Source organism: Legionella taurinensis (assembly GCF_900452865.1).
Classification (GTDB): Bacteria; Pseudomonadota; Gammaproteobacteria; order Legionellales; family Legionellaceae; genus Legionella_C; species Legionella_C taurinensis.
Genome location: NZ_UGOZ01000001.1, coordinates 1,381,345 through 1,437,731, shown reverse-complemented (window position 1 = coordinate 1,437,731; position 56,387 = coordinate 1,381,345). Strand labels below are relative to the sequence as shown.

Genomic DNA, 56,387 nt, shown 5'->3' with positions numbered 1-56,387 from the left:
TTAATTTATTAGCCAAACCAATACCGCGTCCTTCCTGACGCAAATAAATCAGCACACCGCCCTCTTTGGCAATCAGGCTTAAGGAACGCTGCAATTGCGCGCCGCAATCGCATTTGCAGGAACCAAACACATCCCCGGTAATGCACTCGGAATGAATGCGCACCAAAGGAACCTGATTGGCAACCACCGGTTTTTTTACCAGGGCAAAATGTTCGGCATCATCCAGTTCGTTGCTGAATACGGTCATGGAAAAAGGCCCGTGATCCTGCAGGGGAATGGTGGTTTCTGCGGCGGCATCCACCAGTGTTTCATGGCGTATGCGGTAATCAATCAGGTCACGGATAGTGACCATGGGGATATCGTGCTGTTGTGAAAAAACAGCGAGCTCGTCACGGCGGCTCATGGTGCCGTCATCGTTGATGATTTCACAAATCACCGCAGCCGGCGTCAATCCGGCAAGCCTTGCCAGGTCGACACTGCCCTCAGTCTGGCCCTGACGCTTCAATACGCCACCTTCTTTCGCGCGCAACGGAAAAACATGCCCCGGGGAAATAATGTCAGCCGCGCTGCTGGCCGCATCAATAGCGACCTGAATGGTGTGGGCACGATCATTGGCGGAAATGCCCGTTGACACCCCGCGGGCAGCTTCTATGGAGACGGTGAACGCCGTGCCATACGGCGAGCGGTTATGGGTAGCCATCATGGGCAACTGCAATTTATCGATCAGCTCCCCCGCCATGGGCAGGCAGATTAAACCGCGCCCAAATCGCGACATGAAATTAATGGCTTCTGGCGTGGCATGCTGCGCCGCAATCACCAGATCCCCTTCGTTTTCACGATTTTCATCATCAAGGAGCATGATCATGCGCCCTGCCTTTAAAGTGTCGATTGCGTGCTCAATACTGGCAAAAGGACTCGTCATGAATAAACCTCATTCTTTAACTGGCCCGAAATGCTGAGTTGATGAGCAACAATTCGAGTCAAATAATCAAATTCCACGTTAAAACGATGACCGGGTTTAAGGTCTCCCAGGGTCGTCACCTTGAGTGTATGCGGCACCAGCATCAAATGAATGGCCTGCGGGGTCACCGCGTTAATGGTCAAACTCACGCCATCCAGGGTAATGCTGCCCTTGGGAAGCAGGTACAACCGGGCATCCGCACCAAACTCATTCACCTGAATTTCATAATAGTCACCGACGTTCTTCATTGCGGCTAACCCGGCTGTCGTGTCGACGTGGCCGCTGACATAGTGGCCGCCAAACCGGGTATGCGCCAGCATGGCACGCTCGAGATTAACTAAATCCCCTGCCTTCAGCTGGCCCAGGGTTGTTTTAGCCAGTGTTTCGGGTGAAACATCAAACACCAGACTCAAGGCGTCCTCTGACTTATGAGTCAGGCAGACGCCGTTCACTGCAATGCTCTCACCGCTTTGCAGCGTCTTAAATGGCGAGTGCAGGCACAGGCGCCTGCCCCCCGAAGCCGGCTCGTTACTTATCACCTGCGCTTTTTCTTCTATAAGTCCGGTAAACATCACTTCTCCAACCAATCCAGACGCAATATCATATTGTCTTCCTTCGCCTGCCACGAGACGGAACGCCTGCCCTTTAAAATCTGACCGCCATGATAACCATTGCCTGCGGATTCACCTAATACTTCAGGCACGAGATAAACCAGCGTGGTATTCACCAGGTGTTGCTCATGAAGGGCAGAAAACAACCGCCCACCGGCTTCAACCCAGACGTCGTGATAGCCTAAAGCCCCGAGCTGCGCAATCACGGCGCTCAAATCCAGACCGCCTTCCCGGCTGCTGATGGCATGGTAGGTACAATGGGGAAAGGGGTTTTTCACGGCGACCGTTTCGTCGTGAAAAACATGGCAATACTCGGCGGTAGTAAAAACAGACGCATCAGCGGTTAAGCCGAGGGTGCGATCCAGGATGGCAATGGGCTTTGGGCCAGTGTATCCGGGCAAGCGCACATCAAGACGGGGATTGTCGTTACGGACAGTCTTTGCCGTGGTTAACAGAATGTCGCTGTGAAGCCGTTGGGTGTGAGTGAATTCGGCGCAGGCGTCATTGGAAAGCTGCACCCTTTCACCGTTAGGCCCCCCGATTTTGCCATCGAGGCTTTGTGCTATTTTCGCGGTAACCCAGGGCTTTTTTGTGAGCGTCCAATGGGAATAACTTTGATAAAACACATCAATTTCAGGCAAAGGACAGGCCATGACCTCAATGCCATGCTGACCTAACAAGGCTGGGGTATTATTGGCCGCCACCAGGGGGTTGGGGTCGGCAAATCCATAAACAACCCGCCCGACGCCTGCCTGAATAATGGCCTCGACACAGGGCGGCGTTTTTCCCCAATGGTTGCAGGGCTCGAGGGTGACGTACAAGGTCACATCCTCCAGATTGCCAGACAATTGCTTAAGCACTTCCTGCTCGGCATGCGGTTTCCCTGCCCCGGCGTGATACCCGGCAGCAAGAATCATCTGCCCGCGCACCGCCACGGCGCCGACACTGGGATTGGGTGCACAAAAACCCCTGCCTAACCTTGCCTGGTCAAGCGCTTTAAGCATAAAGGAATTGTGCATAGTTAAACCGATGACTCTAAAAATCCAAACATGATAACAAATTATTCAATTTCTGAGTAGTATTGATCATGAAAACACAAGGGAATCCCTCGGTTTGTCAGGGATTTATGTTAAATTTTTGCCATGGCCGACGGACTGTTTTATTATAATCCATGGTTTTTCCCGGATATCAACGAGAGGATGAGGAATGACACGCCGTTTTCAAAGGGTTACAGGGAGATTCATCCGTCATGCGCTCACGCTGGTTATCATCCTCTCCATGAGCTTTGGCAACAGCACAGCGCAGGCATTCAGTCCCTACTCGACCAGTGAGCTTGAGGAGCTTGAAAAGGAATTCAGGCAATTGATTAATCAATCGGATCTCGTGGTCCGCACCCCGCTCGCGACGCAATACATTAATCATTTAGGTAAACGCTTATCCCAGTTTGCCCGCATGCCCCTGCCCTATTTTTTCATTGTTAAATCCAATGAAATCAACGCCTTCGCAGGTCCCGGCGGCTATATAGGCATCAATACCCAACTGATTCTTGCCACCCAGAATGAAAGCGAACTGGCCGCGGTGATGGCGCATGAAATTGCCCACGTCAGGCTGCACCACCTTTATCGTATGATTCAACATCAAAAACAAATGCGCGTCCCCATGCTGGCCTCCATGCTCGCCGCCGTGGCACTGGGCGCCATCAACCCAACGCTCGCCGGCGGCGCCATGATGGCATCGATTACCGGGTTTGCCCAGGACAATATCAATTTTACCCGTGCCAACGAGAAAGAAGCGGATCGTATCGGCATTGCCATGCTCATAAAAGCGGGGTTTGATCCGCGCGGCATGGCGGGTTTTTTTAAAAAAATGCAGGAAGCCACCCGCTATTATTACACGGACAACATCCCTGCCATTTTACGCACCCACCCGCTGGATGAGGATCGCATTGCCGAAGCAGAGAACCGCAGCGGCAACGTTAAGCATAAAAATTACCCCGACAGCCTTGATTATCATTTGTTTAAAGAACTCATCCGCAACAGCCTCGCGGAAAACAGCAAACAGATGCTGGATTATTATCAGAAGGAATGCCGGCGGCATAATACCGCAGCGGCCTGCGAGTATGGGCAAAGTCTGGCCTTGATGAAAGCCAATCAGTTTAGCAATGCCGAACTTCAATTGACCCGTCTGACCACCGAAAATAAAGACAATCTTTTTTATCAGGTGGCCATGGCCGAAGCCGAGGCAGGCAATCGGCAGTTTAATGCGGCGTTAAAACGACTGAAGGAATTGCAATCCAATTACCCCGAGAATTACGCCGCCCTGATGGCTTATGCCGAGGGCCTTCTTGCTGCCGGACAAGCCGAACAGGCCACGGCCATCCTGTTAAAGGGATTTCGTCAATTCAAGCGCGACCTGCCCCTGTGCGAAACCTTAGCCCAGGCGCAGGCGGCCTCCCGGCAGAAAGGGTATGCCTATTTTACCCAGGCCCAATGCAATCTGCTGCAGGGGCGATCGCGGGATGCCCTGCGGCAATTGAACGTGGCTAAAAAGATGGCAGGAAACGATCACTACCTGGATGCCCGCATCGCTGCCTTGAAAGACGACATCCGGTTTATGGTGGAGCAATAAGTCCATATATAGACTAAATGAAAAAAATAATCTATATTTAGACCAAGGAACAGCCAATAGGGACAGCGACGATGATACCTTTTACCGCGAATACCCCATTAACCATGAATGATTTGCAAGCCGCCTTTAAAGCAGTCGTGACCATCCTTGAAAAATGGCGCTGCAGCACCGAAGAAATGCAGACGCTCCTGGGTTTAAAACGCTCCACCCTGTTTAAATACAAAAGCGATCCGGACAAGGCCCTGATAAGCCGTGATTTGGCCGAACGTTTATCCTATCTTTTGAATATTCATGCTGCATTGCGCATCCTCTTTTCCCATCCCGAATCGGTGTATGGGTGGGTTCGAAAGCCGAACCATGCGCCTTTTTTCAATGGCCAGTCCGCGATGGCCATCATGATGCAGGGCCGTGTGGTCGACTTGTGGTCCATTGCCAGCCGTTTAAATGCAGAGCGAGGCGGTAAAGCATGATGTCCCTCATTGACACACTGGAAAAGACCGGGTTTGCGTCACAGCGCTGCCATCGATTAATTCCTTCCAAATTTCCTCCGATCTCACTGTTTGAGGATGTGGCGGATGCCGCGGAGTTCGAAGCCTTGTATAAGGTGCAGTCCCTGACGAATCCGCGTATTCAGGATGAAGTCGGCAATTTAAGCCTGCTGCCTGCAAAAGAAAGGGTGTTCGGCACCACAGGAAGCGGTTTTATCATGGCGGCCTTTACCCACACCAACCCCGACGGCAGCCGTTTTTCCAATGGCGATTATGGCATTTTCTACGCGGCGGAACGATTGGAAACGGCAATCGCTGAAACGGTCTATCATCGTCAGCGCTTTTTACAATACACCCATGAGCCGGCTCAGGAAATCGACATGCGAGGCCTTGTGGCGCAGTTTAACGCAACCCTCTACGACCTGTTGCCGCTTAATCCAGAAACGCATCCGGTTTATCATCGGACGGATTATCAATTCGGCCAGGGTCTTGGCGCCGCGGTTAAGAAGCGCGGCGATGATGGTCTTGTTTATCATTCCGTGCGCGGTGAAGGCAAGAATTTTGCCTTGTTTCGACCAAAAACCCTACTCAGCTGTAAGCAGGGAAGCCACTACAGTTATGTCTGGGATGGACAAGCGATCACCCTGGTTTATAAAAAATCCCTGGCGGCCAAAACGGCAGAAACGATACCGGTTTAATCCAGGCCGAGCTTTTTCAGACGGTACCTTAATGTTCTGAAACTGACCCCTAACAGTTTAGCCGCCGCCGTGCGATTCCATTTGGTTTTTTCAAGCGCGCTTAGAATCAACTCTTTCTCATGTTCGTACAGCGATCCGTCGAGGTTTTTCGGCACCGGGGCCGCAGGCTGCGGTACGGCCTTTTCTTCAACAGGCATGACAGGGGCTGCCGGTAAATGCAGATCCTCCACGCTGATGGTATTCCCTTCGCACATCGCCATCGCCCGTTCCAGAATGTTTTCGAGCTCGCGCACGTTACCGGGAAAATGGTAATTCTGCAGGGCCTGAATACAAGCCTTGGACAAGGGTTCCATGGGCCGATGCTGCTCAGCGGCCAAATGCTGCAATATGTGGTTGGCCAGCAGTGGGATATCCGATAATCTTTCCTGGAGAGTCGGCACCCGCAATTCAATCACATTGACACGATAATACAAATCCTGTCGGAATCGGCCGCAGGCAATTTCATTCTGCAGGTTTTTATGACTTGCGCTCAAAATCCGCACATCAACAGGGATTTCATTGTGTTCGCCTATGGGTTTAATGGCTTTTTCCTGAATCGCCCGCAACAACTTCACTTGCATGGCTAAGGGCAGTTCGGCAATCTCATCCAAAAAAAGGGTGCCGCCATTGGCTGCCACAAACAGGCCGGACTTGTCGCCGATGGCGCCGGTAAAGCTGCCTTTTTTATGGCCAAAAAATTCCGATTCCATGAGTTCCGAGGGGATAGCGCCGCAGTTTACCGGAATAAAGGGTTTTTCGGCACGCGGACCCTGGTTGTGAATCAACTGCGCCACCAACTCCTTGCCTACCCCGGACTCCCCAAGAATAAAGACAGGCGCCTGACTGCGAGCCAATTTACCAATGTTTTGCCTCAATTCCTGCATGATGGGGCTATTGCCGAGCAGCACATCATCGCGTGAAACCATGGGTTTTTGCTGCATGGACAATGCCGTTTTTACCAAATCCTTAAGCATGGGAAGATCGATGGGCTTGGAAACGTAATCAAACGCTCCAGCTTTAAGCGTATTGACCGCACCGTCCACGTTACCGTAGGCCGTGATGACGGCCACTGGAATCTGAGGGCGGCTTTTTTGAATGTATTTTACCAGTTCAATGCCGTCACCGTCGGGGAGGTGCATGTCTGTAAGGACCAGGGAGTAATCCTCTGAATTGATAAAATGAATGCCTTGCTGATAAGTATTGGCCGTATCGCAATTTAAGCCCATGCGCTTTAAGGTTAGCGACAACAGTTCACAGATGTCCGGCTCGTCATCCACCACAAGGATCTTGGTCTTACTCATAATAGCATCTCACTTGCCTGATTTAAGGTGATGGTAAAACAACACCCTTGGTCCCTATTCGTCACATTTAAGCTGGCCTGATTGATTTCGCACAGGTCACGGGCAATGTAAAGGCCCATGCCGTAGCCGGTTCTGACCGTACTGAAAAATGGATCAAAAATAGCATCCATGACGGATTCTTTCACGCCCGGACCGGTATCACAGACCATTAACTGCGTATTTTGCTCCGTTTGCCTGGCTTTGATGGTAATTTCTGCCTGACCTGTCTTATTTTTCCCGTGTTGAATGGCATTATCACAAAGTATAACCAAAATTTGCTCAAGTTGGCTTTTATCGAAATGAAAAGGCAAAAGGGGGGTGTCTGGCAGTTCGATTTGAATTAAACAGGCCGAATGACTGCAGAAATCCTGCTTGAACTGAGTAAGAAAGGAAGCTAAATCAATGACTTGTTGTTGTGATTGCTCCCTTCTTGACAGCTGCATGACATTTTTAATCACCCGATTCATGCGATGGCAATTATTGATAATCAATTCTTTAAGCCGCAAATCCTCTTCAGTGAGGGTATCATTTTCACCCATCAGCTGCACGGCATGCGATATGGCCCCCAGAGGGTTACGCAATTCATGAGCAATGCTGGCGGAAAAACGACCTAAAGACGCCAGTTTCAATTGCTGTGCCTGCTGTGAAACCGCACTCATGTCGTCTAAAAGGATTAAAACCGCGACCTTTGTCCCGACCTGCGTCGGAAAAAAATGAACCCTCAGGTAAGGGTCGTTAATGATGGTTTTGGCGGGACGGAAACTATCCGTGATTTTTTTGAGGTAGTCCTGGTATTTTTTATCCAAACTTGGCGACAACTGCTCAATGGTCGCCAAATTCAGGGTTTGCAGGCAATTGAAAAATTGACGCGCCGCCCCATTAATTAATTTGATTGTCTGATTGGCATCGACATAAATGACACCGGAATGCAGTCGCTCGACAATGTATTCATTGATTCGCTGCATGCTGGCCAATTCGTGGCTGCGATGCACAGCCAGTGTTTCGCTGGCGCGGACGCGGTTGGCTAAGTACCAGGCGGTAATTGCCGTGGCAAAAATCCCAGCGCCATGAACCCCACTGTAAAAGAAGGTGCTTAAATTATCCGAGTCACTGTGGATGTATTGCAGGATACTGAAACCCAACAATATGCAACTGGCAATGGATGCAAAAAAAATGGCCAGACGTCCGGGCACCAGAATACTTAACGCGGCAATGGTCGCATTCAACAGGATGCCTAGCCAGGAACGGGTATTGCCAAGCAGACTGATGAGTAAAGCCTGAGCAATGATGTCCATGGTTCCCGAGATGATGACCTGCGTCTTGAAGCCGGGTCGATGAAGGTACTGTAAATAAAGAAAGAGCAGCGCCATCACCAGATACATGGTATTCAGTGCAATAAATGGCCAGTTGTACTCGTGAAAACCAAGAGCATCGTAGATTAATATACCAAAAAAGAGCAGCACACAGCCGAGGCGGTAAAAGTGATAGACAAACAACAGTCGCCATTTGGAAGCCAGATTTCTTTCTTCATGTTGTGGATCAAGCATCCTGTTATCCTGATAGGGGCGCTTAAACCGGAGTCCCTTTACCCTGAATTGTTCTATTTATCGTCATACAGGCCATTTACTTTAAAATTGCAGCAGGCATTCGCCTCAGGTATTCAGCCTATAGCCCTCATCACCCCTGTCTACGGGTTCCTCCGGCCTTGCCTCAAGTTTCCCTATATTATCAACAAGCGTCTCCGTGATGTTGGCCGTGTCTGTCCTGGGTTTAAAGAAAAATTGCTTAGTGATGGCCCATTTTAAAGCACAGACGGCAAAATAAAAAATCCCGATACCGAGTACACCGAGCACCAGGTTGGTTACAATTTTCCCACAACCGCGATGGTGTTCAATGCGCCGCTTGTTTCTGGCAATCTCCGCAAGTGACTGCTCTCTGAAAAGATCATAAGCCTCCTCATTTTTATTGGACTTATTGTAATCATTCCAGTACGTTACTAAGTTTTTATGCAAAGCGCCTATTTCATTGAAGGCGTCCTGGTATTTCGGTCTTTTTCCATTCTCGCTTAATACTTTAAACTCCAGTACTTTCTGCTCAAGTTCATACAAGGCATAAGCATAATTTTTTTCCTGCTCCGTCAACCGCTGACGCTTCTTTTTTCTTCCCGATGATGAAGGCATGACGCTTCCCACGGGCGGGATTAAGGCGTGAGGAGCGACGGCCGATTCCATTGTTGCCAAGGGAGGTCTATTCGACACGGGTTGCAAAGGATGGACCGCTGTTGCTGAGGCAGAAGGGGCTGTTTTGTGGTTTAAATCCTTGCTCAGCGTTTTCTTTGCATCAAAAAACCCTAAAGGATGGGGTTTGTCCTGCCGCAAGGCAATTTCTGATTTTAACTCCTGCAACCGCTCAATCATGACTTGCAGCGGGGTCTTTCCAGACAGGTCTGCCGTGGGCAACATGACCGCCAGCAATAAGAATGGTGATTTTTTTGCCAAGGCCACTTTGTCGTGACCGTCGAGACTCAATACGTCACTGCGCTCACTGAGACTTCGCCGGTGTTGGGCACTGTAATGTTCAAGAAAATCCGCCGTACGCTCATTGGGTATCAAATAAAAATGGTCGTATTCCGCATGAATCGCCAACTCCAGATGAGGCCCTCCGGCCTTGCTTTCTGAAGACACGCAGGCCTCCATTTTATTATAAATCGTATAGGAGATGTCATTAAAGCGCAGCATAAATTCAACTTCATGCACAAAGACCTTCACCCAGGATTGATTGAGGTATCGCAGGTAATTGTCATAGCCTGTTTTTTCCCAAAAAGAGAAGGCCGAACTGCGCGAGATCGGATTTAAGTGCAGTGTATCAAAATAAACCTTATTGGCTTTATAGTGGTTCGTTGATGCGTTGATTTGCTCCCTCAACCAGTCTTCGCCGGCATCAAAGCTTTCAACTAAATGGTAGAAGGTAATGCCAACCGTATCCCTGCCATCAAACAGCAGGTCTTTCATTTTCGGGTTATCCTTGACGCGATGGATAAACCAGCTGCGAAACAATGCCCCCAGCACAAGCACTTTTTCGGCCAGATGATCCTGCCTGGCTCCAGTCGTGATCTGGTCATAGTCTTCAAAAAGGGAGAGGTCACGCTCACTGCGAACGATGGATTTTAACGCTTTCACTTCACTGGTGTCTGTCTCGTGGGCAATAAACAAATCCTCAGGGAAAGGCTGGCCGTTAGCCATCAGATGCAGGGCATACGCATGAAAAAAACAGTTGTACATCGTGGCTGAAATATCGACAGCAGCATGTATGGCTGCTTGGCGTTTTTTATCGTGAGCCAGGGTGTTTTCGATAATAAAAATGGGAGAGCTCATGCGCTTACAATCGACTGTAACAGGTCAGTTATATCAAATCTAACTTAACAGAACATTAAAAAGCCAGAATTATTAACCGCTTCGCTCATTTATACTTTTTTAAAAAAATGGATTACAATGCAGCCCCGCAAAATGGCAGTACGGAATTGAATAAGAATGAATGGGAAATGGCTGGTTGGTTGTCTTTTTTTGGTTTTTTATTTATGCCCTGTTTTTGCCGCTCCGGATGACACTACAATCTGGCAAGGCACTTACTATCAGGCAGAACCCGCCCAACGTTACGTCAATCAAGCCTATTGCGATGAACACACACCCGGACGCTTTGTTCATACCGTAAAAGGCGCGCTTACCTACCCCATCATCACCAATCGAGGCATTATTCTTGACCAGGCGACGTTTCACGTGCGGGCCATTAATGATTTTTATTTCATGCAGGGGGAACTCCGGGCCCGCGGCATGAGCCGCGGCAAAGTGTGGGAGGACCGCATTCACTATTACCTGTTCAAACGGGGTCAGCGCGGTGTGACCAAAGGGATGTGGAGTACCAATGAATGCAAAGGACGCTATCAGGGTATTGTGCTGAAAAACGGCGATTTTAAACCCATCAAACCGCATCAAACCTAAGGGCGCCGAAGCTCTCGCGGCAAGTCTGGGGACAGCTAAGTGTTCAACGCCTCCACACTGACATAAACCCAGGCTTCCTCCCCCGACTCCAGCTGAACCTGGACGCGCCGGTAGTCGGCTACTTCGTATTCATCCGCCCGTTTCAATTCCTCAAGACTGACATAAAAAACCATCCCCTCCACGCGATCGGACTGTTTGCCGGTATAATGCAGAATCGGGTGAAGGACATCTCCGCTGGTCGCAACCACATCGGGATCATGGATTGTCACCATGGACAATGAATAACCACACAGCTCATCGGCTTTCCCTGAAAGGGTTCGCCCAAAGGTGGCCAGTTGAACCGCCTCATAACGCAACGTTCCGTAGGAAAACAGTCTTTCAGACGGTGTGTCCTGATTTAAATTCATAGTTCAACCTGTCTATTCAATTGATAAGCGATTACTCAAGAGCGCAGCCAAGCGCCACCAAAATACAAGGTCCTCCGCCGATCACGTTTAAGCCATGCTGCAACGCCTCATCCATTGCCTTCCTGCTCTCGGTGCCGGGTTGTATCCATACATTCTCAATTCCCCTGGCAATGGCTTCGGCAATGATTTTCTCAGTGACCGGCGGGGGCGTAACAATGGAAATACTTTTCACTGTATCGGGTAAATGGCTCACGGCTTTTACAGCAGCCAGACCTTCGACAGTGGTTTCCGCTGGATGCACAGGGTAAACGTTTTTATGGTGTTGTAAATAACAACGCAGTACTTTATTACCAAATTTATTGCGATCATTGGACGCGCCAACCACTGCATAAGCGTCTGAGGTAAAAAATTGCGCAATCTTTTGTTCCATGCCCATCCCCCCTCTTCCTTTTAGTCCCTTCTGGCTTATCACTATAGACTATAAAGCATCTGACAGCGTATACACAGAGTTATCCACAGAATTTGTGGATAATCGTCAACCCGTTTGAGTGCTTAAAGAAGAACCGTTAAAAAATTCTCATCCATACGGTAGAAAGCCGTACGATTTAAACACCATGTACTATTCTTTAAACAAGAATAAAAACAAGAGCCCATGATGACTATTCTCATTTACATACTCGCAGGCGTTTTAGCCGCAGCCCTCGTAACCGGACTTTCCTATTATGGCAACCTTGAGAAAAAGACTGGTTCGCTGCTCGCTATTCTGGCGGTTATGATTGCCCTGTTTCTAACCCGTACCTATGCGATCCCTTATTACCAAGCTGCCAATTTTGAAAATGAAATTAAACAGACAAGCCCCCTGTTTGCGTTGCTGGCAAAAAAATCACCGGAGGAATTCAATCGCTATGTGGCGGAAGTCAAGAAAGACATTCTCAACAATAAAGGGCGAAGCATTCTCTATAAGACCAGCGACTTCGTGAATGCAGAAGTGATGAAATACGCGGTCTACTCATCGAATAAAGCGCTTTATAACCAGATTAAAGGCACGCTCGTTTTTTATCAGTATCTGTTCAAAATAAATCCAAAACTGGTACTGATTTCCGAGTTTCCCGAACGATTTGCCAATGAACCGGAAATGAAAGAGTTAGTCACTGCCTCACAACGCTACATTAACCAATTACTTAAAGCCAAGGAAGACATCATTGTCAGTGCCATTAACCACCCCGCTCCCGCGCTCTCAAGGCACGAGATTCTTGAAGCCCAGACGCTTCTCGGTGAATTATTTGATACCCTGGCTGCGGAATACGGCGGTAACACCGTGGATCTAACCTTTCAGAACCCCCAATCAGCGTCACTTGATAAAATCAAAGGGGCTGAAATTATCATCAAATTTTATCAGGGTTTAATGAAGCGCGGTGAACGCGAAACAGGGCTGGTGCTGCGGTACATCGCCAGTGCCAGTTAATCCCGGTTACCAGGGAATTTTATGGCCTCGATGCCAGAAATAACCACTTTCCTTCAGAGTCGCCGCCAGGGTATAAAGTTCCTCAGCCACTTCGGACGGCAGGGTTGGCGCCGCCTCTGTGCCCATGTCGGTTTTTACCCAGCCGGGATCAAAACTGGCGACAAGGCGTGAAGGGAAGCGCTCTGCTAACAGTTTAGTGTACAGGTTAAGGCAGGCTTTTGACATTTTGTACTGCGGTTGATAGGGCGAATCATTGGCCGCAAAGGATCCCCAACTCGAAGACACATTGATGATTTTCCCTTGTGGGTCGAGTTTATCGAGACAGGCTTCGGTCAATTCAATCGTACCAAACACATTGATGGCAAAGGTGGTTTTAAGCAGGGCAAGATCAATGGCCGCCTCCTGATTCCAATCCAATAACACCGCGGCATTGTTGATTAATAAATCAAAATCAGGCAATGCCCGGGCAAAGGTCTGGATGCCTGTTGAGTTCGCCAAATCAAGAGGCAAGAGGGTTAATAAGGGATGCGTCAGCGGAGAAACACCGCGGATTGAACTGCCAATGACCCTCCAGCCTTTTTCAAGAAAATAGCGGGCAGCAGCAAGTCCAATGCCACGGCTGACACCCGTGATGACCAAGGTTTTCATGTCTTCTCTCCTGAAGCAGCGTCCCCCCTTAGGAGAGGGGTTGAGTGAGCACCCTGGAATGCTCCGAGGTTCTCCTTAATCTTCGTAGTCGCTTCGATCAAGGCACCACCACTGATTAGCCAGATAACTGACCTCCAGGAAATTAAGAATCCCTTCTACCTGTTTATTACAGGCTTGCTGACGCCCATTCTGGTCAATTTTATAGACAGTAATGACATCCTTGCGGTAGATTTTCCAATCATCCCCTTCGGATTGGGAATGGGCGTGACAACGTTTTTCGTGCGCATTTAAATAGCCGCTGTGGAAGCGTTCTTTCGGTAAGGGGCAGCCGGTATTCTGGTTTTGGATCTCATAATACAGTTTAAAATCGGTTTCATTGGTCACACACACAGCCTGGGCTGAGGCGAGATGCAGGCTAAGCAAGGGGAGTAACAGTTTGGCAGTTAATTTCATGGCGTGCTCTTAAAACAAAAAGAAACACCCTACAAAGTTTATCCTCCAATTGCAAGCCATCACCCCTCATCCAACCGTTTAGCTTTTTTTTCTTTTTTGACTTTTTTATCCTGTGCGATTTCATCGCTTAAAATCTGATTGACAGTTTCAGGGGACACCGGGCGGCTCAACAGATACCCCTGTACCTCATCGCAATGCTGACCGGCTAAAAATTCCATTTGATTCTGCGTTTCCACCCCCTCTGCCAGCACTTTAAAGTTTAAACTGCGCGCCATGGCAATGATGGCTTCAATAATGACCTCATCGCTGCGTGATTTATTGATGTTCTGGACAAACGATTGGTCAATTTTCAAGCGGTCGAATGGAATTCGTTTTAAGTAATTCAGACTGGAATTGCCTGTACCAAAATCATCCAAAACGATTTTAACGCCCAGTTTTTTAAGCTGCTGAATCATGCGGTGAATTTCTGTGTGGGCAATGATCACGTTTTCAGTGATTTCGATTTCGATGTACTGCGGATCAATACGGTATTGTTTGAGCAGTTTGTTTACTGTTGACGCAAAATTACTTTGCCTTAATTGTTGAGTTCCTACATTAACGGCCACCCGGATGTTCGGCAAGCCCCCCACTTTCCAGGCATTAATCTGGCGGCAAACTTCCTCTATTACCCATTCGCCTATGGGTACAATTAACCCGGATTCCTCTGCAAAAGGAATAAAGTCTATGGGCAGCACTAATCCCCGCTTGGGGTGCTGCCAACGCAGCAGGGCCTCAACGGCCTGTAACTTTCGGTTTTTCAGATTAAACTGCGGCTGATAAAGCAGAAAAAATTCTTTTCTCACCAAGGCATTGCGAAGATCCGTTTCCAGTTGCACCTGCTTTGATAATTGCTGATTTAATTTGCTGGTATAAAATTTAAATTGCGAACCGCCTTTTTCCTTGGCTTCGTACATGGCAATGTCCGCATTTTTTAACAGAGTGGTTGTCGTTTTGCCATTCGTGGGGTACACGCTGATGCCCATGCTGGCGACAATATTGATTTCACGATTAGCAATATGAAACGGCCGATTAAAGGAAGTCAGGATTTTCTGGGCAATGGAGGCACTGTCTTCCGGGTTTTTTAAACCCGGTATCACGAGAACAAACTCATCGCCCCCCAGCCGCGCCAATGTGTCTTCAGAGCGGATAAGGGAAGACAGGCGTTTGGCAATGGACTTTAACAATTTATCACCAAACTCATGGCCGAGGCTGTCATTCACCAGTTTGAAGCGATCGAGATCAATAAACAGAACGGCAAAAAATTTATTGTAACGCCCGCCATTCGCTATCGCCTGTCGAATACGATCATCAAGCAGAATCCGGTTAGGCAGACCCGTCAGGGAATCATGCATCGCTTGGTATTCCAGCTTCTGCTCCAGTAAAGCCCTGTCGGTGATGTCGCGGAAACTCCAGACTCGACCTACGGTTTCAGTACTAATACAGTGGGGCTGCGAATAGCACTCAATAATCCGGTTTTCCTTCACTTTGATAATTTTAAGACCGGTCCCTTCCTTGTGCTCAGCCAGGTGCTTATGCAGATCGAGGTATTCATCAGGGTTGTAGAGCATCCTGGCAATGTGATCGATGACCTTGTTTTCTTCTTTTAATTCAACGAGGTTTTTCGGTATATTCCAGATCTTTAGGAACTGGCTGTTGTAATCAATGATTTTACCGTGCAGGTCAACCACCATAATGCCATCGGTGGAGGATTCAATGGTGGCTCTTAACAGGGAAAGCGAGTGCTGCAGGGATTGGGTGCGTTCGGAAACCAATTGGTGCAATTGTTCGGTATGCACCCTGGATTCTTTAGCCAGAAGCCATTTACGCGTCAAGGCACAGGCTAATTGACGAACAGCCACTTTATCAAATGGTTTTTTAAGCACCAGAAGATTATCGCTGATGCCGAGCTTCTGAACCGTCTCATCCCAGGTATAATCGGAATACGCTGTGCAAATTACCACCTGGATGTCTTTATCCACTTTCCAGATTTGTCTTATTGTTTCCAGACCATCCCAACCGGGGGGCATACGGATATCCACAAAAGCCAGCGCATATTGTTTGCCTTCAGCCAGCGCCTTTTTGATTTTTTCAACGCCCTCCTGCCCCTGTTCGGAGGTGTCGATAATAAATTGAGGCAGCAACACTTCTTTGTCCTGTTGATTGTCCTCATCGTCCCCAAAAAGTTCCTGATCAAGTTCAGTAAACGATCGCGTACGGGCGTTTCCCGTTAATACCTTAATAAAATCCTGATGGATGGCAGGATTGTCATCGATGATCATAAGGCGTAAGGCGATGTTATTCATTGAATATCGCTCCATCCTGTGCCCGCTTAATCGGCAGTTTCAAGATAAACTCCGCCCCCTTGCCGGGACCGTCACTGCGGGCAGCCAAAGAGCCGCCGATGTTTTGGGCAGCGATGGCGCTGCTGTGCAGACCAAACCCATGCCCATCCTTCTTGGTGGTGAACCCAAAGGAAAAGATACGATTGAGGTTTTCCGGTAAAATACCATCCCCGTTGTCAATAACCCGAACCACGTAATTGTCCTGGTCCTTTTCAATGATTAATTCGACTTTTTTTTCCTGCTCGTTTGTATTGCTGTAAACCGATTCTTTGGCATTCTGAACCAGATTAATTAAAATCTGCAGTAATTTTGAGCGATCTGTCACTACATAGGCGCCCGGAATGAACTGTTTATGGATGGTCAGCACCTTGTCTTTATGAGGATTCACCAACATCTGCAGGGTGGTTTCCAATTGTTCAGACAGGAGTACCCGTTCATCCACGCCAGACACCCCGCCAAAGGTCTGCTGCATGGCAACGATGTCCTTGATGTGCTGCAGGTTATTTTCAATGCTTACGAGTTCATCCTGATTACTTTCATTTTGTTTTCTAATCATGTCACTAAGCGCAACTAAATAATCGGGGATTAATCGGCCTTTTTCATCCTCGGTTAAAAATTTACTCAGGTTATGGCGATTTTCCTCGATCAATGCGGTTATTTTTTTCAGTTTTTCAAAGTAGGGCTGCTCCATACTCTCTTTTAAGCTGCCCAGGGAAATGTTGAGGCTGTTTAAAACATTGCCAATGTTGTGCAGAATAAATGTCGCGATCTCTGACATACCGGCACGGCGCGCACTGACTAATAATTTCTGGTTTAATTCCTTAATCTTCGCCTCGTCCTTTTTACTGCCGGTGACATCAATCAGCACGCCTGCCAGTTTCAGGGGATCCTCAAGGCAATGGGCTACTGTCCGAAACCAGCCGTATTGCCCTTCATTGTTGAGGACCCGCATGTCATACTCGTAGTTGATGCGCTCATGAATGGCGCGATCAACGAGCTCAAGCAGTTTGTCGCGATCATCAGGATGGACGATCGCCATAAAATCATCACGGCTGTTATGGCCGACCGGCAAAGCCGCCAGATTGTAAATTTCTTTAGACCAGGTCACATGCTGCGTTTCATAATCATAATGCCAGTAGCACAATTTGGCTATTTTTTGCGCATTCTCCAGGCGTTGATTCAACATCATCATCTCGCGCGAAGAGAGGTCCATGGAGCGTTCCAGCATGTAACGCTCCATGTCGGCTTCCTGGTATGTTTTATTAATGCGGGAAAGAAATTCCTCCCAATGCCGGATGTCCTTGGGCGGCGCATCAACCTTGCACTCGGTGCGGTTCAGTTGACGATAGAGTAACTTATGCAGTTCCATTTCTTCCCCATCCAAGGCTTTATTTTTCCATAAAAGTGGTCAGCGTCATGGTCTGGTTATGCAATCGACACTCGCCGGAAGCCAGTGGCGATAATTCTCCATACGAATAAAACCCGACCTGGGTTGTGCCGTTAGGAAAGGCTTCAAAGGTCGACTCCGTTTCTTCTTCCGTGCGCTCCCCAAGCAATAGCCGCCTGCCAACGCAACTGATACTGATGGTGACCACATGGTCTTTGTTCGTGGGCTGTTGGACAAAAACACTGTTCTTTGCCATTTCACCCGCTTCACTGGCACTGTTAATCAGCCGGTCAAAATTGGCGCGCATCAATTGCGCGTAATACCCAACCGGCATGTCACCCGCAAAAATCAGGGCCTTTTCCTTTTCATCAATTCCAAGAATGGTGCGCACCACCGGGGTGGCGTCTTTTTCCGCGTTGTCCCAGATGGCTAAAGGGAACAATAAACCCGAGGCCGGCAGTTCGGCCGCACGTTCTCCCAGGTACTCCTTATACAGGGACAAGGCGGGCTGGTTATCCAGTTCGTAAAGAATATTTTGCTCAGAGCGCGTGATATGACGCGCGGGCCCAAAAATATCCCACCCGCCTTTGGACGCATGGGCTATGGTAATGTGTTCGCCATAAAAACCGACTGCCACGATATGATCAGTGATGATTTCACCATTAAAAATAGTCCAGGTATTTTTAAATGCGCTGCTGTCACCTGCCAGTCCTCCCGAGATAAGCATCCCCTTCCCTTGCGAATTCAACCCTTTGACCAATTCCGAACCATTGACATTTAAGCCGTCGGACAGGACAAAAATACTTTGCAAATCATCGCGCATCAGTTGTTGGGCAATGTGTTTTCCTGCTTCAAAAGAGTCCTGGTTATTTTTGACTTCCGCCTTGGCAATCAGGATCGGGGTTTTAGCAAACTGAATAATGACCACCGAGAGGCTTTTGTCAAAGATACTGGGGCCGAAAATTTCACCCGCGGTGGAACAGCCAATCATTTTGGCTTTTTTATAAAACGACGCCAGCTCCTTGATTGGGGCTGGGTTGTTATAAAAATCCGGGGCGGCAAACACAATGATAAGAGACTGCTCAGAATCCAGTTCCGGGAAGCGTTCGACACTCCATCCTTTGTCTTCAACATACTGAAAGGCCTTGACTTCCATGCAGACTCCTTGGGCTATGTTGCTGTTTCCATAAGTATTTAAAGAATTATAGACTAAATTTAAGACTATTGAGGCAGGATAAGAACCCCTTCATGCTTTATTGCGCGAAAATGGACTTGCTTTTCTTTCATAAGAAGAGTTTAATCCCCCCTCCTTAATTGTTCAAAGAATTATCATGTTATCTAAGTTTGGACTGTTTAAAGACTATGCGAGCGTTAACACGGTTAAGAAGGGCTTCAATTTAGCGGGTCTTCTAGTCTCAGGGTATGAGGTCTATTCTAATGCACTGCAGGAAGATAACCCGCTCTTTGTTTTTGGCTTTCTTGCTCATGGATACACACTGTTAAGCCTGCGTGATAACGCCTCTGACGTGGAAAAAAATGCCGCTTTACTTTTAAATTCAAGCCTGGTGTCATGCCTTATCATCTCACTGCTCATCGACAGTAAGGTACTGCCGGTTCCTGTGCAGGTAGTCGATCTTGGGGTCCATCTTTTAAACATTCTTACGGCCCCCTTGCCAAACGGCAATGAAGAAAATCACGAGCAGGAAGCCACCGCCCAGGCTAAAATGAAATAACGACTGAGGGATTGCTCAGACTCCAGTTCCGGGAAGCGATCGACACCCATCCGTTGTCTTCAACAGACTGAAACGCGAAAATGGACTTGCTTTTTTTCATAAAAAAGGTTTAATTGCCCTTCCTTAATTGTTTGAAGAGTACCATGTTATCTAAATTTGGAATGTTTAAAGATTATGTGAGCGTTAACACGGTTAAGACGGGCTTAAATTCAGCGGCTCTTCTTGCCTCGTTGTACCAACTCTACTCTAATCCGCAGGAACATACCGCGCGCTTTGTCTTTGATTTTTGTACCCATGGATTTACACTGTTAAGCATGCGTGAGAACGCCACTGACCTGGAAAAAAGTGTCGCTTTACTTTTCAATTCCGGCCAGGAGTCAAGTCTAATTGGCTCACTGCTCATCGGCGACAAAATACTGCCGGTTCCTGTGCAGATAGCCGATGTCGGAGTCCATCTTTTAAACATTCTTACGGCTCCCTTGCCAAACGGCAATGAAGAAAATAACGAGCAGGAAGCCACAGTTCAGGCTAAAATGAAATAACGTCTGATTGACCCTTCATGGGCTGCACACCGTGCAGCCCAAGGCCACTGATTCATGCCTTTTCTGTCATTTTTTCTGCAACAAAACGCCCAACCAGTTGTGAAATAAAAATAGCCATGTAAGCCTGACCACAAAAAGCTTCCATCCAGGTCAAGGTCTGCATGACAGGCTTGGTGGCTAAAATATCCCCAAACCCAACCGTAGTCAGGGTACTGAACGAATAGTAAATTGCCCGCACCTCTTCATGGGGCCGTAAACCGGAAAGGGACTGATTATCGAGCACATAAATCATAAGATAGAGATAGGCGAAGGCTAAACCGATAAAAACATAGGAAGACAGCGATCCAAACAGGGTTGTGATGTTAATGGACTCGTCCTTAAGGGTCAGGCGTATGCAGGCGACGGTCATCAACACGAAAAAAATCATGGCGAGAAAGGATTTGAATGCCTCGATGGGCAGTTGCGACCCCCAGACATTAATGATCATCTGGCTTGCAACCTGCAATATGCCAAGCACCGTAAGCCAGAACAATAAGCGATGCTCCTGTTCGCCTATCACCACGAGGCTGGTGACAATGAGAATAACCAGAACAAAATCGGTCAGACGCCACAAATCCACCTGCGCCTCCACGGCTTTAGTCAGGCAAAAGAGCAGTAAAACAAAAAAGAGAAATAAAAACCTGAGTTTTCTTAAAAGCGTGAACATTCCATTATAAACCCTGCTTGAGATACTTCTGTTTTGACATATTTATCGGGCATTGACAACTACTGATTCAGCGACTGTTCAGACGACGGTGACTCACGTTCAAAACCAAACTCCAAAAGAATCGCTGCTTTATTGGTTTCTAACTCAAGCGCAATGGCCTGAAGCCTGGACTTGTCACTGCCAGCCAGTAGAATTTGCTGTAACAGGCTTTCACTTTTGGTGGTCTTCACCTCAAACGTCCGGGATTTTTTGATAAACTGCTGCATCTTATCCGACAGCGTATCCAGCGGCGAATCATGGCCCTGATGCAGGGCGTCAACCGCATTAATTAACAATTGCACTTTCACCGCTTTTTCAATGTGGGTAGACAACGCAGGGGTCAACTTCGTCGGTGTACTAAAAAACGAATTGGTATGATGGTTTAATCCTGTATTGCCTGGATGCTGCATCATCGCGGCATAAAATTGCCATAAGGCATGGTTATCCTGAATTTGAAAGGCGGTGAAGCAGATGGATGCGGCCATCAGACGAGACGTATTGACATCGTTCCTTGGCAAACGGGTCAGCAATAAATCATTAATGGCATTGAGTTTGCTGAGGTCACTGTCCTTTGCCAGAATAATCTGATGTATAGCCGCCATGATTTGCATCACGGTCTCATCGTTTATCGCTTTACACTCCGTTATCCTGGTGTAGATGAGGCCCACAAGCTGATTCACCACCGGAGAATGATGGTTTACATAAGCAGCCAGCCGGCTCATCAAATCACCAGCAAACAGAGCGGCGATGTCGGACGACTCCATGCTCTTTAAGTCAACAACTGCCTGATCGAGCAGCTTGTCTCCCTTGGCGATGACATTGTACTTAATGCTCTCGGTAAGCGACTGCTGTTGAACGTCTTTTAAGGTTTTAGAGTTGTCTTTACTAATGGGCGTCCTGACGTGGGCGCCTGACAGTTTCTTTAGCAGATGCCTGCTTTGTGTCAAGCGGAAAATAGGTGCTAACGGCGGACTGATGTCGTTTCGGCCCAAGGTTTTAAAAACAGGCTCACCCGCCATGACTTTTAAATGATGAAACACGTTGGTTCTGGATAAAAAAGACAAGTGATCCGCCATAAAAATACCGCAACTGACCAAATCTGTCTGGATCATGTTTTCCACTTTTTCTTTTGGGGTGCGCTCAAGGGGTGACTGAGGCACACTCACATAGTACATGTAGGACGCATGCAATACTTTCGCCCTGTCCAGAAGACTAATGTAATTACGAAAGAATCGCAGAGCGCGCTTATCCATCACCGCGTCAAGATTAAAGCAGGAAATGCCTTTAGAAGTGACCACGTGATCAACAGCAGTCCAGTGGCCATCAAGCAACACAGCCAATTGAAAACGAAGTCCGGGAGGCAGTTTATCCGCGTTTGTTTCAAGAAATTGAACTATTTTGAGAAGATCCTCATTTTTCTCAGCCATTTTTCCGCTGTCGTCTTCCTCGTATTCAATCACCTGATAATGAAACGGTAATTGGTTTCGCCCCCGCTTCTCTGCTTTAAGCCCCAAAATCACCTTCATGACCTGCGCAGGCCACACGATGCCTGTAATATCATGATGGTATTTATGTAAATTGTCTTTCGTCGTCGCAATCGCCTGGATCAACTCTTTTTGCGATGGCGCAGTTATCTCTTGCTTGCTTTCCATAAGGGTGGGCAGAACGTGTGGGACTATACTTATTATACATTCTAATCACTAATTATTCCTTTTGATTAAATTCAAATCACTTGCATGTTAATTACCGCTCTCTCTGATGGGATAACACGGATATAACTTTCACCTTAAAAAGCATCAAAGACCCGATGATGGTAAGCATCGTTCCAGAAATGCCACTCCAGGCAGGTGCTGTTATAAAATGCCTTGAGCATGGCCGTTTTGACGTCTTCTGTTGCCTGAGCGCCCAGCGCATCAAAAATCACGATTGCCTTATTGACAGCCTGACTGAATTCCTCGCTGGAGTAGGTTTCAATCCAACGGGAAAAGGGATTATCGTCACCGGCATCCCGGGCGATGGAACACCCGGTTTCGCGATAAACCCAAAAACAGGGCAATACCGCTGCTACGGCGACTTCAACCGGCAAAAGGCTGCAGGTTTGCAACAGGTAACTGGTATAGCTTAAGGTTGCCGGAGTGACTAAGCCTGTGTCGTGAAAGGCAAATTCCTTTTTAAAAAAACAGTGCACCAATTCCTGCTCGGCAACAAACACAGACTCTGCAAAACCTAAAAACTGGCGAACATAAGCCGGCGGACTCTTCGCTGCAATCAGGGCATGGCAACGGGCAAAATCCTGCAGATACAAACTGTCCTGCTCAAGATAATAAGCAAAGGTGGATGACGCCAGGGTGCCTTTAGCCAGAGCCTGATTAAATGGATGGGCAAGAATTTTCTGAATAACAGGGGTGGCCGTTTGCCAGGCTTTTTCAGACAGTTTCATTAAAAAATTCTCCCTTCAGAGCATACAAATGATCAACCGGGCCAAACCCGTGGCCGATTGACAGACCAGCCGAGGCCGCAATAGCACCCGACAAATACGCCTTGGCATGCAGGCAGGCCTCATAAGGCAACCTCCCTTTGGCAAGACCTGCCGCAATGGCGGCTGACAAGGTACAGCCAGTGCCATGCGTATTTTTCGATTGGATACGAGGGCTGTGCAGCCATTGCGAAGCACCTTGCTTGTCAAGAAAGAAATCCAGGCAGTCCTCCTGTTGCAAATGACCGCCTTTGATTAGCACCGTATCCACGCCCAATTGTTGAACCAGGGCGGCCACTGACGGCATGTCCGACGTGCTGTTTACTTCCATGCCGGTCAAACGGGCCGCCTCAGGAAGGTTGGGGGTAATGACGTCTACGACAGGAATCAGGCGCTCCTTTAACGCGGTGATCGCTTCCTCCTGCAATAACGGATCCCCGCTTTTAGCCACCATCACCGGATCCAACACAATGGGAATGTCCGCTGCCTGCTTCTTCAGAAAAGCGGCCACCAGCTCAATGATTTCGGTGGAGAAAAGCATGCCGATTTTAACGCTGTGCGGCCGAATGTCCTCAAAGATGGCCTGCAACTGCTCCTCAATGCAGGAAAGGGGAATGGCATAGCAGGATTTGACCCCGCAGGTATTTTGCACAGGCAGGGCCGTGAGTACCGTCATGCCATAACAGCCAAAAGCGGCAAAGGTTTTTAAATCCGCCTGAATCCCAGCGCCGCCGGAGCCATCAAAACCGGCTATGGACAAGGTGTTACAGCGCATAATCCCTCTCCTCAAATGGCGTTTGATACAGGGCATCAATGAATGCATTCTGAAAGCTGGCCGGTCCCCTGGCCAAACGATGAGCTGACTGACCGCAGAGTCCGACATAGGCTGTAGCCGCAGCAGCAGCTTCATAAAAAGTGGTTTCCATCGCCGCAAAAGCCGCAATGATGGCGGTCAGGGCGCACCCCATTCCCGTGACCAACGGCATAAGCGGCGAACCATAGGGCACCTGGCAACATTGCCGACCATCGGTAATGAAATCAACGGGGCCGCTGACCACGACAATGGCTGAGGTCTGCTGCGATAGACTCAATGCCGCGCTGGATGCCGCCTGCACCGAATGAAGCGTTTCTACTCCCTTGCTGATGCTTTTATCTGCCGTCAACGCCATGATTTCACTGGCGTTGCCGCGAATGATGGCGGCCTGGGGTGCAAATTGCCGGGCTGTCAATGTCCGGATTTGACTGGCCCCTGCCCCCACCGGATCCAGGATGATGGGTTTCTGGTGAATGGCGGCAAGGCGGCAGGCCTTGTCAATACGCTCGATAAACGGTCTATCCAGGGTGCCAATATTGACGTAGAGTGCCTGTGACATGGCAATCAATGCCTCAAGCTCGTCATCGGCCTGCGACATGATCGGCGGCGCCCCCAGTGCCAGCAGGCTGTTGGCCACAAAATTCACAGTCACCGCATTTGTTAAACAAAGCACCAAAGGCCTCTCAGCGCGCAAGCGTTGAAGGCGGGTATCCAGTTGATAACGCATAATAACTCCTTAACGTTGTAATGCACGAAGTGTCTGAATTGCCAGAACGGGATCAGGCGCATCATGAATAGCCCCAATAACAGCGGCGCCTTTCGCGCCGGCGCCGATGACGGCTTTCAAATTGCCGGCATGAATGCCGCCGATACCGATGAGAGGATGCCGCGATTGCTTAGCCAGCCCATGCAGGCCATCAATTCCCCAATGCCGGCGAACATTGGTTTTATTGGCCGTTGGAAAAACCGCGCTCGCAGCCACGTAGTCGACATCGACCTGATTGGCTTTCACCAAATCAGCCATGGACTCCAGGGAAAGGCCGATGATCCGGTGAGTACCCAGTTGCTTTCGGGCTTTTTTTGGACAACCGTCGTCCGCACCAAGATGCACCCCGTCCGCATTAACGGCTAAGGCCAGATCAACATGATCATTGATGATTAGAGGAATGTGTAAAGGTGAAAGCAACGCTTTCAGTTTGACGGCAAAACGAAAAAGAAACGCCGCTGAGGCGTCTTTCTCACGCAGTTGCACAGAAGTCACGCCGGCTCTGGCGCATGTTTCTACAAAACGGAGGTAGTCATCAAGAGCACACGCCTGCCGATGGGTTACCAGCATCAACTGGTAAAATGGCACTGTCATTCAATCCTCCTGGTTTAAATGCTCTTTAAGCAAACGAAGAGGAATGACAGACGAGGCCCGTGCAGAGGGCTTCATCTTCACACTCCCTCCGCAGGCATTATCCAGAGCAGGTTATAAGGGTTAAGTCTCAGCTTTGTCAGAACAAAGCACCCCTGGTGAAAACGGGTTCATAATAAGAGATCGGTAATTTTTGTCAATGGTGAGCGGTTGGCTCGTGCAAGCACTTCTTCTGGTAAGCGTTACAACCCTAAACGCGCGCCATACACCTGATACAACAGGAACAGGCCAATCAGGAGATAAACCACAGCAATCACCATGAAGGCCACCGGACGACGCTGGCACCATTGCCCCATGCGAAGGGAAACATCCGGAAAAGCCATGCGTAAAATTCCGCTAATGACGGCCAGCCAGCCAATGAGGGTGATAATGACAGGCCAACTCATGACCCAGACATTATGGCTGATGACTAAAAGCAAACCAATCACCAAGCTCACAAGGCCCATAAAAAACAACAGTGCGCGCTGGCCCAGAATGTCCGAAACAATGCCTGCCATCAGACGTTGGCGCAAAAGGACAATCAGGCTGACGATCACTAAATACCAACCGATGACGGCGGCTAAAAAATACGTGGATGTCATGGTCGTTCTCCAGCTCAGTCTCTATTAAAATTATAGTAAATTTTATGAGCACGCTGTTGATTATCAATGCTATTTCAGCTACAACCCACCAAAATACGTCTGATATAAACCCAGATAGCGGCTATCGCGATCAATTTGTTTAATCTGGGTGTTAATTTGCTGGATTAATTCGGCATTTTTTGCCGATGCCATAATGGCTATTCCATCACCAACCGGCATCGGTTTACCCAGGGTCTTAAATTGCCCGCCGCCATTCTGCTCCCAGTACGCCGCCGTCGACTGATGAAAAAAAGCCGCCGCTACTTCGCCGTGTTTCAGTGCCTCAATCAAATCTTCCATGTCATTGTAAAATTCGATGCTGAATTGGCCGGGAAATTTATCTTTAAGGTATCGGTAAAAAACGCCCCCGTCTTCTGCTCCGCGGATCACGCCAACCTTGCTGTCTGCCAATTGGGCGGTGGCATCCAGCGTGCTGTCGCTTTTTATTAAAAACTGCCCTGCGCTTATCATGTAGGGGAGGCTGTAGATGAGGTTGTCACTGTTTCTGGAATAAATAGTAATGCCGCCAATGGCGATATCGATTGTTCCCTGTTTTAACGCCGGAAATAATTCATGGTAATCCATGAGAACAATTTCACAATCCTGTCTTAATTTCTCACAGATAATCCGGATAATGTCCAAATCAAACCCGCTATTGGCCGCGGTCACAAACGGCGGATAGAAATAGACCGTCCCCACTTTTAAATTGGCTTGAACCGGTAAAATCCAGACCAGCATCCACACGCCAACCAACCATTGCATCCATGACTTCATTACACACCCCCCAGCACATCATCCAAAAGATCCAGGTATTTTTTGTCGATCTGATACTCCTTGTGCAGGTATTTATGAATAAACAAGGTCAGGGCTGAAGATTTGGACGATGGCGCTTCATTAGCCTGTAATTCCCTGGCCAAGGTCACAGCCGCTGTCAGTACCGCCATTTCTTCCACGACAGCACCAATCAGCAGGGTTTGCTCATCCATGGGCAGGGTTTTCAAACGGCGGGTATCCTCGATTAACCCTTTGAGACTCAAGCCAAACAAGGCATTGCCCACTTCTCCAAGTGGGGAAAGTAACTGCGATAAGTGGGCAAACAGAATGTCATCCACATTCAGTTTATGGATGTCCTTTAAAATCTGCATCCACAGCGTAAAGTGGGTTCCTTCCCAGTTCTCACACACGATACAGTCCCGCAACAGCCTTGGCACTGAGGAAAACGTTTCTATGGTGCCATTGCCAGCCAAAATATCCAGGCAGTGATGAATGTTTTCCACCGATCGTTTGGCAGTAAAGTACTTATTGAGGTTGGCGAGTGTTCGAAGCAGCAATTCGCCCTTTTTATCCACATCAACTGACGCATCCAGCTCATCCTGACAACGCACCATATGGAAAATACTGGCCATCATGGCTGTGTTTTCAGCCTGGATATGAGCCAGAGTTTCCTTAACTAAAGGATAATGAATCAGGGGATTGCCAAAGGCCTGCCGATTACAGGCATAATAATACGCGGTCTGGCAGGCCCGTCTCGCCATGCCCAGCACGGAGAAGGCATTAAAAAGACGGGATAAATGCAGAACGTTCTCCATCACCAGATGAATGCCCTGCTGCACCTCTCCCATGGGGTAAGCGACCGCCTGCTCAAAATCAATTTCCCCCGTCGCCATGGAGCGGGTGCCGATTTTCTGTTTGAGGCGTCGAATACGGTAGTGATTGAGGCGGCCATCCGGCAGGCGTTGCGGCACCAGAAACAGGCCCAGACCCTTCGTACCCGGAATGCCGTCATCGTAACGCGCGGTTAATAAAATCAAATCGGCATTGGCATTAGAACAAAACCATTTCTCGCCTTCAATCCGCCATTGTTTTTCTTCATCCTGATACGCCCGGCAGGCATTGGCGCCAACATCGGAACCGCCCTGAATCTCGGTAAGAAACTGCGCACCGGTAAAATTGTCAGAAAACGAAGGATGGCTTAATTTTTTAAGATAATCAGCCGTTTCAGGCACACTGGCCTGTTGACCTAACACGCGGATAACCCCGGCGGAACAGGCAATCGGGCAATGATGCCCCGCTTCTCCCGCATGAGAGGATAATAAAAAGAGGCTTAGGGTTTTAAGCATCTCGCCCGGTTGCAGCAGGTAAGCCATCAGGCCGGAACCGTAAATGATATTCCCCGCCTCCACATAGGAAGGATGATGAATTACTCGATCGGCGCGTTCACCAAAGGCATTGTAATGTTCGACCGCAGGCAGGTTGGCGTCTTTGTTGTTCTCCATGACCACGGTTTCAAGCGCAGGAATACGATGGGCATACTCCTTAAGGCGCTGAATGAATTCAGGATCCTCCGGAAAATAACATTGATAGGTGTGCATGAGCGCCGAATCGGGCCGCAGCAAATTATCCTTTAATTGAGCTTCCCAGTGATGAAACTGCGCCCTGGCATCCTGGTAATCCCTTACCTCGCTCATCCAACCTCCTGACTGGTTACTAGTCCCTGCATCAAACGCTGCGGTTCCTTTCTCTAAAAAGATTTACTCTATTCTTAATCCCGCTGCAACCTTTAATCCTGTAAAATTTGCAAACGGGCACTGTTCGGCGCCAGCCGTTCAGCAATGCGAATGGCTGACACAATCGCATCCTCATGGGAACCGATGTCATTCATCCACATGCCGGCAAACCAGAGATTGTACTGTCCCTGTTCAGCCTGCGCTGCTTTTTGCGCTGCAAAAAAATCCTTGTCGGTGTGGGGGTGCTGGTATTTAATCAAGGCATAGAGGTTTTTAGGCAATGCACTGCCTTTATCACCCGGTGCACGAATATCGTGCGTGACCCAACTTTTGAAAACCGGGGTCTTGCTCTTCCATTTTTTGTAAATGGTCATGGCAGCGTTCACCCCGTTGTAACGGACATTGGCTACCCGCCAATCCTTTTCTTTCGGGGGCATAAACCGCTTGTCGCCATGAATAGCAATCTGGGTATCGTAATACCTGACCCTGGCTAAGGTTTTCATCAAGGCCTCGCGTTCGGGCAGGGATCTCATCAACTGGGCCGCTGTGTTGGCATTGGTGGCGAAAACCAGGTGATCGAATTCACGGCGCGTGCCGTTTTCTTCCTCAATGACGTACGCCCCCTGCTCAAAAGTAACCTGGGCAATACGGCTGTTTAATTGAATGCGGCTGTTCTTAAGATCCCGACTCAGGCGCGTCACGTAACTGGACAAGCCGGTTTCCACTTCGAACCATTCATTGCTGCTGTTGTCATAGCTGGTCACCATGTATTGCAGCACGCTGAAAGCGGAATACTGCCGTATTTCATCGCTGGTCACACCCCAGCCAGCGGCCAGAAACGGGTATAAAAAGGTGTCTTTAAATACGTCGGTGATGTGAATATGATCAGCCAATGTCTCGAGCGTCAAGTCGCTGTCTTTTTCTTCGATCACATGATGGCCAACATCAAGCACGACCTTCAGGTTCATGATTTTTCTAAGGTTGGCGGGCGTCAGCGACTGCCATTCCACCTGACCGTCGTGGTAAGGCGGCAGGATGATTAACTCACTGCCATCGGTTTCGTAATAGGTAGTCACCAGCGTAAACGGCTTGACAGGAATTTTATAAAAATTCAATAGGCGCATGAAATGCGGATAGGCATAGCGATTAAAAAATTCAGCCCCCGCTTCCACCACGATTTTTTTGCCATCAACCTCCACGTCAATGGAGTTGGCATGTCCACCCAGACGATCCTGTGACTCATAGAGGGTGACCTCGTGATCTTGCTCAAGCAACCAGGCACTGACAACCCCTGCCGCACCGCCACCGACGATGGCTATTCGGTCTGCCCACGCCGCATTGTGCAAGGAAAAGAAAAAAAGAATACAGGGGATAATGAATTTTGACATAAGCGCTCCTTGCAGCATCGGTAATAAAAAGGCGGCCTAGCATACTAATCCCTGCCATTCTGGCTGTCAATTTTGGCTACCGTCTGCAAACGACCCCATAAACGGGTCTTGATCAGGGGCCAGTCATCCGCCAACAGGCTGAAAACCACCGTGTCCGTGATGAGTCCCTGGTGATGAATCATGTGTTGGCGTAAAACACCCTCTTCGGTTGCTCCCAGTTTCTTTAAATTATTGTATGACCGTTTGTTACGCGGGTCCGTCGCAACCTGTATGCGGTTAAACTGCCATTGCTCAAATGCCTGCGCAAACATCAGCGCCAGCACTTCATGATTGGCACGTCCACCCCAAAGCGCTGGCGTCAACCAACCGTAGCCAATCTCAAGGCGCCGATGCTCAGGAACAATGTCATAATAACTGTAGCTGCCAAGGATCCGTCCGTCTTTCAAGCGGCGGATAACGTACGTGAGTTGCGTCTGTTCGGCCTGTTTGTTGAGGTTATCTAAAAACCACTGCTCAAAAAACTCCCCTTGGGCTTTCATAGGCATGTAAGTCCAGATCCGCTCATCATCTGCCGCCTGCCGCAATCCCTCGCCATGCGTGGGCAGAAGCGGCTCGAGGCAGAGGCTGCGCCCCTGGAGGAAGGGTAAGGGTAAAGTATTCATTCCATTAACGCGTGCATTTAAGGAGCCTCAAGCTTAGCATTAGTCAGGACAAACGGGTATCAGCGTTGACAGTAAACAGGCTTGATGCCTGCGGCTAACTCACCAATGCTTTGGTGTTTTCCAGTGCCTCGTCCACCTGCGGGTAAGCGTCATTGAGAATCCTCACCGTGTTTTTCAATTGCTGCACATTCACATGCTCCGTATACCCGCCCTCCAGCTGCCAGTATACACGGCACAGCACATCGGGGTATTGTTTGACTAATTCGACAATTTTTTGATTAAAATACAGCAAGTCTTCATCGCTAAAACGCCGGCTGTGACTCTCCTTTGAGCCAAGTGTATACTCCTGATTGATTTCCTTACCGCAGGGAGCCTCCTCTTTTTCGTGCGAATCCCAGCCAGTCGGCAGAAAAAGCATGATTTTTTCTTTCTTTTTCGCGGCATGCGCCAGCAGGCGCTCCAGTTCTTCCAACGCATAGTGCAAGGCGGCATGGCATCCCCTGCGTTGCCGTGAGCAGGAAGCTAAATCCACACTGTGGTAGCACTTATTCTCTTTTTGCCATACCCTGCCTTTCTCTTCAATCGGCGCCCCCATGCGTTCCCGCAACACCGACTCATCCTGCCAGGGGTAAACCCGGGAGTCATGAATGTCAATGTGGGTAAACGTCTGCGTTGTGGTCTCTGCCATTAACACACTGTTTAACCCATCATCCCGGTTAATATCCGTGCCAATGATGACCGCATGAAAAGGAACGTCTGCCGTTAATTCCTCATACGCCATGACCACGGCCAATTTGTTTAGAATACAAAAACCTGCCCCCCGATCGCGGTAGGCATGATGGGTCGGCAGCCCCAGACAAAAATTAAATTGCTGGCGCTGCTCAAGCGTGGTCAGGAGCTCATGAATCAGCACTTCAAAGGTTAAATGGCCGCAGAGAATATCGGTATCGATTTCTTTGACTTCACGGGCTGCCAATGCGGCACAGGTTTTGATTAACGACAGCAGGTAAGCCTGATCATGCACCTTAAGCAGCGCTTTAAGCACCGGATTATCATCCGGAATGGCGTCAAAAGCCGCCTTAGCCAGCTTACCATCGCGGCTGCGAATAGCCTGGCATAACACCCCCCAGGGCAGGCGATCCACCCAGTGGTGACTCAAGGGTGACATCGTTTCCGTAATCTGCTTTGGAGCAAGTTGTGTCTTTAGGGTTTTAACCAATTTAAGCAAACGGGCGAGTTGATCCTGCTTGCCCCCCGCATACAGGCCGCGCATGGCAAGGATTTCATCGTAGGCAGGAACCTGATAGGTAATCGCAGGCGGTGAGTCTTTTTTTAGCAGTTGTAATTCAATAACCTGCTGAGTCAACTGCTCCATGGTTTTAATTTGCCGAAGAATGACGTATTGAGCCTCATTATCAAGACCGGTAAAAAGAGAGGACGATTTGATTTCCTCAAGGTGTTGGCTGCAGGCTTTTAACCCTTGAAAAAAAGCAGGATTGTGATGGCTGAATTGATAAGCCCACTGACTCAGACGCTGCTTTTCAGCCAGCACCGCATTGGTTTTGTATTGGTAAAGTAATTCCTCGAATTTCATGGTCCGATCCTTGGGGACTTAATCAATTTACTTTGCACTACCCGAGCAGGAGAAGCAAGTCGACTCAGAGGGGTTTTAAGGCTTTGCTTTGATTGGCCAGGACGGCAAAAACACTGCGACCCTCATTTTTGTAAATGAGTTGATCAAAACAAGGATTGGCCGCGTAGGCTATGCCGCGGCCGCTTCTGGCATCGGAAAAATGCCCTACCACACCCGACAGCGTTTTTTATTCACCATCGGGCTGTTCGCCGGTACGGCAAACGCGGTGATAAATGGCGGCATATTCGCCAGGCTGCCATTCACGCGGTAAATCATGGGTGGGTGCGGATCCACCGTGATGAGATTACGGGCCTGTTCCGGGCGAATATTGGAGGCCCAGACATGCGCCGCCCCCAGGAAAAATTGCTGGTTCGGCGTTAAGTGGTCAATGACCGGCGCCTGTTGGTATTGAGGGGAGTTCAAAAAGGCATGATAAGCCAAGGTCAAGCCGCCCAAATCCGCTGTGGCTTCACCGGCAACCAATTGCCCCTGAACAGACAAATCGTCAATTCGGTATTGGGAAAATTGATCGATGATGCATTGGGTCGCCGCCTTGAATTGGTTTAAATCGGCAGCTGTCCACCAGGTTTTAAGGTTGCCGTACCCGTCAAATTGCGCCCCCTGATCATCAAAGCCATGCGTTATTTCATGCCCCATGACGAAACCGATGCCGCCGTAATTCACAGCCGCAGCGGCATGCTGGTCAAAAAAGGGCGGCTGCAGGATGCCGGCTGGAATGGTGATGTTGTTCATGGAGGGGTCATAATAGGCATTAATCGTTTGCGGCGGCATGGCCCATTCGCTGCGATCGATGGGTTTACCGATTTTATCCAGCTCCCGTTTGATTAAAAATTCATTGGACCGAATCACGTTTAACACATAGGGGCCTCGATCAATCTGCAAACTGGAATAATCCCACCATTGGTCGGGGTAGCCTACCCGCTCCTCCATTAAGGCCAGTTTTTTCAGGGCTGCTTTTTTTGTCTCAGGCGCCATCCAGCTTAGCGATTCAATGTCTTTACGCAGGGCCTGATGTACCGTGTGTAAAATGGCCAAGGCTTGTTTTTTGGCCTCCGGCGGGAAATTCTGTTCAACGTACAGTTTGCCGATGGCAAAACCCAAAGCGGCATTTTCAGTGGCCACGACCCGTTTCCAGCGCGGCTGAAGCGTTTCAGCCCCGGTCAAAATGGACATCATGCGAAAATTCTGATCAACAAACGGAGCCGATAAATACGAGGCAAACGCATCTACCAGGTGCCAACGCAAATACGTTTTCCAGTCGTTTAACGGAACAGACTGCAATTGCTCATCAGCCACCTTGAAAAAGCCTGGCATGGCCAGATTAATTTCCTGAAGATCCGGTTTTCCAATGGCGGCAAAATAAGCTGGCCAGGAGAAATGCGGCGTTGCCTCCTTCAGCTGTTTGCGGTTCATCCGGTGGTAAATGGCGTGAGGATCCCGCTGCTGTGCCGGCGTCAACGAGGCCCGGGCAAGGACTGTTTCCATACGCATCACCGTTTTCGCCTCCCGCAATGCCTGCTGGGGTGAATCGCCGAGCAATATAAACATCTTTGTCACGTGCGCCACATAAGCCTTACGGATTGAGTCAAATTTTTTACCGGGTTTTAAGTAGTAATCGCGATTAGGCAAACCCAACCCGCCCTGGGCCGCGGCCCCAATCATTTCTTCGCTGTTTTTAAAGTCCTGCATACTGGAAAAATCAAACAGGGCATCGACGCCAATGGTTTGAAGGTGGACAATGACTGCCTTAAGTTCCTTTCGATTGGTAATTGCCGCAATGCCCTCCATTTCCTGATTTAAGGGTTTGACGCCCAGGGCATTGATTGATTGTTCATCCATGCCACTGAAATAAAAATCACCGACTTTCTGCTCGGTACTGCCAGGAACCGGATGGGGTTGATTGGCCGCCTTAATCAACAATCGGTGAATGATTTTTTCTACCTTTAATTGCAGAATATTGAAACTGCCCCACATGGCATACTCTGGCGGGATAGGATTCGTTTTTTGCCAATTGCCATTGGCGTAGGCAAAAAAATCATCTGCTGGCGATACCGTTAAATCACGCCAGTCCAAATGCAGGCTTTCTCGCTGCCTGTCGATTTCCACAGGACTTGAGGGGTGTGCCCAAAGGGGGTTAGACAGGATAAACGCAGTCAATCCCATGGCGGTAACAAAGCGCATAACTTTCCTAATCTGGCGAGTACAGAATTCAGTTTAAGCAGTTAAGTGGGCGGAGGCAATCCTTCTCTTATCCTGACGTAGTTTCTCCGCAGGCAAAAAGAAACCATTTATGTGCAGTTTGTACTGATTGACCCGTATTTGCGGGCCTTCCTGGCCTGGACAAGCGAGCAGCCTGTTGGAGATTGTTTAACCAATGGAGGCCGCATTGCCTATCGCTGGTACGAGGTCTTGCTAAAACAGGGGCATTGAACTGGGGCCCTTTAATGACGATAAACAAATAGGCTGGAATTTCAAAGCCTTCTTAACGCCCGACCGGGAAAAATACGCAGACTGGTTTGCAAAAAAAGCGCTCGCAGTCGTTGAAATACAGGAAACCGGGCAGTTTCTGCCCGGTAAAAAACAGGCTCGTCGCCCGATTGCATCAATTTCTGTAGTTGCTTTTTAAAGGCAATAAATCCGCGAGATCGTTGGCGTGTTCTTCCTCCTCCTCAAGGATATGCTCCAGCATGCGGCGAGTGGTGGGATCCTGGTCCCCAAACCAGTCAATCAGCTTTCGGTAAACCATAATGGCTATGCGTTCGGCAATCAGATCTTCTTTGATCAGAGTTTCAAGATCAGTCCCGGTGCCAAACTCCGTGGCGGTGCGCGCCATGACGGTCGCCGGATTAAAGTCCGGGTTACCCCCGAGTTGATTAATCCGCTCGCCAATCATCAACATGTGCTGTTCCTCTTCCAGGGCATGCTCTTCAAACTCGGCAGCGACCTGAATACAATCAATACCGGTCGCGATAATCTGGTGGTGTCGATACCGCAGTACACAAAGAATTTCCGTGGCCAACGCATCATTTAACAATTTGCAGGCGATGGTCAGATCCAACGGATAGTCCGCCGTCACCGCGCCATCACTAATGGATTTTTGCGCCTCTGAACGGATTTGATTGAGGTCGTAAGGGGTAGGTTCCATCGTTCTTGATTTCATTGCACGTCCTTGTTTTTTATTTCTCAGAAAGTATAGTAAAAAATGCGAAGACATGCTCATTAATTAGTCACATAAATTTTGTTTTATACTTAAAGAAAGCGCGAACAGGAGATTTTCATGAAAAAAACGAAAAACACAGACCATGCTGAAATCAGGGAAATAAAAAACATCTGCGACGTATCACCGCAATCAAAAGAAGCCAAAGGAGTATGCCAGGTGGTGAACCGCAACAAAAAAACCATCCAACCTAAAAAATAACCTGGCATTAGCCAGGTTATTCTTCACCCTTGTACAGCCTTTACATGGCATTGATTTAACACACGGATAATATCCTCTTTTTGCTCCATGTCGTTGTAGGAAACCCATAAAACAAAGCCCCCTTTTCTCTCCTGTTTCTCAATGTCTTTATTTCGATTTTCTTTAATGTTTTTGGCGATAAATCGACCTATAATACCACCCAAAACGAACCCTATCACTGCAAAAAAAACAGTCTCAGCGGGGGAATGAATATCGCCAATAAGAAAGACGCCGATGGCGACTAAAACGAAAATTGGAATACCATAGGAAAAACCAATAAGCCAGCCAAAATCGTCCCGAAGATACGGATCGGTTTCTGGCGGGTTATGTCCGGCTTGAATGACTTCAGGAGCCACATAAGGTACGCCGTATTTTTCAGCCACCTTGGTGGGCGATCCCTGAACGCTTAAATTTTGGCGTGCGACAGCATTCGCCAGTAATTCGTTAGCGACCAATTCCAATTGGATTTCATCGCTGATTATCGCACTTATTTTTCCACTTCCATTATCCATGTCAGGCTCCTTTAAGACTCCTGTCAAGAGCACGATTAATATTTGGTCACAGGATCGCTCGCAGGAAAGGTTTCAGCCAACTCCTCATCCAGGTGTTTCTCTTCCCTTGCTTTCAGACTGCTGTAGCGTTTAGGATTTTTTATTTTACTTTTTTTTGTCCCATCCTGAACATTTTTTGATTTTTTATGCATTTTATTCTCCCTACTTCGTTTGTTATAGGGGATTTTAGAAAAGATTAATCATTGATTGGATGGTTCCAATCCCTTTATGGCGAATCAATGGAAAAATCCAACATCCCCATCCTTTAATTTTAGTTCATTATTTAATTAATTTTGTTAATTAAATCTTAATAATTGATGATATTTAAATAAAAAAACAATCGCAAAAACCTCATTGTTCTATACTTAAAATAATATCGAAATAATTCATGATGAGGGATTGCATCAGTATATTCCTGCATAGAAATAGAATAAGGAGGAAAAATGGAAAGATATACTGATCGAGGTGAAGCAGGAAAGACATTGGCTGAACACCTGATTGACTACAAAAACAAACCAAACACCCTGGTTCTGGCTTTGCCGCGAGGCGGCGTGCCTGTGGGATTTGCAATCGCCACGGCCCTCTCAGTGCCCTTAGACGTGCTCCTGGTTAGAAAGCTGGGAGTCCCCGGGCATAAAGAATTTGCCTTTGGTGCGCTCGCATCCGGAAATACTGTGTTTGTTAATGAACACATTGTGCGTAGCCTTGCGCTGGACGAAGGGATGATTAAAAAAGTCATGGCTGATGAAGAAAAGGAATTAGCCCGTCGGCAAACCGCTTATCGCGGCAAACGCCCTTTTCCGGCGTTAAAAAACAGAACCGTCATCTTAGTCGATGACGGCATGGCAACGGGAGCCACCATGCGGGCGGCAATCAATTGTGTCTATCAGCATAAACCGGCATCGGTCATTGTGGCCGTACCGGTTGCAGCTTATGCCACCTGTGAGGAAGTAAGTGCCCTGGTTGACCGACTGGTTTGTCCATTTCGCCCCGAGAATTTTTATGCTGTTGGCTTATGGTATGACAATTTTGATCAAACGACCGATGAGGAAGTCTCTGAATTGCTGGCCATGGCCCAGGCTGAGCACCTGGAAAGTACTGCCTCATCCTAAGGAGTATTTTATGACAGTGTTTGCAACGGACATGGAGCATCCGGTGACGATACCCTCTGGGCATGCGGATCTGGCAGGATTATTGTATTTACCCAAAAACACAACGGGCATTGTTTTATTTGTCCATGGCAGCGGCAGCAGCCGTTACAGTATTCGAAATCAATACGTCGCCCATGTGTTAAATAAAGAGAACCTGGCTACCCTGCTGTTTGATTTGTTGACCCCCGCTGAAGACAACATCGACTCCTCCACCGAAGAGTTCCGGTTTAATCTGCCGTTTCTTGCCACACGGCTGCTTAAAGTCACAGACTGGATTAAAGATGAATTCCCCAATTTCCCTATTGGTTATTTTGGCGCCAGTACCGGCGGCGGTGCCGCCTTGATCGCCGCCGCGAAAGAGCGAGACACCATCAGCGCTGTCGTCTCACGCGGAGGGCGCCCTGATTTGGCTAAAGAATCCCTGCCCTTTGTGTTGTGCCCTACGTTATTTATTGTGGGCGAGCATGATGAGCCGGTGATTGAATTGAATCAAATGGCAATGGCGCAAATGAATTGTACCGTAAAGCTTAAAATCATCCCGGGCGCCACCCACCTCTTTGAAGAGCCCGGAACCTTAAGCGATGTGGCTCAGTTGGCAAAAGAGTGGTTTGTAACCTACCTCCCTCCGGAAAAAGATAACTGACATGGAAAGTTAACAAGCTCATTGATTGCCTGACTCATCACATCGAGTGCCTGGGATATGTCAAAGACAACGCCTATGCCTCCGTACTTGAGAAAGTTGGTGACAAACGCGAACGAACTGGTGCATTATCTGCAACGGGCCATTGGCGTTATTTATCGGCCCGACATGGAGCGATTAAGCCATTATTATTTCACCCGTCTTCCTTACCCGTTCGATTGCCTTATTCATCTCGATAAACACAGGCGCTTAAGCCCTTACTGCCGAAAAAGACTGCCGCTTTTTAAAGATCCTCTTCATCGAGTCCCAGGACTCTTAATTCCAGCCCTTCAATCTCCTGCAGGCTTCTTCCAGCTATCCCCTGTAAATCGCCATACATCCCAACGGTCGCAGTCATAACCCGTTCAATCTGTTCAGCGCGTTTGGCCCATTGTTTCATAATGGCTTTGCGCTCTTTTTCCAGGTCAAGCTGCATGGAAGAAAAGGCTTCGACAATGGCTTCAACCCGCTGACGAAACCGGGGGCCGGTTAAATACTGATAAACCATTTCGGTTTTGGTGAGTTGTCCTTCCGAGGATTTTCTCGCCAGATTCAATTCAAGCAGCGTCTGCCTTAACACCATGGCCACTGGAACCGCCGCGCGTGGATGGGTCACCCAGATACCGTTTACCAGATCAAAGGTGTCAATGGCCGGAGGCAGCGTTTGGCTGACCAGCACAGCCATCTCCGCCTTGGCAGTACGCTGATCTTCTCGCAATTTGGCAAGCCAGGCCTCGCTCCAGTTTTTAGTGCGCTTTGATTCCCAGAGAATGGTGCCGCACAGTTGGCCGCTGCCATTAACGACCCGCTGTAGCAAGTCACCGCCAAACTCGCCTTTGGCCACCGGTTCGATGCGATCAATGGGAAATTTACTCTGCAACATCGATTCAAGCAGTAATTCCTGGGCTTCTCCCTGTAACTGTTGTGAGCCCTGCTCTGCTTTTCGCTTTAACTCCTCAATCTGCCGCTGCATGGAGGTAATGGTTTGCTCTCTTTCCTTCAATTTAAGGTTTAAGTGATCCTGGGCTTCCTTCATGGCATTCGCCCGAGCGGATTCAAGCCCCGCGTGAATTCCTTTTTCAATGGTCAGTTCGACTTCACGCCTCGCCTCATCGAGTTCCCGCTGCTTTTTCAAAAACTCAGCCTCCACCCGCTGCGCCTCAGCCAACTTCGCCTCACGAGCCTTGATGATGTCCTGTAAATCAGCCACTTCTTTTAATTTTTGCTCCAGTTCTGTCTTAAGCAGCAGCCTCGCTTTCCTGGCCTCTTCCTCAACAATGGCCGCCCGATCTTTTTTCAGTTGGGCTTGAACCTGTTCATCCACTTGTGCATGCAAATGCTGCTGTGCCTCATGGAGAGCCATTTCTTTTTCTTTCAGAACATGCTCGCGATTGGCGATTTCACTGTCTTTATGGGCAATCTGTTCCTGAAACTGCCTCTTGGTGGACTCAATCAATGGCGCCGCCAGTGATTCTGTTAATTTTATTTCGGTTTTGCAGGCAGGACAGACGATGGTCGGATCGGACATAATCAACATTCAGGATAAAAGCGTGATTATACTGCAAGGCCCCCCCACACACACCCGTTTTTTCACAGGAAAAGAAAGCCCTCCCGGTGAAGAGAAGGCTTAGAGGAGATTAAATCAGGAAAAATGATAACCGCCCGAGGGTTTAGGGGGAGTGGGGTTTTCGGTTTGTTTAAAATCAGTAAGCTGGGACTTCAAGCCTTTCGTCATTCCAATCGACTGAAGGGATTGTTGCCTGAGTCCAACGTCTTCCCGCATACTCGGAGGCACCAGGGTGTACGAGTCGCCGATTTCATAATAAGGCATGGCCCGCTCATCCATAGGGAAGCCTGATTCCATCGCGTTAATGGCATGATAATCCAGTAATCGATTATACATTTCTCCCACCTCCAGTACGGAATGATGGCCGCCATGAACGATGGTGCTGCACAGGGTGGAGGACACCGTTTGAGCAATGGAAGGATCAAAACCGCTCTGGTCAAACGCGCCGATGTCCTGCAAAGCAATCAAGGTGCGGGCGGTGGTGCCTGAGGCAGTCGCCACCAGAGGCAGTTTACCCGGGCTGCCGCCCATTTCAGACAGCGTTTCGATAAAGGGTTTCGGCGGAGTCAATTCGTCCAGGCTGACCGGCCTGTTCAGCGGTACTCGATAAAATGTCAGTTTGTCGCCCAGAGTTTTCATCTCTTTTTTAAGCTCGGCAAGCCTTGCTTCCATGCCGGAGGTGTCCTGGAGAAGCGATTGTGCTTCTATTTCCACTTCAAGCTTGTCATGCCGCTCCTTGACATCCTGATAGGACTTCAGCAAAACCTGAATCCGTAACATCGTGTCGGCACCGGCAAATGCTGATTTTCCCGCAACGTGCATTCTTTCATGACCAGGGAGAATGGGATCGTCTTTCGGCACCAGGTCAACCCCCAATTCTCTTCCTATACCAAAGGTTGTGGCAATTTGATCTTTCTGCCCCACTTCCTTGCGGGTCACGCGGATGGCTAATTCTTCGGGTGTTGGGAAGATATTGCTTTTAATCTGGTTGAACTTTCCTGAGTGCAGGCTATTTAATTTTTCCACATAGCAGAAACTGCAGTCTGTCATGGCCTTCATGACCCCGGCGAGTTTTTCCTCGTCATCCACCCCCGTGATGTACTCGCCGCTCAGCCGAGTCTCCAGAATCTCTAACAACTCCAGCTTTCTGGCGGTTGACCCCATAATCTCACCTTTGGTCAATCCAGGCATGGCTCCACCCCATTGCATCCCTTCTTTGGAGTGTTCGGTGGCGAGAAAGTCGATGGTCTGGTTTTCTTCTTCTGTTAACACCGAGCCTTCTTTCAATTTAACAATGATGGGTCCTAATACTTTTTCCGACAACTGGACAGCGACAAAAGCCAAGGCGCCCTTGACTTGGGGAGAACGGGATGACTCTATTAATAAAGCACGCGCGAACGTGCTGTCGTGCTCGGGCATGTACATGGCTTCCTACCTTTCCTTCATCCGTGTACAAAAAGTATAGCCAATTTGTTTATTCTTTGTTTTTTTAGTATTTTGTGTGGCCAAATGAGCCGACTTATGGTACAATTTTCGACCAATTTCACTGGCAGGAGTCGGCTATGCATCCCTTTGTCGCAGCTCAACTGGACGAACTAAAAAAAGGACATTTTCCTAAAGATTACCGGATTGATTTGAGTTATCGCGCGCTTGGCGACAACGAGATTGAAGCACTGGCTCAGGTTTTAAACGCACCTCAAAACGGTGAGACCGTCACTTACAATTTAAGCCATAATACGTTCACTGCTGCGGGTATTGACACGCTTTGTCATACCTTGACGACTCTGACGTTCTCCTCACCCTTGGTTTTTGATCTGTCGCATAATCAATTGAATGATGAGGCGCTTCGCTGTTTAGCCCATGCCCTGGCAAGCGGTCACTTTCCACCGTTAATAACATTCAAGCTCGGCTATAACCGCTTTTCTGCTGACGGTGCCCAATTCATTGCCGCCGCACTCGCCACAGGCCATTGCCCGACTGATTTAACCCTGGATTTTGAAGGTAACCGCGCGTTCTCAGAGGCCGCCGCCAGCCATTTCGCCCAATCACTGGAGTCGAAACGTTGGCCGAATCGATTGACGCTTAGCTTAAAAAGCACCGACATGAAGGATGCCGGCATGACCCAAGTCGCTGAAAAACTGGCTTGCGGTCCCGAACAATTGACCCTGAATGTCAGTTTCAATGGGCTTACCTCAAAAAGCATGGACACGCTCGCTAAAACCTTACCGTTCGCGCCCAATGACTTAACGCTTAATCTGAGCAGCAACAGCATTCGCGATGGGGGAGTGATTGTTCTGGCGGCCTCGTTTCAAGCCAACGGCTATCCCCTGAGGCAAACCCTTATTCTTGATTTTAACGGCCTGACTGACGCGGGTGCGCAAAGCCTGGCAGCAACGCTCACTCAGGCAAGGCTCGAACACCGCCTCTCGTTAAGCCTGGCCGGCAACAACCTCACATCCCATAGCACAACTGCTTTTTGGCACATGTTAAGGCGTGAATCCTGCCCGCCATTGGCGCTTAATTTTAAAAATAATCAACTTGCCCTCCTTAGCGTCAAAACGCTGGCCATCACGCTTTCATCCGCAAAAATAGCAAACGGCACGGTGATTAACCTCGCTAAAAATAAGTTAAAAGACAGTGACTTGGCTGCACTATGGCCAGCGTTGACCTCCGAAACCTGCCCTGCCCGTTTGACCCTGAATTTCAGTGAAAATGGTTTAACGGGGGATACTCTGAAAAGCCTCCTTGAGAGTATCGAACAATTCCCGACAGGATTGACCCTCGATTTAAGCAACAACCGCTTCAGCGAAGAAGACAAAAAGGCATTGCTTGACGGATTAAGGAAAAAATGGCTCCCTGTCGGGTGTCGTATTCTTTTAAGTAACAGTCCAGAGTCGCCGGAACAGATCGAGCTCAATCAGTTGACGCAGGCATCGTTCCAGAGTGCCTTGGCGTTTTTGACTGTCCTCCAGGGGCATGCACAGGATCACGTGCTTTCCCGTTTACCGGTTGAAATCATCTCAACCATTTTTTCAGACTGCGTTCCGCATGAAAACCCAGCCAGTGTGTCCAAACTCCACCGATTGGCCACTCATCAATTACTGGGTATTTACCGCAAACGGGAACAGAACAAGTCTGGCTTTTTTCTTACACCAAAAAACACAGAACCAACGGGCGATGGCTTAGTCAGGTCTGCATCGCTTCAGTTGACTTAAAGCCGTGCGCAGGGATAGGCCATCGATGCATTTTGATTAATTATCGATCAAAATGGTTTTTTTATATTATAATAAGCTCATACTTTGACAGGAGAAATAATGAAGCCATTCCTTAGTACGCTAATTAAATCCATCCAGGCAGGCAAATTTCCTGCCAACGGCATCATTGATTGCAGCAAACAAAAACTCAATGACGAGGATCTGCAAATCCTTGCCACTGCATTGCGTTCGTCTGCCAATGGCCAGACCATCACGTATAATTTAAGCGGTAATCAATTTTCTATCCAGGGAATCCAGGCATTATGGCTCGCCCTATCCAAGGCCTCTTTCTCATCCCCGGTGGTCATTGATTTAACCTCCACTCAACTCGGTGATGGCGCCATTGCTTCATTAGCTAACCACCTGAAACACTTTCCATCCTCTATTACATTAAAAATTGGAAAAAACGCGTTTCGCAGTTTAGCTCCTCTGGCTTCAGCCGTTGCTTCAGGAAAATGCCCCAAGGATTTCACCCTTGATTTGACCGGTTCCCCTGTTTCCCTTACAACGGTAACTGAATTAAAAACCGTGTTGTCCAAAGCACCTGACAATTTAACGCTGAATTTAAGCAGCACCCCCCTTAAAGACGAAGGCGCCATCAAGCTTTTCGAAGCGCTTGAAAGCCCGAATTACCCTAAGAAACAAACCATCGTCCTGCGTTTTACTGGCTTGACAGCACAAAGCAGCCGAGCGATGACCAAATCTCTAGAGAAACTTAACTCCCAACATCAATTAAGCATCGATCTTGAAGGCAATCGCCTGGCCTCCGATGGTCTTCATGCTTTTTCAACCCTGTTGGCAAAACCCAACTCCCCGCTTTTAAAGTTGAATGTCAAAGACAACGACATCAACTCCCTGGGTATCGAGGCATTGTCTAAGGCATTGTCTTCAGGGAATGTGCTTCCGGGCACCTGCATCGATCTCAGTAAAAATCTGTTGGATGATGATGCGCTTAAAACGCTGTGGGAGGCCTTGCAATCGAAAAAATGCCCAGCGAATTTAACCCTGATCCTCAATCAGAACAGCTTAGGCAAGAAGACGCTCAGCACCTTGGCGCAGATTGCCGATCAATTACCCAATGGCTTGAGGATCAGCCTGGTAGGCAATAAATTCAGCAAAGAGGATCTTGCCGGGTTTATTGAGGGAATCCAGGGCCGATTGCTTCCTTTCTCTTTGCATCTGGACATTGGGGCTAAAGACTACCCTGAAGAACAACAAAAAATTGATGGACTGTGTCAGCTTCCTTTGCAGACGGTGGTCAATTTTTTAGTCATCCTGCAGGGACAAGCCCAGGAGAGTAGCCCATTGAGTGTTTTCTCTGACGAAATCATCCGCCATATTTTCTCATTCGTAGCCACTGTGGACAATCCAGCGAAAATTGCCAGGCTTCATGATAAGGCGTCTGATAAATTGAGGAAAATTTATACCAGCGACAAGCACCCCTCAAACGAATTCTTTACTGCCGTGCCCAAGGCACTGGAAGACAAGGATAAGAAGAACAAGGATCAGGAAGAAAAGAGTCTGTCCATGGAAGGGAAAACAAAACCCCATTGAAGTAACCCTGGAATCATCGCCGTGAGGGAAGTATGATGAATGCACCCTGCTCAACCGAGGAACCGGAGAATGATTCCTGCTACCCCTACGCTTCAAACTGTAAGTGAATTTCCTATCGTTGGCCTGTCGGTTCGCACCGACAATGCCTGCGAATTCAATCCATTTACCGCGAAACTGCCTGCCTTGTGGCAAGAGTTGCATCAGCAGGCCTGGGTTAAACCAAGCCATGCCGGCCTTTACGGGGTGTATTCCGATTACGAGTCCGACGTCAATGGCGCCTACACAGTGACAGCGGGGATTGCCCTTTCAGACCACCCGTCCCCCGAGTCCTCGCTTGCCAGGATAACGGTACCCCAGGGCTCTTATCTGGTGTTTACCAGTCAGGGGGTGATGCCCCAGGCCATTATTCATGCCTGGCAATCGGTTTGGGCTTACTTCGCAGCCAATCCAGGCCACCGACGCACCTACCGGGTTGATTTTGAGCATTATTCCGGGCCACTTGACTGCGCCGTCTACATTGGCGTTCAGGACGCGTAAACCACTTGGGAAAGATTTGAGCAATTGCAAACGGGGTTGTATTTTGGGATTTTTTGCAGTGTATGCACAGACTTATCCACAGATTTTGTGGATAAGGCTTTTTAGATAACAATGAATTGCTTGGCTTCAAAAGCCATACGGGGATTGAATTTTAAATGGTGTTAACCACGACGGCGATTAAAAAAACCGGAGTGCTCAAAAAAAATATCCACAGGTTGTGGCGGGGAATGGATCCAACAGGAAGATACCTATCGTACCAAATTTTTAATAAAAAAACAGACTTGACAGCCAATAATTCGCAAACAGATCACCGTAAATACCGCTGTTTTTGGTAAAATTTTGTATAATTATTAAAGTGGCGTCTTGGACAAGGATGATCGATTGCGTCGCACCGGTGTGATAACTCTGGCTATTTTACTTGCCTTGGTCGGGGCAATCCTGCCTCTTGGCGCTGCTTTTTATTTATCTTTCATCCGTGCGGTACAACTGGAAAAAGATTACCTGGCTGACATCAGCCAACGTGCCTTAACCCGTGCCTTCATTACGTTTGTCCAAGCCAACAGCACCCTGCAATCACTGGCCAATACCCCGGTCAAAAAGCCCTGCTCACCGGCTCATATTCATTTAATGCGTAAGATAACGCTGGATAATCGTGTCGTTGAAGAAGTGGGTTATTTTAAGCAAGGCAGGCTGGTATGCACAACCTGGGGACCGGTACGCGGCAAATTACCTCAATTCTCAGCCGATTACGTCACCGCCTATGGCGTCGAAGCGTCGTTTGACGCTCAATCCTTACTTGATGATCGCGAACACTTCATCGCGCTTAAATATAAAAATTACCAACTCCTCATCGATCCGAAGCGTTTCGTGGATATCATCGTCGATCCGGACATTCAGATTGCCATTGTGACGCGTAAAGGCCAACTGCTTGGGCAGCTTAATAATCCTGATCCGACCCTCATTAAACACTTGCTGACTAAGTATAAAGAAAACCAGGTCCATGGTTCGATGGCGGGCTATTTAGTCGGGATAGCCCAAAAAACCCAGTTCCTGGTGTTTTCGCTGGAACCCAAATCCCGTGTCTATGAGAATTTCAAGCAGACCCAATTGTTTTTTCTTCCCTTCGGGCTGCTTATCGCGCTGTTTGTGATTGGTATGGTTGTTTACTATTCCCGCCAGCGTCTTTCTCTGCTCGGTGAACTCGCGGTCGCCATTGAAAATCATGAATTAATTGCCCATTACCAACCCATTGTTGACTTAAAAACGGGCCAATGCATCGGTGCTGAGGCCCTGGCCCGCTGGCGGCGTCCCGACGGCTGGATGGTTAAACCTTATCTTTTCATCCCTCAGGCCGAAGACAGCGGCTTAATTTTAGGCATTACCGATAAAATCATTGAAGCCATCATTGAAGAACTCGGGCCTTTTTTATCCGCGCATCCGTCTCTACACATCTCCATCAATCTAAGTCCGCGCGATATCCAGAGCGGACGTATTCTGGATGTGCTTCACGACAAACTGAAAGGCACCGGCATCCAACCGAGTCAGATATGGCTAGAAGCCACCGAACGCGGCTTTCTTGAGGCTCAATCGGCCAAAGAGACCTTAACACGCGCCAGAGAAGCCGGGTACATTGTGGCGATTGATGATTTTGGTACTGGTTATTCAAGCTTGTCCTACCTGCAGAATTTCCCACTGGATATCTTAAAAATCGATAAATCATTCATTGATACCATTGGCATTGACGCCGCTTCAAGCAGCGTCACGCCGCACATCATTGAAATGGCAAAAACCTTAAATCTCGCGGTCGTCGCTGAAGGAATCGAGAAACCGGAACAAGTCGATTACCTTGTCCATCGTCACGTTGAATTCGGGCAAGGCTGGTTGTTTTCAAAGGCACTGTCAGCAGAACAGTTTATCGCCTATTGTGAAGGACATTCCTAAGGCAGTTACCAGAAAACTGGCAACTGCGTTCACTTCCTCAGTGACCATGCGAATGGGAATGGGAATGGGAATGGGAATGGGAATGGGAATGGGAATGGGAATGGGAATGACCATGATGATGGTGGTGCTGATGCACAGACGGTTGAACGACAACGGGTGCCGGTGGAAAAAAGACCGGGGCATGGCCATGGTGGTGCTGGTGTGTGGGTAAGCCATGGGGCTGATTCTGTCCATGCCCATGCGTTTGTCCCTGCGATTGAGCGGGGTGCCCATGGGAATGACCGTTTCCATTGAAAAAAGTCCCCTGATGGCGGTGCTGATTACTCATTCATTATCCTTACAAAGTTAATCCCATGACCACTATGCCTTTATTCTAAAAAATACGCAAACACGGTGTCACCCAAGGGTTACTTATCCTATAAAATTCATGCACTTGTCTATTTTTTGGTCATTTTTCGCAATCATTTCTATACTTAGTGGGAATCAGCAAAAAAGGAGATGTCATGAAGACACATGCAATCCGCCGTACCCCGCTCCTGTCTGCTTTACTGCTTGGCAGTGCATTGATGTTAGGTTTTGCCTATTCCACCTCAACGCAGGCCGCACAGGGGTGTGGATTTGGGTATCACATGACGGCATTTGGACGCTGCGTTCCCAATAGCCCAGGTCCCTGGGCAAGACCTGCTCCAGGACGTCCCGATTGCTGGATCAATGCCCGAGGTTTTCTACGCTGCTGGCGTTAAGCATCAATCCAGCGCCGATTCAGGCGCTGGATTTCAGGAGGATTAATGAAAATCCATCGACAGGCGGTAGACACACTCGGGGCTTACCGCCGATTCCGCCTGACTTGTTTTTTCTCCACATGCCTGCGTGAATTTATAACCGGCATAACACAACACCATCATCCCGGCTAAAGGCAATGAAACAGCCGCCGCAGCAATCAATGAGGCAGTAAAGACAACATTAAAAAGAAAGGAGTCCAGAAAAACGGCGAATGCCTCATCCTGCCTGGCCGTTAATTCAGGCAATGGTTGAATCCCTTTAAGACCGGATAGGCGGTTTGATTTTTCACGCGTGACCCGGCTGGCGGCCTGCCGGTATTGTTTAAACTCATTGGCTGAATTGTACATGGCATTGCCCACCATGCTAAGCAGCGCCAGAGCGCCCAGCAGAACCGGATTGACGGTCAGCAGGGTCATCGCAAACACCGTGCAAAGCAGGATCGCGGCAACCAGATTAAACACATGGTAGTCGCATTGGACTTGCCACTCATCGGCAAGCAGGTTGATCTGGCGATGAATAAGCGCGGCCTCCCAGGCCGTGATCTCCTCTTTCTTTTTACTCTTTAATTCCTGCAGACGCTGGCAATAATTTTTCATCTCAATGAGCCAACTGACCAACAGCATCACCGCATCCATCCCCAGGAATATCAAACTAAGACGGGCAGCCGCCGGGGCTGACAAGTTAACTAACTCCCGGTAATTATTAATAAAATTCACACTCGTCCACATGGAATCATCCATTAGGGTATAAATGCGCTTTTCAATTTCCTGCAGGAACACCTTTTTTAGCGACAGGTTGTCATTACTGGCGGCATGAATCAGGTGCTTGAGGAAGGTGGACGTATTAATCAGTAAACGCAAACCGTTTAAAGCCACACTGGAAACCCGCAGAACCCCCTGCATTTGATCCAGGACCTGCATGACCTCAGAAACCCCGCAGTAGACCCCCAGGGCTTGATTAAATCGCATAAACTCGGCTGAAACCCCCGAAGCCACCGCGAGGCGAATCACCTGATTGGCAAGTGAACGGCTGGTATTCCAATACGATCGTGCCGCGATCAGGCGGGCTACGTAACTGCGAACCCGGGCGGAACTTTTTACTGTTTTCCCCACGGAGACGGTGGTTTTTTTAAGCGTCAGCCACGGCGATAAAGGGGATTGATCACCCCTTATTTCAGGGTCCTCCGGTGTTTTTTCTAAAACAAAATCGTCTTGAATGAACCGGGTAATCGTTTGCTTTTTTAGGCGAATCTTTTCCAACTCGTCCGCTACGTAATCGACCGTATAATAATCCATTAACATTTGGCTTAAATAATCGAGGTAGAAAACGACTTCCTGATGGTTTTTCATTAACGATTGGTTAGCGATAAACAGCGAATAAAGACTTGAAAACTCAAATCGCAACTGATTTAGATTAAAGTCATCGATAAATGAAAAAGGGGGTGGGTGACTGGCTTTAAGTGATGGGTTAAAGAAACCCTGTCTGATAAGACCGATCCTTGACATAACCGATGATTATCCCTGGCAAATCCGTTACCCTCTCACTTATAACATGCCCCTGCCCATAAACCAATCCTACACCGATAACAAGCCTGCCACTGGCAGGCTTTGCCCTCAGATTAATGGCCGTTGCGATAAAATTGGACGCTGACTTCCGCGCTCATGCCAGGGCTTACCGTCAAGGTGCCGCTGGCATTGCCTGTGCTTTCGCTGAAATGGCCATTGAGATTGCCGTATTCCGTTTGAATAGTGACCACCCCATTACGGCAGGTGCCAGACAATTGCCGGGTCGTGTGACTGGGGCATATAAAGCTGCCGGAATCTTTATCCACCGCCAATTCAATGCTGAACTGGCCATTGCTGTTCACTGCACTGACCTTCCCGGCGCCATGGTAATGGCACTCGCCGGTCAACCAGCTCGAAGCCATGCCCTTTCCAGCCCAATTTCCTGCAATACTCTCACACTGGTTCAGCGAATTGGAGTAAAAAGTAAAATCGGCATAGGACCAATTAGCCAGCGACATCATTGCCATAAATCCTATTATTCTGTTTCGTTTCATAATCCTGCCTTGAATTTGCAATGTCAGTCATACAAACGCAAACCGCTTGCGCTTAAATTTAAACGCGATGATTATTACCTTATAAATCCATGAAATGCAACGAAAAAAAGAGAGGCATCCCCGTTCTTTAACAACAGGGAGAGACCTTGAAATATACCGAAAACACCCCATGTTCAGTTTAAAATAGAACAACAATCAAGTGAGAAACCATGCGCGCCCAAAGACCAGAAGACATTCTAGCGGATGCGGAAAATTATGCCTGCTACAACAACATTAACGTCAGAAAAGGCACCGTGGCCGCTGTGCTGCGTAACGCGGAAATCATGGCCAGCCCTTTAAGCAGTGAAGCCGAAAAGCAAGAGGCGTTGGCAATCATTTCCGAGTTAGCCCCTGGCCTGGTTGCCCTGGGGGTTCATGAACACCTGATTTTTAAAAATCCCGACATCCAGCAGAAAGTAGACCAGGCCGCCGCGACCATGCGAAATACCCCGGGCATAATGGCTGAGTGATTACAAATCAACCAGAACGTTAAAACCGCCATAAGCCATGCGTTTGCAATCAAACAGCTCGCCAAACTCGTCGATGTTCTGCTTGATGCGTGGATCGTCCATGACCCGCTTATTGACTTCATCCCGGTGTTCTCTGGATTTAAAGACAATGTAGGAAAAAATGACGACTTCGTTGGCTGATGCTCCGGCCAGCTTAGGAAAGGGAACCATGCCCTCAGCCGAGGTATCCTCTGCCACGCACTCACGAAAGGCCAAGGCACCGTGCTCCATCCATCGTTCACCCGCGGATTTGGCCATCTTGCGATAGGCCTCGATTTTATCCGCCGGAATAGGTAAAACAAATCCATCCACGTAGCTCATGTTTTTCTCCCTGGTTTTTTAACTTTTTTAAAGATAGCTCAGGATACCCGTTGACGCTCATTTAATTTTTTAACCATCATGTATATAAAAGTAGCAAATTAAGGATAGAAAATGCCTCGGCTTTTTACTCTAGGCCATTCGACCCATCCCCTCGCGGAATTTGCACCACCATGGCATTACTCAGGTGGCTGACATTCGTACGGTTCCATGTTCACGCCACGTGCCGTGGTTTAATCAACCCCAAGCTGAACTGATGCGTCTATACTAAAGGCAAGACACGACGGAATGGACAGACGATGAAACCCATGTTCCCCGCCTGCTTACTGCTGTTTAGCAGCGTTGCGCTTGCCGACCCCTACATCGGCGGTTCCTTTCAGGGCGATATCGGTCATTATGATAACGAGGCCATCGCCAAAGTCGTGAATGAAGCGAGCAAGGTATGCACCGACATGTTTAAAGGCGATTTTGAAATCACGCACTGGCTTTACAAACCCAAAGAGGATGAAGTTTACTTGACCGGCAATACCAGCCGCTGGTTCTATGACAAGGCAGGATGCAGCTACCGCCCAAGCGATCATTCCGCAACGGGCAGCCAATACCCTGCCCCACCCAATTTTTCGGGTGATTATGAAAAATTTTCCACAAAAAAGGATGGGACATAAGCGCCTTTCCCCGGGTGTATGCCATACTTAAAGGGATAGCCTATTAACTGCGGTGAATGTTAAGGGATTCTATGGTGTATACGGCAAAGGTGTATGTTGGCGATCGTTTGATTGCGGAAAAAGAAGGCAATGACATTGATAAGCTTTTTGCCTGGATGATTGCCCAGGCTCAAAATGGCTCGGGACGATGCCATGGTTCAATCGTGAATAACGACACCCAGGAAGTCATCAGAACGTTTAAAACCAATTCTGTTGAATAATTACAAAATGATTTATTTTCGCGCCGCTTTAACTGGCCTCTCTATTTTTTGAATGAGTTTATTGACCTCGCTGCGAAACACCTGTTTTTGGGGTAAATCCAGACAAGCCTGCAAGTCGGCCTGGTTAAGGTAGTCCGAAAGATAAAACAACTCCAGAAAGCGCTCATCCCTTAAATTTAATTCCCCCACATCGTTTAGTCCCTGATTGATAATCATTTCGGCAGCACGGCAACAAACGTAGGTGACGAGGCAATCCCTGAGCGCATCGCCCCCTATCGGATGGTGGGGGGGAGGCACACCCAGAGGCAGCAAATGATGACGTATTCCATCAACAATCTCTTGAGGCAGTTGCCAAGCTTGCGCTAACTCGCTGCCCACAATGGACGCATTGAGGCCCAATTCCTGTTGTTCTATTTTTGTCCTCTCAAACAGCGAATAATTTTCGATTAAATAATAGGCCAGTTGTGGCTTATACGTGATGATGGCCAGGTTGCCAATGTACGCCAGCAAGGCACGGGTTCCTAATTCTGCCGCATGACTCAGGCCCAATTGTTTCGCCAGGGGAAGCGCCAGCGAACTGGCTAAAAAACCTTGCGTCCAGATGGTTTTCAGGGCTTGATTAAGCCGTTTATCCGACGATTGAACATTGGCCTTCATCACGCATTGTAAAGCAATGTTTTTGACCATGTTGCTGCCTAAATACAGGATGGCATAATTTAAATGCGTTATTTTCTTTGTCAGATAAAATCCGCCGGAATTGACAGTGCGTAAAATTTTTGCCGCAATTTCTGCATCACTTTTGACCACCTGGTAGAGTTTTTCGGGGTTGTCGAGATTGCTCGTCAGCGCTTTCAGTAAAGGATGCGGTCGCGGCATGGATTGAGTCATTTTAATGATGTTATCCACGACCTCCGGATGGCATTCACTTCGGGTAATTAAATGGAAAGCAGCCAGTTCAGCGGGAGGCGTTAACGCAGGCGACGGTGCAATGACCGTCGGAACGGGCAACTCCGGTGACGGGATTATCAACCTGGCTTCCTGCGGAAGAAGGGAGGACGACCGGTAAAGAGGCGATTTGCGGTCTCGTTTTTGAGGCTTTACACCCACATAGAAAATGACAACCAGGATCATCAGCAGGATGGCGATGAAAATCATTTTCTTCTCCATGGTATGGGGGAGATTTTTTATCAATTTAAACTAAAATTGGCAAAAATCCTACTTTTTCCTGCCTCTCCCCTGCCAACGGCTGTTTTGATACACCCGGCGCGAAGGGTTACTCATCTATCATAAAGGAAACACTCAGGACCTTAACCGCTTCCCCTCCTCGATGTTATACCAAAGGTACATGTTGGCATCGTCGAGTAACTGCAGCATGAATCGTATCCGGTCGTACTTTGCCGCTTCTTTCGGCTTCTTCTCCTGCAAGATCTTTATCCGGTCATTCAGCCAATGGCAGGCTTCCACCCATGTCCTCTTTCCCGATTCAGCCTCGCGAATGGTTTGCAGCATGTGCGAATCCAGCGCGCTCACCTTCTTTTTATGGCCGTCCACAAAAATACTTTTACCCTGCAGTGGCTTCAATTTACGCGGCAGGGAAAGGATCTCTTCCGCCACATAATGGGCGACTTTCTGCGCCAGTTGTTCATATTCGGGTCGACTCACGGCAAAAAAACTACCGTCATTCATGATTCCAAACGCTGGACTGTGGCAACTGTACAGGAAATTCTCCTTAGGCAGTTTGACATGACCCATCACCTGTAAAACCCGTTGCACAAAACGAACAACGTCTCGATAGGAATCATCATTCTGCGAATCGCTGCCTTCCTCCGGGCCATTGTTACTGTGGATGACGATGGTGACACCGCGAACATCCTCTATCGCATAAAAAAAGCGGTAAAGCGCCCGGATTAAGTTTTTTTGATTGACCCCCATGTTGCGCTCAAAGGGTGAGTGAATGGCGGCACGGATATAATCATCCTCACAGCCAATATGCTCGGTTGCCGAATGGTACAGGGCCAGTTTTTTAACTGCTTCGCCCTCGCGATAAATCAACCCTATCCCCACACAGGAAGTCAATTCCGTGGTATAGAGGAAAGGGGTCGTCCTGGCATCGCCTTCGCGATAATGCGGATCAAGGAGGTATTTGACATTCACATAAAAGGGGTTTTCTTCCGTATGGGGAAGCAGTGCAGCGGGTGCGTCTGTTCGTTCATGTCGCGATTGCAATAAATCTCTCCTCAAATAGTCCTCTGTATACCATATCAAAAAACGAATGGGCAAATCATTTACTTAATCCACGGCTTTTGTCCTATTCTTTAATAAAGGGTCAGCCAAGGAAAAACCATGCCCCTGACAAAGGAAACCATGCATCTGTACTACGATCTTACCCCCACGAAAGACAGCGATGGCATTGTGGTGATGGTGGGCAAAAAAAAATCAACAGACAGTGATGAATCGCACCCGCCCTGCATTCTGTTTAAAGAAGGCTTGGGCGCCGCGGCGGACAGGGATGCTTCCCTCTTATTACAGGCCACAGGGTTACCCGGGTTTTTACCGGTTATTCACTCCGGCGATAATTACTTTATTCGCGCCGCGTACGACAAACCGTCCGGTAAATGGGCAGCCGTTGAGGGACAGACCGCAAGAATCATTGAGGATGCGTTGGACTTGTCATTGGCCATGCTGTCTGTGGGGGTTATCGATAAAGATCGAAAATTCATGAAAGGCAGCGGCGACATTGAATCCAGAAATGCAGTGATTGCCAATGGCCGGGTGGTGTTTTTTGATTTTGAGCCGCAACGGATTATTGATTGGAAAAAACCGTTAACGTCTGCCGATGCGGACAGCATCGCCACCTGGAAACTCACTTACGAAACCCTGATTAAATCACTGGCCATCAACCTGCATTTAAACCAGAAAAGCACCCAGGCGCTCCTGGACCGATTTTATGGAACGGCCGCAAAAATACTGGCCGATAAAGGCCCTGCGGCCATCAAACTATGGCAGCAACTCACAGCCCCGGAGGAAGCGGATTTGGGCGGCAGCTATACGCCGCCAAGCTTAAGCAGTGCCGGCGGTTATGTGCCTCCCGATGGGGGCAGCCGCCCGGTGCCCGAACCGAAACCAATCGCGGTCACGCCCATGAAAGCCTCCGCCTACGTCCCTGTCAAAATACCGCCTCCCACCGTCGCTGACATTTTTTTAGTCTTAAGCAAGCACCTTAATTCGCCTGGCCTGCCGGATGAAGCCATCGTCGATCGCATGGCGAGAATGGCCCATCGCTATGCCAATCATAAAAGTCAAAGCGAACCCAACGTGTACGATGCCCTGGAAAAGCTGATCAAAGCGCAAATCCCTCTCAAGGCGCAGGAAAAAGCCATTGGCATGGTCGACGGAGTCAAAAAATTTTTAGACAATGCTTACAGAACCCAACTCCACGATCCCGATGAACTGGGCGCAAGACCGCGTGGACCCTGGGGCCGCAGCAGCTAGTTCACATTCATTTTGACGCGGGATGTTTATCAAGGCAAAATGGATCGTTGTCCAAGCAGGATTTTAGGGCCAGCCAAAAGGGCGAGACTAACCATGTCATTATTAGCCAAACTAAAAGAATACTACCGGGCCTCAGCCGAAAACCGTCTCCAGATCCACCTGTTTCTGGGGTTTGTCATCATTCCTGTCATTGGCATGACTCTCTTATACCTTTTTGTTCTCATTTTCTGGCTTTAAATACTTCCCGTTCATTGGGCTGATTTAATATTGTGCTAATAATTGCCCTTTATCATGGAGGTCCGGTTATTCTATTCTGACGTGAATGATGCGAACTCTTGTTCTGGCTTTTTTAAGTCTCCTGCTGGTCAATCCGCTGGCAGCCCAATCCGTTAAGCCCAATCAACTTTATTATCACCTCGGTTTTCCAGTGGCTCTTGACGAGCAGACGGAAAATCTTATCCTGAACGACAACACACGCGATTTGCTGATTGCCAACCTGGTGGCAGGAGCAATGTATGCTTATTTGATTCATCAGCATGATCCACAGCTGGCGTTTGACACCGACTACATTGCGGGCTCCCTGTTTGGGCAGTTGCTGCAGGAAAACCTGCAAACCGCGGCTTACAAAAGCACCTCCCCCTGGATAAATCCCGATCCCGCCATCCGCTCCATGTTGCTTGCACCCGGACAGGGCGGCCCTTACCAAATCAATGATTACAGCAAACGGCTGGAAAGCGGCGTAGGACTGATCAACTTTACCGTACTGCAAAAGAGTTTAGGCTATCGCATCGAAGATCAGGACAGTGGTCAACAAACCGTAAAAAAAGGCCCTGACAGTCTCGACAATAAATACTTTGGCCCCCTGGCCGCGGCCTATTTCCAATACAATACCTTACTCAGGCTTTATGCCATCAATCAGGATCCCTGGGGGCCATCAGCCGCTGATTTTGGGGCTTGCCTGCGCAACCTGCAGAATCCCGATAAGAATATCCTGGACATGATTCTGAATGCCGGCTACAACGCCGGGCCATGGGCCACCATCACCAAAACCTATATTCATCTTTGTGCCAATGCCGACAAGCCTGCGTTTAGCAGCCAAATCAACCACATCAATGATTACACCTTGAGTGATACCGCCTATCAACAGGCGATTGATACCCGGGAAGCGGCGGGCAGTACGTTTATTCTCTACCCACGGCAAATCCGCTTTTACCTCGATGAGCTTTACAATAACCCGACCCCGCTGCCAACCCATACGGCATTCAGTCTGCCGCTCAACGAGGTTCGCTCTGTTTTTGCACAATCCATGCACACCCTCGGCCGGGTGACTCAGGATCACTACGAAGACATTACGATTAAGGCGGCTGAAACGGCTTTTGATGCGGCGGCTCAGGGTTTATCACTCACCTTAAACGACACGCTAGACATGGGTAACCGTGAACAACGGCAGCAATTGTTTCGCTTGCTGGAGAACGCCATTGCCAATCTGGCATCGCAACTGGCCATGGA

General features: G+C 48.6%; 60 protein-coding genes and 1 riboswitch (2 of these 61 only partly in view). Of the genes, 22 read left to right on the top strand and 38 right to left on the bottom strand.

All coding sequences use genetic code 11. The annotated features are described in order from the left end of the window. The 3 genes in view from DYE45_RS06710 to ribD are tightly spaced (each overlapping or abutting the next) and all read right to left on the bottom strand, a layout consistent with a single transcriptional unit that may run on beyond the window. Positions 1-922, bottom strand: partial view of a bifunctional 3,4-dihydroxy-2-butanone-4-phosphate synthase/GTP cyclohydrolase II gene (locus DYE45_RS06710; RefSeq protein ID WP_108291849.1) — the 5' portion only. It extends 287 nt beyond the left edge of the window; 922 of the gene's 1,209 nt are visible here — the first part of the coding sequence; the start codon lies at positions 920-922; its stop codon lies beyond the left edge, outside the window. Beyond that, on the bottom strand, positions 919-1,533 hold the full coding sequence (locus DYE45_RS06705; protein ID WP_115300652.1) for a riboflavin synthase: 615 nt from the start codon (positions 1,531-1,533) through the stop codon (positions 919-921). Before DYE45_RS06705 ends, DYE45_RS06710 begins: the two co-directional genes overlap by 4 nt. Further along, positions 1,533-2,591, bottom strand: coding sequence for a bifunctional diaminohydroxyphosphoribosylaminopyrimidine deaminase/5-amino-6-(5-phosphoribosylamino)uracil reductase RibD (gene ribD / locus DYE45_RS06700; protein ID WP_108291853.1), 1,059 nt, complete (start codon positions 2,589-2,591; stop codon positions 1,533-1,535). Before ribD ends, DYE45_RS06705 begins: the two co-directional genes overlap by 1 nt. A gap of 259 nt (positions 2,592-2,850) precedes the next feature. Between ribD and DYE45_RS06695 the strand changes: the two genes are divergently transcribed. From DYE45_RS06695 to DYE45_RS06685, 3 genes are all read left to right on the top strand, one after another. Then, on the top strand, positions 2,851-4,200 hold the full coding sequence (locus DYE45_RS06695) for a M48 family metalloprotease (protein WP_242602640.1): 1,350 nt from the start codon (positions 2,851-2,853) through the stop codon (positions 4,198-4,200). 71 nt (positions 4,201-4,271) lie between these two features. Continuing rightward, positions 4,272-4,670, top strand: coding sequence for an MbcA/ParS/Xre antitoxin family protein (locus DYE45_RS06690; RefSeq protein ID WP_108291857.1), 399 nt, complete (start codon positions 4,272-4,274; stop codon positions 4,668-4,670). Next, entirely contained in the window at positions 4,667-5,386 is a 720-nt protein-coding gene (locus DYE45_RS06685) for an RES family NAD+ phosphorylase (protein ID WP_242602633.1), read from the top strand. The genes DYE45_RS06690 and DYE45_RS06685 overlap by 4 nt, the downstream gene beginning before the upstream one ends. Here DYE45_RS06685 and DYE45_RS06680 read toward each other — a convergent pair. The 3 genes from DYE45_RS06680 to DYE45_RS06670 all read right to left on the bottom strand — a co-directional run bounded on the left by DYE45_RS06680 (position 5,383) and on the right by DYE45_RS06670 (position 10,139). Then, on the bottom strand, positions 5,383-6,726 hold the full coding sequence (locus DYE45_RS06680) for a sigma-54-dependent transcriptional regulator (RefSeq protein WP_115300650.1): 1,344 nt from the start codon (positions 6,724-6,726) through the stop codon (positions 5,383-5,385). The two genes, DYE45_RS06685 and DYE45_RS06680, sit on opposite strands and share 4 nt — an antisense overlap. Continuing rightward, the gene (locus DYE45_RS06675; RefSeq protein ID WP_115300649.1) at positions 6,723-8,312 is read right to left on the bottom strand and encodes a sensor histidine kinase; all 1,590 of its coding nucleotides are present in this window, start codon (positions 8,310-8,312) and stop codon (positions 6,723-6,725) included. Before DYE45_RS06675 ends, DYE45_RS06680 begins: the two co-directional genes overlap by 4 nt. A 105-nt stretch (positions 8,313-8,417) precedes the next feature. Beyond that, a complete protein-coding gene (locus tag DYE45_RS06670; RefSeq protein ID WP_115300648.1) occupies positions 8,418-10,139 on the bottom strand; it encodes a hypothetical protein in 1,722 nt (573 codons plus the stop codon). Between the two features lie 156 nt (positions 10,140-10,295). On the opposite strand from DYE45_RS06670, the gene DYE45_RS06665 reads away from it, so the two are divergent. Further along, positions 10,296-10,763 (top strand): hypothetical protein, encoded by a 468-nt coding sequence (locus DYE45_RS06665; RefSeq protein ID WP_108291865.1) that lies wholly within the window; start codon positions 10,296-10,298, stop codon positions 10,761-10,763. 35 nt (positions 10,764-10,798) lie between these two features. On the opposite strand, the gene DYE45_RS06660 is transcribed toward DYE45_RS06665, so the two are convergent. Together DYE45_RS06660 and DYE45_RS06655 are read right to left on the bottom strand one after the other, a co-directional pair. Next, on the bottom strand, positions 10,799-11,170 hold the full coding sequence (locus DYE45_RS06660; protein ID WP_115300647.1) for a gamma-glutamylcyclotransferase family protein: 372 nt from the start codon (positions 11,168-11,170) through the stop codon (positions 10,799-10,801). 31 nt (positions 11,171-11,201) lie between these two features. Continuing rightward, positions 11,202-11,600 carry a CoA-binding protein gene (locus tag DYE45_RS06655; RefSeq protein WP_115301072.1) on the bottom strand — a complete coding sequence of 133 codons (399 nt, stop codon included), beginning with the start codon at positions 11,598-11,600 and terminating at the stop codon, positions 11,202-11,204. Positions 11,601-11,822: 222 nt separating this feature from the next. Here DYE45_RS06655 and DYE45_RS06650 point away from each other — a divergent pair, with 222 nt between their 5' ends. Next, positions 11,823-12,635 carry a hypothetical protein gene (locus DYE45_RS06650; RefSeq protein ID WP_133138144.1) on the top strand — a complete coding sequence of 271 codons (813 nt, stop codon included), beginning with the start codon at positions 11,823-11,825 and terminating at the stop codon, positions 12,633-12,635. Between the two features lie 6 nt (positions 12,636-12,641). On the opposite strand, the gene DYE45_RS06645 is transcribed toward DYE45_RS06650, so the two are convergent. The 5 genes from DYE45_RS06645 to DYE45_RS06625 form a co-directional block, all read right to left on the bottom strand. After that, positions 12,642-13,283, bottom strand: coding sequence for an SDR family NAD(P)-dependent oxidoreductase (locus DYE45_RS06645; protein ID WP_115300646.1), 642 nt, complete (start codon positions 13,281-13,283; stop codon positions 12,642-12,644). A 75-nt stretch (positions 13,284-13,358) separates the two neighbouring features. Further along, a complete protein-coding gene (locus DYE45_RS06640; RefSeq protein ID WP_108291873.1) occupies positions 13,359-13,736 on the bottom strand; it encodes a hypothetical protein in 378 nt (125 codons plus the stop codon). Between the two features lie 59 nt (positions 13,737-13,795). After that, positions 13,796-16,078, bottom strand: a complete 2,283-nt coding sequence (locus tag DYE45_RS06635) for a GGDEF/EAL domain-containing response regulator (protein WP_115300645.1) — start codon at positions 16,076-16,078, stop codon at positions 13,796-13,798. Then, positions 16,071-17,486 (bottom strand): sensor histidine kinase, encoded by a 1,416-nt coding sequence (locus DYE45_RS06630; protein ID WP_115300644.1) that lies wholly within the window; start codon positions 17,484-17,486, stop codon positions 16,071-16,073. The genes DYE45_RS06635 and DYE45_RS06630 overlap by 8 nt, the downstream gene beginning before the upstream one ends. A 19-nt stretch (positions 17,487-17,505) precedes the next feature. After that, positions 17,506-18,660 carry an FIST signal transduction protein gene (locus DYE45_RS06625; protein WP_115300643.1) on the bottom strand — a complete coding sequence of 385 codons (1,155 nt, stop codon included), beginning with the start codon at positions 18,658-18,660 and terminating at the stop codon, positions 17,506-17,508. Between the two features lie 175 nt (positions 18,661-18,835). On the opposite strand from DYE45_RS06625, the gene DYE45_RS06620 reads away from it, so the two are divergent. Continuing rightward, on the top strand, positions 18,836-19,237 hold the full coding sequence (locus tag DYE45_RS06620; RefSeq protein WP_108291881.1) for a hypothetical protein: 402 nt from the start codon (positions 18,836-18,838) through the stop codon (positions 19,235-19,237). Positions 19,238-19,380: 143 nt separating this feature from the next. Beyond that, positions 19,381-19,779, top strand: coding sequence for a hypothetical protein (locus DYE45_RS06615; RefSeq protein WP_115300642.1), 399 nt, complete (start codon positions 19,381-19,383; stop codon positions 19,777-19,779). A 52-nt stretch (positions 19,780-19,831) separates the two neighbouring features. On the opposite strand, the gene DYE45_RS06610 is transcribed toward DYE45_RS06615, so the two are convergent. The 15 genes from DYE45_RS06610 to DYE45_RS06545 all read right to left on the bottom strand — a co-directional run bounded on the left by DYE45_RS06610 (position 19,832) and on the right by DYE45_RS06545 (position 35,222). Beyond that, positions 19,832-20,485: an ion channel gene (locus DYE45_RS06610; protein ID WP_108291885.1), complete on the bottom strand. Its 654-nt coding sequence runs from the start codon at positions 20,483-20,485 to the stop codon at positions 19,832-19,834. A 59-nt stretch (positions 20,486-20,544) separates the two neighbouring features. Continuing rightward, a complete protein-coding gene (locus DYE45_RS06605) occupies positions 20,545-22,176 on the bottom strand; it encodes a hypothetical protein (protein ID WP_115300641.1) in 1,632 nt (543 codons plus the stop codon). Positions 22,177-22,310: 134 nt separating this feature from the next. Then, positions 22,311-22,964: a TenA family protein gene (locus DYE45_RS06600; protein WP_115300640.1), complete on the bottom strand. Its 654-nt coding sequence runs from the start codon at positions 22,962-22,964 to the stop codon at positions 22,311-22,313. After that, positions 22,951-23,775 carry a bifunctional hydroxymethylpyrimidine kinase/phosphomethylpyrimidine kinase gene (thiD, locus tag DYE45_RS06595; protein WP_108291891.1) on the bottom strand — a complete coding sequence of 275 codons (825 nt, stop codon included), beginning with the start codon at positions 23,773-23,775 and terminating at the stop codon, positions 22,951-22,953. The genes DYE45_RS06600 and thiD overlap by 14 nt, the downstream gene beginning before the upstream one ends. Next, positions 23,765-24,541 carry a hydroxyethylthiazole kinase gene (thiM, locus tag DYE45_RS06590; RefSeq protein WP_108291893.1) on the bottom strand — a complete coding sequence of 259 codons (777 nt, stop codon included), beginning with the start codon at positions 24,539-24,541 and terminating at the stop codon, positions 23,765-23,767. The genes thiD and thiM overlap by 11 nt, the downstream gene beginning before the upstream one ends. A 9-nt stretch (positions 24,542-24,550) precedes the next feature. Next, positions 24,551-25,174 carry a thiamine phosphate synthase gene (gene thiE, locus DYE45_RS06585; protein ID WP_108291895.1) on the bottom strand — a complete coding sequence of 208 codons (624 nt, stop codon included), beginning with the start codon at positions 25,172-25,174 and terminating at the stop codon, positions 24,551-24,553. Between the two features lie 65 nt (positions 25,175-25,239). Beyond that, positions 25,240-25,338: riboswitch (TPP riboswitch) on the bottom strand. Between the two features lie 75 nt (positions 25,339-25,413). Continuing rightward, positions 25,414-25,812, bottom strand: a complete 399-nt coding sequence (locus DYE45_RS06580; protein ID WP_108291897.1) for a hypothetical protein — start codon at positions 25,810-25,812, stop codon at positions 25,414-25,416. 78 nt (positions 25,813-25,890) lie between these two features. After that, complete coding sequence (locus DYE45_RS06575; protein WP_115300639.1) at positions 25,891-26,625, bottom strand: transporter substrate-binding domain-containing protein; 735 nt, start codon at positions 26,623-26,625, stop codon at positions 25,891-25,893. Further along, positions 26,625-28,319: an acyl-CoA dehydrogenase family protein gene (locus DYE45_RS06570; protein ID WP_108291901.1), complete on the bottom strand. Its 1,695-nt coding sequence runs from the start codon at positions 28,317-28,319 to the stop codon at positions 26,625-26,627. The genes DYE45_RS06575 and DYE45_RS06570 overlap by 1 nt, the downstream gene beginning before the upstream one ends. 92 nt (positions 28,320-28,411) lie before the next feature. Beyond that, positions 28,412-29,746 (bottom strand): FAD-dependent oxidoreductase, encoded by a 1,335-nt coding sequence (locus DYE45_RS06565; RefSeq protein ID WP_160160692.1) that lies wholly within the window; start codon positions 29,744-29,746, stop codon positions 28,412-28,414. 44 nt (positions 29,747-29,790) lie between these two features. After that, positions 29,791-30,408: a GNAT family N-acetyltransferase gene (locus tag DYE45_RS06560; RefSeq protein WP_108291905.1), complete on the bottom strand. Its 618-nt coding sequence runs from the start codon at positions 30,406-30,408 to the stop codon at positions 29,791-29,793. Positions 30,409-30,502: 94 nt separating this feature from the next. Next, positions 30,503-32,002 (bottom strand): arginase family protein, encoded by a 1,500-nt coding sequence (locus DYE45_RS06555; protein WP_108291907.1) that lies wholly within the window; start codon positions 32,000-32,002, stop codon positions 30,503-30,505. Positions 32,003-32,066: 64 nt separating this feature from the next. Then, complete coding sequence (locus tag DYE45_RS14695) at positions 32,067-32,213, bottom strand: hypothetical protein (protein WP_160160691.1); 147 nt, start codon at positions 32,211-32,213, stop codon at positions 32,067-32,069. Next, positions 32,207-34,243, bottom strand: coding sequence for a M13 family metallopeptidase (locus DYE45_RS06550; protein WP_115300638.1), 2,037 nt, complete (start codon positions 34,241-34,243; stop codon positions 32,207-32,209). The genes DYE45_RS14695 and DYE45_RS06550 overlap by 7 nt, the downstream gene beginning before the upstream one ends. Before the next feature lie 421 nt (positions 34,244-34,664). Next, entirely contained in the window at positions 34,665-35,222 is a 558-nt protein-coding gene (locus tag DYE45_RS06545) for a ferritin-like domain-containing protein (RefSeq protein WP_108291911.1), read from the bottom strand. Between the two features lie 117 nt (positions 35,223-35,339). Between DYE45_RS06545 and DYE45_RS14690 the strand changes: the two genes are divergently transcribed. Beyond that, entirely contained in the window at positions 35,340-35,480 is a 141-nt protein-coding gene (locus DYE45_RS14690) for a hypothetical protein (protein ID WP_160160690.1), read from the top strand. Between the two features lie 23 nt (positions 35,481-35,503). Here the strand turns inward: DYE45_RS14690 and DYE45_RS06540 are convergent, their stop codons facing one another. After that, entirely contained in the window at positions 35,504-36,031 is a 528-nt protein-coding gene (locus DYE45_RS06540) for a hypothetical protein (RefSeq protein ID WP_108291913.1), read from the bottom strand. 35 nt (positions 36,032-36,066) lie between these two features. Beyond that, entirely contained in the window at positions 36,067-36,222 is a 156-nt protein-coding gene (locus DYE45_RS14780) for a hypothetical protein (protein ID WP_164480551.1), read from the bottom strand. A 291-nt stretch (positions 36,223-36,513) separates the two neighbouring features. Between DYE45_RS14780 and DYE45_RS06535 the strand changes: the two genes are divergently transcribed. From DYE45_RS06535 to DYE45_RS15010, 3 genes are read left to right on the top strand one after another with little or no spacing between them, the layout of a single operon-like run. After that, entirely contained in the window at positions 36,514-37,182 is a 669-nt protein-coding gene (locus tag DYE45_RS06535) for a phosphoribosyltransferase (RefSeq protein WP_108291915.1), read from the top strand. A 10-nt stretch (positions 37,183-37,192) separates the two neighbouring features. Continuing rightward, entirely contained in the window at positions 37,193-37,864 is a 672-nt protein-coding gene (locus tag DYE45_RS06530; RefSeq protein ID WP_108291917.1) for a dienelactone hydrolase family protein, read from the top strand. Between the two features lie 57 nt (positions 37,865-37,921). Continuing rightward, complete coding sequence (locus DYE45_RS15010; RefSeq protein WP_341272494.1) at positions 37,922-38,260, top strand: erythromycin esterase family protein; 339 nt, start codon at positions 37,922-37,924, stop codon at positions 38,258-38,260. On the opposite strand, the gene DYE45_RS06525 is transcribed toward DYE45_RS15010, so the two are convergent. Further along, positions 38,145-39,428: a DUF2130 domain-containing protein gene (locus DYE45_RS06525; RefSeq protein WP_108291919.1), complete on the bottom strand. Its 1,284-nt coding sequence runs from the start codon at positions 39,426-39,428 to the stop codon at positions 38,145-38,147. The genes DYE45_RS15010 and DYE45_RS06525 overlap by 116 nt on opposite strands. 114 nt (positions 39,429-39,542) lie before the next feature. Then, positions 39,543-40,892 carry a hypothetical protein gene (locus DYE45_RS06520; RefSeq protein ID WP_108291921.1) on the bottom strand — a complete coding sequence of 450 codons (1,350 nt, stop codon included), beginning with the start codon at positions 40,890-40,892 and terminating at the stop codon, positions 39,543-39,545. 137 nt (positions 40,893-41,029) lie between these two features. Between DYE45_RS06520 and DYE45_RS06515 the strand changes: the two genes are divergently transcribed. From DYE45_RS06515 to DYE45_RS06495, 4 genes are all read left to right on the top strand, one after another. Further along, complete coding sequence (locus DYE45_RS06515) at positions 41,030-42,682, top strand: leucine-rich repeat domain-containing protein (protein ID WP_115300637.1); 1,653 nt, start codon at positions 41,030-41,032, stop codon at positions 42,680-42,682. A 99-nt stretch (positions 42,683-42,781) separates the two neighbouring features. Further along, complete coding sequence (locus tag DYE45_RS06510; RefSeq protein ID WP_115300636.1) at positions 42,782-44,275, top strand: leucine-rich repeat domain-containing protein; 1,494 nt, start codon at positions 42,782-42,784, stop codon at positions 44,273-44,275. 69 nt (positions 44,276-44,344) lie between these two features. Continuing rightward, positions 44,345-44,812 (top strand): GyrI-like domain-containing protein, encoded by a 468-nt coding sequence (locus tag DYE45_RS06505; protein ID WP_160160689.1) that lies wholly within the window; start codon positions 44,345-44,347, stop codon positions 44,810-44,812. A gap of 363 nt (positions 44,813-45,175) precedes the next feature. Next, the gene (locus tag DYE45_RS06495; protein ID WP_207393850.1) at positions 45,176-46,753 is read left to right on the top strand and encodes an EAL domain-containing protein; all 1,578 of its coding nucleotides are present in this window, start codon (positions 45,176-45,178) and stop codon (positions 46,751-46,753) included. Here the strand turns inward: DYE45_RS06495 and DYE45_RS06490 are convergent. Beyond that, positions 46,712-47,044, bottom strand: a complete 333-nt coding sequence (locus DYE45_RS06490; protein WP_115300635.1) for a hypothetical protein — start codon at positions 47,042-47,044, stop codon at positions 46,712-46,714. The two genes, DYE45_RS06495 and DYE45_RS06490, sit on opposite strands and share 42 nt — an antisense overlap. 212 nt (positions 47,045-47,256) lie before the next feature. Here DYE45_RS06490 and DYE45_RS06485 point away from each other — a divergent pair, with 212 nt between their 5' ends. After that, on the top strand, positions 47,257-47,496 hold the full coding sequence (locus DYE45_RS06485; protein WP_108291935.1) for a GCG_CRPN prefix-to-repeats domain-containing protein: 240 nt from the start codon (positions 47,257-47,259) through the stop codon (positions 47,494-47,496). Between the two features lie 42 nt (positions 47,497-47,538). Here DYE45_RS06485 and DYE45_RS06480 read toward each other — a convergent pair whose 3' ends face one another. After that, a complete protein-coding gene (locus DYE45_RS06480; RefSeq protein WP_115300634.1) occupies positions 47,539-49,041 on the bottom strand; it encodes a hypothetical protein in 1,503 nt (500 codons plus the stop codon). Positions 49,042-49,154: 113 nt separating this feature from the next. Further along, complete coding sequence (locus DYE45_RS06475; RefSeq protein ID WP_108291939.1) at positions 49,155-49,595, bottom strand: hypothetical protein; 441 nt, start codon at positions 49,593-49,595, stop codon at positions 49,155-49,157. Positions 49,596-49,804: 209 nt separating this feature from the next. Here DYE45_RS06475 and DYE45_RS06470 point away from each other — a divergent pair, with 209 nt between their 5' ends. After that, on the top strand, positions 49,805-50,104 hold the full coding sequence (locus DYE45_RS06470; RefSeq protein ID WP_115300633.1) for a hypothetical protein: 300 nt from the start codon (positions 49,805-49,807) through the stop codon (positions 50,102-50,104). On the opposite strand, the gene DYE45_RS06465 is transcribed toward DYE45_RS06470, so the two are convergent. After that, the gene (locus DYE45_RS06465) at positions 50,105-50,464 is read right to left on the bottom strand and encodes a DUF1428 domain-containing protein (protein WP_108291943.1); all 360 of its coding nucleotides are present in this window, start codon (positions 50,462-50,464) and stop codon (positions 50,105-50,107) included. A gap of 296 nt (positions 50,465-50,760) precedes the next feature. Between DYE45_RS06465 and DYE45_RS06460 the strand changes: the two genes are divergently transcribed. Beyond that, entirely contained in the window at positions 50,761-51,126 is a 366-nt protein-coding gene (locus tag DYE45_RS06460) for a hypothetical protein (protein WP_108291945.1), read from the top strand. A 56-nt stretch (positions 51,127-51,182) separates the two neighbouring features. Continuing rightward, the gene (locus DYE45_RS06455) at positions 51,183-51,386 is read left to right on the top strand and encodes a hypothetical protein (RefSeq protein WP_133138143.1); all 204 of its coding nucleotides are present in this window, start codon (positions 51,183-51,185) and stop codon (positions 51,384-51,386) included. Positions 51,387-51,398: 12 nt separating this feature from the next. Here DYE45_RS06455 and DYE45_RS06450 read toward each other — a convergent pair whose 3' ends face one another. Both DYE45_RS06450 and DYE45_RS06445 read right to left on the bottom strand, forming a co-directional pair. Further along, positions 51,399-52,541, bottom strand: coding sequence for an HDOD domain-containing protein (locus DYE45_RS06450; RefSeq protein WP_160160688.1), 1,143 nt, complete (start codon positions 52,539-52,541; stop codon positions 51,399-51,401). Positions 52,542-52,685: 144 nt separating this feature from the next. Next, positions 52,686-53,612: a hypothetical protein gene (locus DYE45_RS06445; protein WP_115300631.1), complete on the bottom strand. Its 927-nt coding sequence runs from the start codon at positions 53,610-53,612 to the stop codon at positions 52,686-52,688. Positions 53,613-53,729: 117 nt separating this feature from the next. On the opposite strand from DYE45_RS06445, the gene DYE45_RS06440 reads away from it, so the two are divergent. From DYE45_RS06440 to DYE45_RS06435, 3 genes are all read left to right on the top strand, one after another. Further along, on the top strand, positions 53,730-54,878 hold the full coding sequence (locus tag DYE45_RS06440) for a hypothetical protein (protein WP_115300630.1): 1,149 nt from the start codon (positions 53,730-53,732) through the stop codon (positions 54,876-54,878). 93 nt (positions 54,879-54,971) lie between these two features. Further along, the gene (locus DYE45_RS14770; RefSeq protein ID WP_165481666.1) at positions 54,972-55,115 is read left to right on the top strand and encodes a hypothetical protein; all 144 of its coding nucleotides are present in this window, start codon (positions 54,972-54,974) and stop codon (positions 55,113-55,115) included. An 85-nt stretch (positions 55,116-55,200) separates the two neighbouring features. Continuing rightward, on the top strand, positions 55,201-56,387 hold the 5' portion of the coding sequence (locus DYE45_RS06435) for a hypothetical protein (RefSeq protein WP_108291955.1). 52 nt of this gene lie beyond the right edge of the window; only the first 1,187 of its 1,239 coding nucleotides appear in the window; its start codon is at positions 55,201-55,203; its stop codon lies beyond the right edge, outside the window.

Coding starts and splice junctions, on each gene's coding strand:
- DYE45_RS06705 (WP_115300652.1), bottom strand. CDS start 1,533: ATGTTTACCGGACTTATAGAAGAAAAAGCGCAGGTGATAAGTAACGAG.
- ribD (WP_108291853.1), bottom strand. CDS start 2,591: ATGCACAATTCCTTTATGCTTAAAGCGCTTGACCAGGCAAGGTTAGGC.
- DYE45_RS06695 (WP_242602640.1), top strand. CDS start 2,851: ATGAGCTTTGGCAACAGCACAGCGCAGGCATTCAGTCCCTACTCGACC.
- DYE45_RS06690 (WP_108291857.1), top strand. CDS start 4,272: ATGATACCTTTTACCGCGAATACCCCATTAACCATGAATGATTTGCAA.
- DYE45_RS06685 (WP_242602633.1), top strand. CDS start 4,667: ATGATGTCCCTCATTGACACACTGGAAAAGACCGGGTTTGCGTCACAG.
- DYE45_RS06680 (WP_115300650.1), bottom strand. CDS start 6,726: ATGAGTAAGACCAAGATCCTTGTGGTGGATGACGAGCCGGACATCTGT.
- DYE45_RS06675 (WP_115300649.1), bottom strand. CDS start 8,312: ATGCTTGATCCACAACATGAAGAAAGAAATCTGGCTTCCAAATGGCGA.
- DYE45_RS06670 (WP_115300648.1), bottom strand. CDS start 10,139: ATGAGCTCTCCCATTTTTATTATCGAAAACACCCTGGCTCACGATAAA.
- DYE45_RS06665 (WP_108291865.1), top strand. CDS start 10,296: ATGAATGGGAAATGGCTGGTTGGTTGTCTTTTTTTGGTTTTTTATTTA.
- DYE45_RS06660 (WP_115300647.1), bottom strand. CDS start 11,170: ATGAATTTAAATCAGGACACACCGTCTGAAAGACTGTTTTCCTACGGA.
- DYE45_RS06655 (WP_115301072.1), bottom strand. CDS start 11,600: ATGGAACAAAAGATTGCGCAATTTTTTACCTCAGACGCTTATGCAGTG.
- DYE45_RS06650 (WP_133138144.1), top strand. CDS start 11,823: ATGATGACTATTCTCATTTACATACTCGCAGGCGTTTTAGCCGCAGCC.
- DYE45_RS06645 (WP_115300646.1), bottom strand. CDS start 13,283: ATGAAAACCTTGGTCATCACGGGTGTCAGCCGTGGCATTGGACTTGCT.
- DYE45_RS06640 (WP_108291873.1), bottom strand. CDS start 13,736: ATGAAATTAACTGCCAAACTGTTACTCCCCTTGCTTAGCCTGCATCTC.
- DYE45_RS06635 (WP_115300645.1), bottom strand. CDS start 16,078: ATGAATAACATCGCCTTACGCCTTATGATCATCGATGACAATCCTGCC.
- DYE45_RS06630 (WP_115300644.1), bottom strand. CDS start 17,486: ATGGAACTGCATAAGTTACTCTATCGTCAACTGAACCGCACCGAGTGC.
- DYE45_RS06625 (WP_115300643.1), bottom strand. CDS start 18,660: ATGGAAGTCAAGGCCTTTCAGTATGTTGAAGACAAAGGATGGAGTGTC.
- DYE45_RS06620 (WP_108291881.1), top strand. CDS start 18,836: ATGTTATCTAAGTTTGGACTGTTTAAAGACTATGCGAGCGTTAACACG.
- DYE45_RS06615 (WP_115300642.1), top strand. CDS start 19,381: ATGTTATCTAAATTTGGAATGTTTAAAGATTATGTGAGCGTTAACACG.
- DYE45_RS06610 (WP_108291885.1), bottom strand. CDS start 20,485: ATGTTCACGCTTTTAAGAAAACTCAGGTTTTTATTTCTCTTTTTTGTT.
- DYE45_RS06605 (WP_115300641.1), bottom strand. CDS start 22,176: ATGGAAAGCAAGCAAGAGATAACTGCGCCATCGCAAAAAGAGTTGATC.
- DYE45_RS06600 (WP_115300640.1), bottom strand. CDS start 22,964: ATGAAACTGTCTGAAAAAGCCTGGCAAACGGCCACCCCTGTTATTCAG.
- thiD (WP_108291891.1), bottom strand. CDS start 23,775: ATGCGCTGTAACACCTTGTCCATAGCCGGTTTTGATGGCTCCGGCGGC.
- thiM (WP_108291893.1), bottom strand. CDS start 24,541: ATGCGTTATCAACTGGATACCCGCCTTCAACGCTTGCGCGCTGAGAGG.
- thiE (WP_108291895.1), bottom strand. CDS start 25,174: ATGACAGTGCCATTTTACCAGTTGATGCTGGTAACCCATCGGCAGGCG.
- DYE45_RS06580 (WP_108291897.1), bottom strand. CDS start 25,812: ATGACATCCACGTATTTTTTAGCCGCCGTCATCGGTTGGTATTTAGTG.
- DYE45_RS06575 (WP_115300639.1), bottom strand. CDS start 26,625: ATGAAGTCATGGATGCAATGGTTGGTTGGCGTGTGGATGCTGGTCTGG.
- DYE45_RS06570 (WP_108291901.1), bottom strand. CDS start 28,319: ATGAGCGAGGTAAGGGATTACCAGGATGCCAGGGCGCAGTTTCATCAC.
- DYE45_RS06565 (WP_160160692.1), bottom strand. CDS start 29,746: ATGTCAAAATTCATTATCCCCTGTATTCTTTTTTTCTTTTCCTTGCAC.
- DYE45_RS06560 (WP_108291905.1), bottom strand. CDS start 30,408: ATGAATACTTTACCCTTACCCTTCCTCCAGGGGCGCAGCCTCTGCCTC.
- DYE45_RS06555 (WP_108291907.1), bottom strand. CDS start 32,002: ATGAAATTCGAGGAATTACTTTACCAATACAAAACCAATGCGGTGCTG.
- DYE45_RS06550 (WP_115300638.1), bottom strand. CDS start 34,243: ATGCGCTTTGTTACCGCCATGGGATTGACTGCGTTTATCCTGTCTAAC.
- DYE45_RS06545 (WP_108291911.1), bottom strand. CDS start 35,222: ATGAAATCAAGAACGATGGAACCTACCCCTTACGACCTCAATCAAATC.
- DYE45_RS14690 (WP_160160690.1), top strand. CDS start 35,340: ATGAAAAAAACGAAAAACACAGACCATGCTGAAATCAGGGAAATAAAA.
- DYE45_RS06540 (WP_108291913.1), bottom strand. CDS start 36,031: ATGGATAATGGAAGTGGAAAAATAAGTGCGATAATCAGCGATGAAATC.
- DYE45_RS14780 (WP_164480551.1), bottom strand. CDS start 36,222: ATGCATAAAAAATCAAAAAATGTTCAGGATGGGACAAAAAAAAGTAAA.
- DYE45_RS06535 (WP_108291915.1), top strand. CDS start 36,514: ATGGAAAGATATACTGATCGAGGTGAAGCAGGAAAGACATTGGCTGAA.
- DYE45_RS06530 (WP_108291917.1), top strand. CDS start 37,193: ATGACAGTGTTTGCAACGGACATGGAGCATCCGGTGACGATACCCTCT.
- DYE45_RS15010 (WP_341272494.1), top strand. CDS start 37,922: ATGTCAAAGACAACGCCTATGCCTCCGTACTTGAGAAAGTTGGTGACA.
- DYE45_RS06525 (WP_108291919.1), bottom strand. CDS start 39,428: ATGTCCGATCCGACCATCGTCTGTCCTGCCTGCAAAACCGAAATAAAA.
- DYE45_RS06520 (WP_108291921.1), bottom strand. CDS start 40,892: ATGTACATGCCCGAGCACGACAGCACGTTCGCGCGTGCTTTATTAATA.
- DYE45_RS06515 (WP_115300637.1), top strand. CDS start 41,030: ATGCATCCCTTTGTCGCAGCTCAACTGGACGAACTAAAAAAAGGACAT.
- DYE45_RS06510 (WP_115300636.1), top strand. CDS start 42,782: ATGAAGCCATTCCTTAGTACGCTAATTAAATCCATCCAGGCAGGCAAA.
- DYE45_RS06505 (WP_160160689.1), top strand. CDS start 44,345: ATGATTCCTGCTACCCCTACGCTTCAAACTGTAAGTGAATTTCCTATC.
- DYE45_RS06490 (WP_115300635.1), bottom strand. CDS start 47,044: ATGGAAACGGTCATTCCCATGGGCACCCCGCTCAATCGCAGGGACAAA.
- DYE45_RS06485 (WP_108291935.1), top strand. CDS start 47,257: ATGAAGACACATGCAATCCGCCGTACCCCGCTCCTGTCTGCTTTACTG.
- DYE45_RS06480 (WP_115300634.1), bottom strand. CDS start 49,041: ATGTCAAGGATCGGTCTTATCAGACAGGGTTTCTTTAACCCATCACTT.
- DYE45_RS06475 (WP_108291939.1), bottom strand. CDS start 49,595: ATGAAACGAAACAGAATAATAGGATTTATGGCAATGATGTCGCTGGCT.
- DYE45_RS06470 (WP_115300633.1), top strand. CDS start 49,805: ATGCGCGCCCAAAGACCAGAAGACATTCTAGCGGATGCGGAAAATTAT.
- DYE45_RS06465 (WP_108291943.1), bottom strand. CDS start 50,464: ATGAGCTACGTGGATGGATTTGTTTTACCTATTCCGGCGGATAAAATC.
- DYE45_RS06460 (WP_108291945.1), top strand. CDS start 50,761: ATGAAACCCATGTTCCCCGCCTGCTTACTGCTGTTTAGCAGCGTTGCG.
- DYE45_RS06455 (WP_133138143.1), top strand. CDS start 51,183: ATGTTAAGGGATTCTATGGTGTATACGGCAAAGGTGTATGTTGGCGAT.
- DYE45_RS06450 (WP_160160688.1), bottom strand. CDS start 52,541: ATGATTTTCATCGCCATCCTGCTGATGATCCTGGTTGTCATTTTCTAT.
- DYE45_RS06440 (WP_115300630.1), top strand. CDS start 53,730: ATGCCCCTGACAAAGGAAACCATGCATCTGTACTACGATCTTACCCCC.
- DYE45_RS14770 (WP_165481666.1), top strand. CDS start 54,972: ATGTCATTATTAGCCAAACTAAAAGAATACTACCGGGCCTCAGCCGAA.